Origin of the sequence: Ectothiorhodospira magna (genome assembly GCF_900110965.1) — a bacterium.
Taxonomy (GTDB): domain Bacteria; phylum Pseudomonadota; class Gammaproteobacteria; order Ectothiorhodospirales; family Ectothiorhodospiraceae; genus Ectothiorhodospira; species Ectothiorhodospira magna.
Window position 1 is genome coordinate 1 of the sequence record NZ_FOFO01000014.1, and the last position, 56,853, is coordinate 56,853.

Annotated in this window: 55 protein-coding genes and 2 tRNA genes (1 of these 57 only partly in view); 22 read left to right on the forward strand and 35 right to left on the reverse strand. The window is 62.4% G+C overall.

Going from position 1 to position 56,853, the window contains the following annotated elements; translation table 11 throughout:
* Positions 1–89: 89 nt before the first annotated feature.
* From BMX62_RS06875 to BMX62_RS06885, 3 genes are all read left to right on the forward strand, one after another.
* Positions 90–845 carry a type III pantothenate kinase gene (locus BMX62_RS06875; protein WP_090206387.1) on the forward strand — a complete coding sequence of 252 codons (756 nt, stop codon included), beginning with the start codon at positions 90–92 and terminating at the stop codon, positions 843–845.
* A complete protein-coding gene (locus BMX62_RS06880) occupies positions 845–1,495 on the forward strand; it encodes an SPOR domain-containing protein (RefSeq protein ID WP_090206390.1) in 651 nt (216 codons plus the stop codon). The genes BMX62_RS06875 and BMX62_RS06880 overlap by 1 nt, the downstream gene beginning before the upstream one ends.
* Positions 1,496–1,561: 66 nt before the next feature.
* Positions 1,562–1,637, forward strand: a tRNA-Thr gene (locus BMX62_RS06885).
* Between the two features lie 31 nt (positions 1,638–1,668).
* Here the strand turns inward: BMX62_RS06885 and BMX62_RS06890 are convergent.
* From BMX62_RS06890 to pilV, 3 genes are read right to left on the reverse strand one after another with little or no spacing between them, the layout of a single operon-like run.
* Positions 1,669–2,712, reverse strand: a complete 1,044-nt coding sequence (locus tag BMX62_RS06890; RefSeq protein WP_090206393.1) for a pilus assembly PilX family protein — start codon at positions 2,710–2,712, stop codon at positions 1,669–1,671.
* Between the two features lie 9 nt (positions 2,713–2,721).
* A complete protein-coding gene (locus BMX62_RS06895; protein ID WP_090206396.1) occupies positions 2,722–3,273 on the reverse strand; it encodes a PilW family protein in 552 nt (183 codons plus the stop codon).
* Positions 3,270–3,713 carry a type IV pilus modification protein PilV gene (gene pilV / locus BMX62_RS06900; RefSeq protein ID WP_090206399.1) on the reverse strand — a complete coding sequence of 148 codons (444 nt, stop codon included), beginning with the start codon at positions 3,711–3,713 and terminating at the stop codon, positions 3,270–3,272. Before pilV ends, BMX62_RS06895 begins: the two co-directional genes overlap by 4 nt.
* 145 nt (positions 3,714–3,858) lie before the next feature.
* Between pilV and aroK the strand changes: the two genes are divergently transcribed.
* From aroK to BMX62_RS06935, 7 genes are all read left to right on the forward strand, one after another.
* Positions 3,859–4,401: a shikimate kinase AroK gene (gene aroK, locus BMX62_RS06905; protein ID WP_090206402.1), complete on the forward strand. Its 543-nt coding sequence runs from the start codon at positions 3,859–3,861 to the stop codon at positions 4,399–4,401.
* 5 nt (positions 4,402–4,406) lie between these two features.
* Positions 4,407–5,498 (forward strand): 3-dehydroquinate synthase, encoded by a 1,092-nt coding sequence (gene aroB / locus BMX62_RS06910; RefSeq protein WP_090206563.1) that lies wholly within the window; start codon positions 4,407–4,409, stop codon positions 5,496–5,498.
* Positions 5,495–6,676, forward strand: coding sequence for a deoxyguanosinetriphosphate triphosphohydrolase (locus BMX62_RS06915; protein WP_090206405.1), 1,182 nt, complete (start codon positions 5,495–5,497; stop codon positions 6,674–6,676). The genes aroB and BMX62_RS06915 overlap by 4 nt, the downstream gene beginning before the upstream one ends.
* A 14-nt stretch (positions 6,677–6,690) precedes the next feature.
* Positions 6,691–8,295 (forward strand): AAA family ATPase, encoded by a 1,605-nt coding sequence (locus BMX62_RS13250; protein ID WP_090206409.1) that lies wholly within the window; start codon positions 6,691–6,693, stop codon positions 8,293–8,295.
* A 44-nt stretch (positions 8,296–8,339) separates the two neighbouring features.
* The gene (gene dnaG / locus BMX62_RS06925; protein ID WP_090206411.1) at positions 8,340–10,124 is read left to right on the forward strand and encodes a DNA primase; all 1,785 of its coding nucleotides are present in this window, start codon (positions 8,340–8,342) and stop codon (positions 10,122–10,124) included.
* Positions 10,125–10,210: 86 nt separating this feature from the next.
* On the forward strand, positions 10,211–12,082 hold the full coding sequence (rpoD, locus tag BMX62_RS06930; protein ID WP_090206416.1) for an RNA polymerase sigma factor RpoD: 1,872 nt from the start codon (positions 10,211–10,213) through the stop codon (positions 12,080–12,082).
* 163 nt (positions 12,083–12,245) lie between these two features.
* Positions 12,246–12,322 (forward strand) — tRNA-Ile (locus BMX62_RS06935).
* Between the two features lie 254 nt (positions 12,323–12,576).
* Here the strand turns inward: BMX62_RS06935 and BMX62_RS13255 are convergent.
* The 15 genes from BMX62_RS13255 to BMX62_RS07000 all read right to left on the reverse strand — a co-directional run bounded on the left by BMX62_RS13255 (position 12,577) and on the right by BMX62_RS07000 (position 24,440).
* Entirely contained in the window at positions 12,577–12,711 is a 135-nt protein-coding gene (locus tag BMX62_RS13255; RefSeq protein WP_274377163.1) for a hypothetical protein, read from the reverse strand.
* Positions 12,712–13,811: 1,100 nt separating this feature from the next.
* Positions 13,812–14,048, reverse strand: coding sequence for a Mor transcription activator family protein (locus BMX62_RS12895; RefSeq protein WP_162273515.1), 237 nt, complete (start codon positions 14,046–14,048; stop codon positions 13,812–13,814).
* Positions 14,049–14,292: 244 nt separating this feature from the next.
* Positions 14,293–14,796 carry a RuvC family protein gene (locus tag BMX62_RS06945; RefSeq protein WP_090206422.1) on the reverse strand — a complete coding sequence of 168 codons (504 nt, stop codon included), beginning with the start codon at positions 14,794–14,796 and terminating at the stop codon, positions 14,293–14,295.
* Positions 14,793–15,284, reverse strand: a complete 492-nt coding sequence (locus tag BMX62_RS06950; RefSeq protein WP_143339685.1) for a hypothetical protein — start codon at positions 15,282–15,284, stop codon at positions 14,793–14,795. The genes BMX62_RS06945 and BMX62_RS06950 overlap by 4 nt, the downstream gene beginning before the upstream one ends.
* 92 nt (positions 15,285–15,376) lie before the next feature.
* Positions 15,377–16,906, reverse strand: a complete 1,530-nt coding sequence (locus tag BMX62_RS06955) for a YfjI family protein (protein WP_238375893.1) — start codon at positions 16,904–16,906, stop codon at positions 15,377–15,379.
* The gene (locus BMX62_RS06960) at positions 16,896–17,294 is read right to left on the reverse strand and encodes a hypothetical protein (protein WP_238375894.1); all 399 of its coding nucleotides are present in this window, start codon (positions 17,292–17,294) and stop codon (positions 16,896–16,898) included. Before BMX62_RS06960 ends, BMX62_RS06955 begins: the two co-directional genes overlap by 11 nt.
* Positions 17,291–17,503 carry a hypothetical protein gene (locus tag BMX62_RS06965; RefSeq protein WP_090206427.1) on the reverse strand — a complete coding sequence of 71 codons (213 nt, stop codon included), beginning with the start codon at positions 17,501–17,503 and terminating at the stop codon, positions 17,291–17,293. The genes BMX62_RS06960 and BMX62_RS06965 overlap by 4 nt, the downstream gene beginning before the upstream one ends.
* Complete coding sequence (locus BMX62_RS06970) at positions 17,496–17,720, reverse strand: hypothetical protein (protein WP_090206431.1); 225 nt, start codon at positions 17,718–17,720, stop codon at positions 17,496–17,498. Before BMX62_RS06970 ends, BMX62_RS06965 begins: the two co-directional genes overlap by 8 nt.
* Positions 17,717–17,878: a hypothetical protein gene (locus tag BMX62_RS12970; RefSeq protein WP_202906230.1), complete on the reverse strand. Its 162-nt coding sequence runs from the start codon at positions 17,876–17,878 to the stop codon at positions 17,717–17,719. Before BMX62_RS12970 ends, BMX62_RS06970 begins: the two co-directional genes overlap by 4 nt.
* Before the next feature lie 276 nt (positions 17,879–18,154).
* Entirely contained in the window at positions 18,155–18,448 is a 294-nt protein-coding gene (locus BMX62_RS06975) for a hypothetical protein (RefSeq protein ID WP_238375895.1), read from the reverse strand.
* Between the two features lie 128 nt (positions 18,449–18,576).
* A complete protein-coding gene (locus BMX62_RS06980) occupies positions 18,577–19,365 on the reverse strand; it encodes a hypothetical protein (RefSeq protein WP_090206433.1) in 789 nt (262 codons plus the stop codon).
* The gene (locus BMX62_RS06985) at positions 19,365–20,675 is read right to left on the reverse strand and encodes a tyrosine-type recombinase/integrase (protein WP_090206437.1); all 1,311 of its coding nucleotides are present in this window, start codon (positions 20,673–20,675) and stop codon (positions 19,365–19,367) included. The genes BMX62_RS06980 and BMX62_RS06985 overlap by 1 nt, the downstream gene beginning before the upstream one ends.
* A 286-nt stretch (positions 20,676–20,961) precedes the next feature.
* The gene (locus BMX62_RS06990; RefSeq protein WP_090206440.1) at positions 20,962–22,389 is read right to left on the reverse strand and encodes an MFS transporter; all 1,428 of its coding nucleotides are present in this window, start codon (positions 22,387–22,389) and stop codon (positions 20,962–20,964) included.
* A gap of 23 nt (positions 22,390–22,412) precedes the next feature.
* Entirely contained in the window at positions 22,413–23,426 is a 1,014-nt protein-coding gene (sohB, locus tag BMX62_RS06995) for a protease SohB (RefSeq protein WP_090206443.1), read from the reverse strand.
* Between the two features lie 6 nt (positions 23,427–23,432).
* Positions 23,433–24,440: an alpha/beta fold hydrolase gene (locus BMX62_RS07000; RefSeq protein ID WP_090206446.1), complete on the reverse strand. Its 1,008-nt coding sequence runs from the start codon at positions 24,438–24,440 to the stop codon at positions 23,433–23,435.
* 240 nt (positions 24,441–24,680) lie between these two features.
* Between BMX62_RS07000 and BMX62_RS07005 the strand changes: the two genes are divergently transcribed.
* The 5 genes from BMX62_RS07005 to spoT all read left to right on the forward strand — a co-directional run bounded on the left by BMX62_RS07005 (position 24,681) and on the right by spoT (position 29,579).
* Positions 24,681–25,124, forward strand: coding sequence for a DUF4399 domain-containing protein (locus tag BMX62_RS07005; RefSeq protein ID WP_090206449.1), 444 nt, complete (start codon positions 24,681–24,683; stop codon positions 25,122–25,124).
* A gap of 197 nt (positions 25,125–25,321) precedes the next feature.
* A complete protein-coding gene (locus BMX62_RS07010) occupies positions 25,322–26,332 on the forward strand; it encodes a class 1 fructose-bisphosphatase (RefSeq protein ID WP_090206452.1) in 1,011 nt (336 codons plus the stop codon).
* Positions 26,333–26,412: 80 nt separating this feature from the next.
* Positions 26,413–27,045: a guanylate kinase gene (gene gmk / locus BMX62_RS07015; RefSeq protein ID WP_090206455.1), complete on the forward strand. Its 633-nt coding sequence runs from the start codon at positions 26,413–26,415 to the stop codon at positions 27,043–27,045.
* Between the two features lie 42 nt (positions 27,046–27,087).
* Positions 27,088–27,348: a DNA-directed RNA polymerase subunit omega gene (gene rpoZ / locus BMX62_RS07020; RefSeq protein WP_090206459.1), complete on the forward strand. Its 261-nt coding sequence runs from the start codon at positions 27,088–27,090 to the stop codon at positions 27,346–27,348.
* Between the two features lie 50 nt (positions 27,349–27,398).
* Complete coding sequence (spoT, locus tag BMX62_RS07025; protein WP_090206463.1) at positions 27,399–29,579, forward strand: bifunctional GTP diphosphokinase/guanosine-3',5'-bis pyrophosphate 3'-pyrophosphohydrolase; 2,181 nt, start codon at positions 27,399–27,401, stop codon at positions 29,577–29,579.
* 30 nt (positions 29,580–29,609) lie between these two features.
* Here the strand turns inward: spoT and BMX62_RS07030 are convergent, their stop codons facing one another.
* The 12 genes from BMX62_RS07030 to ccmE all read right to left on the reverse strand — a co-directional run bounded on the left by BMX62_RS07030 (position 29,610) and on the right by ccmE (position 47,822).
* A complete protein-coding gene (locus BMX62_RS07030; RefSeq protein WP_238375896.1) occupies positions 29,610–29,909 on the reverse strand; it encodes a hypothetical protein in 300 nt (99 codons plus the stop codon).
* 157 nt (positions 29,910–30,066) lie between these two features.
* A complete protein-coding gene (locus tag BMX62_RS07035) occupies positions 30,067–30,711 on the reverse strand; it encodes a thiol:disulfide interchange protein DsbA/DsbL (RefSeq protein ID WP_090206466.1) in 645 nt (214 codons plus the stop codon).
* A gap of 369 nt (positions 30,712–31,080) precedes the next feature.
* Positions 31,081–31,590, reverse strand: coding sequence for a glutathione peroxidase (locus tag BMX62_RS07040; protein ID WP_090206470.1), 510 nt, complete (start codon positions 31,588–31,590; stop codon positions 31,081–31,083).
* 118 nt (positions 31,591–31,708) lie between these two features.
* Positions 31,709–33,175, reverse strand: a complete 1,467-nt coding sequence (locus BMX62_RS07045) for a glutamate synthase subunit beta (protein WP_090206472.1) — start codon at positions 33,173–33,175, stop codon at positions 31,709–31,711.
* Entirely contained in the window at positions 33,168–37,757 is a 4,590-nt protein-coding gene (gene gltB, locus BMX62_RS07050) for a glutamate synthase large subunit (RefSeq protein WP_090206475.1), read from the reverse strand. Before gltB ends, BMX62_RS07045 begins: the two co-directional genes overlap by 8 nt.
* Before the next feature lie 486 nt (positions 37,758–38,243).
* Positions 38,244–41,777 carry a mechanosensitive ion channel domain-containing protein gene (locus BMX62_RS07055; RefSeq protein ID WP_090206478.1) on the reverse strand — a complete coding sequence of 1,178 codons (3,534 nt, stop codon included), beginning with the start codon at positions 41,775–41,777 and terminating at the stop codon, positions 38,244–38,246.
* A 93-nt stretch (positions 41,778–41,870) separates the two neighbouring features.
* On the reverse strand, positions 41,871–43,067 hold the full coding sequence (locus BMX62_RS07060; RefSeq protein ID WP_090206481.1) for a Coenzyme F420 hydrogenase/dehydrogenase, beta subunit C-terminal domain: 1,197 nt from the start codon (positions 43,065–43,067) through the stop codon (positions 41,871–41,873).
* A 28-nt stretch (positions 43,068–43,095) separates the two neighbouring features.
* Positions 43,096–44,337, reverse strand: coding sequence for a c-type cytochrome biogenesis protein CcmI (gene ccmI, locus BMX62_RS07065; protein ID WP_090206484.1), 1,242 nt, complete (start codon positions 44,335–44,337; stop codon positions 43,096–43,098).
* A complete protein-coding gene (locus BMX62_RS07070) occupies positions 44,334–44,813 on the reverse strand; it encodes a cytochrome c-type biogenesis protein (RefSeq protein ID WP_090206487.1) in 480 nt (159 codons plus the stop codon). Before BMX62_RS07070 ends, ccmI begins: the two co-directional genes overlap by 4 nt.
* Positions 44,810–45,346 (reverse strand): DsbE family thiol:disulfide interchange protein, encoded by a 537-nt coding sequence (locus tag BMX62_RS07075; protein ID WP_090206490.1) that lies wholly within the window; start codon positions 45,344–45,346, stop codon positions 44,810–44,812. Before BMX62_RS07075 ends, BMX62_RS07070 begins: the two co-directional genes overlap by 4 nt.
* The gene (locus BMX62_RS07080) at positions 45,343–47,364 is read right to left on the reverse strand and encodes a heme lyase CcmF/NrfE family subunit (RefSeq protein WP_090206493.1); all 2,022 of its coding nucleotides are present in this window, start codon (positions 47,362–47,364) and stop codon (positions 45,343–45,345) included. The genes BMX62_RS07075 and BMX62_RS07080 overlap by 4 nt, the downstream gene beginning before the upstream one ends.
* A gap of 2 nt (positions 47,365–47,366) precedes the next feature.
* Positions 47,367–47,822: a cytochrome c maturation protein CcmE gene (ccmE, locus tag BMX62_RS07085; RefSeq protein ID WP_090206496.1), complete on the reverse strand. Its 456-nt coding sequence runs from the start codon at positions 47,820–47,822 to the stop codon at positions 47,367–47,369.
* A gap of 360 nt (positions 47,823–48,182) precedes the next feature.
* On the opposite strand from ccmE, the gene BMX62_RS07090 reads away from it, so the two are divergent.
* From BMX62_RS07090 to BMX62_RS07120, 7 genes are all read left to right on the forward strand, one after another.
* A complete protein-coding gene (locus BMX62_RS07090; protein ID WP_090206583.1) occupies positions 48,183–49,118 on the forward strand; it encodes a chemotaxis protein in 936 nt (311 codons plus the stop codon).
* 61 nt (positions 49,119–49,179) lie between these two features.
* Entirely contained in the window at positions 49,180–49,836 is a 657-nt protein-coding gene (gene ccmA / locus BMX62_RS07095; RefSeq protein ID WP_090206498.1) for a cytochrome c biogenesis heme-transporting ATPase CcmA, read from the forward strand.
* Positions 49,833–50,510, forward strand: a complete 678-nt coding sequence (gene ccmB, locus BMX62_RS07100) for a heme exporter protein CcmB (protein ID WP_202906231.1) — start codon at positions 49,833–49,835, stop codon at positions 50,508–50,510. The genes ccmA and ccmB overlap by 4 nt, the downstream gene beginning before the upstream one ends.
* A gap of 12 nt (positions 50,511–50,522) precedes the next feature.
* On the forward strand, positions 50,523–51,275 hold the full coding sequence (locus BMX62_RS07105; protein ID WP_090206501.1) for a heme ABC transporter permease: 753 nt from the start codon (positions 50,523–50,525) through the stop codon (positions 51,273–51,275).
* Entirely contained in the window at positions 51,272–51,457 is a 186-nt protein-coding gene (gene ccmD, locus BMX62_RS07110) for a heme exporter protein CcmD (RefSeq protein ID WP_090206504.1), read from the forward strand. The genes BMX62_RS07105 and ccmD overlap by 4 nt, the downstream gene beginning before the upstream one ends.
* Before the next feature lie 67 nt (positions 51,458–51,524).
* A complete protein-coding gene (locus BMX62_RS07115; RefSeq protein ID WP_090206507.1) occupies positions 51,525–52,745 on the forward strand; it encodes a response regulator in 1,221 nt (406 codons plus the stop codon).
* Positions 52,746–52,776: 31 nt separating this feature from the next.
* On the forward strand, positions 52,777–53,475 hold the full coding sequence (locus tag BMX62_RS07120; RefSeq protein ID WP_090206511.1) for a sensor histidine kinase: 699 nt from the start codon (positions 52,777–52,779) through the stop codon (positions 53,473–53,475).
* Here BMX62_RS07120 and BMX62_RS07125 read toward each other — a convergent pair.
* From BMX62_RS07125 to BMX62_RS07145, 5 genes are all read right to left on the reverse strand, one after another.
* Positions 53,444–53,677: a hypothetical protein gene (locus tag BMX62_RS07125; protein WP_090206514.1), complete on the reverse strand. Its 234-nt coding sequence runs from the start codon at positions 53,675–53,677 to the stop codon at positions 53,444–53,446. The genes BMX62_RS07120 and BMX62_RS07125 overlap by 32 nt on opposite strands.
* A 62-nt stretch (positions 53,678–53,739) precedes the next feature.
* A complete protein-coding gene (locus BMX62_RS07130; RefSeq protein WP_090206517.1) occupies positions 53,740–55,479 on the reverse strand; it encodes an Hsp70 family protein in 1,740 nt (579 codons plus the stop codon).
* The gene (locus BMX62_RS07135; RefSeq protein ID WP_090206519.1) at positions 55,476–56,120 is read right to left on the reverse strand and encodes a nucleotide exchange factor GrpE; all 645 of its coding nucleotides are present in this window, start codon (positions 56,118–56,120) and stop codon (positions 55,476–55,478) included. The genes BMX62_RS07130 and BMX62_RS07135 overlap by 4 nt, the downstream gene beginning before the upstream one ends.
* A complete protein-coding gene (locus tag BMX62_RS07140; protein ID WP_090206590.1) occupies positions 56,120–56,419 on the reverse strand; it encodes a J domain-containing protein in 300 nt (99 codons plus the stop codon). The genes BMX62_RS07135 and BMX62_RS07140 overlap by 1 nt, the downstream gene beginning before the upstream one ends.
* Before the next feature lie 52 nt (positions 56,420–56,471).
* Positions 56,472–56,853, reverse strand: the end of a protein-coding gene (locus BMX62_RS07145; protein ID WP_143339687.1) for a tetratricopeptide repeat protein. The gene runs 2,024 nt beyond the window's last position; 382 of the gene's 2,406 nt are visible here — the last part of the coding sequence; its start codon lies beyond the right edge, outside the window; its stop codon occupies positions 56,472–56,474.

A 56,853-nucleotide genomic window follows, 5' to 3' on the forward strand; every position in this document is an offset into this window, starting at 1 on the left:
AGGAGGACGCGACCAGGGCCGCGTGATCGTGCTACGCACGATGCGCTATCCCTCCCCGCCCTGAAGGACGGGGTTTCTCGCGCAAAACGATGAAATTGCTACTGGACGGTGGCAACAGCCGGATCAAATGGCTCTGGTGGGATACCCAGACCTGGGAAACGCCGGGTATTCTGGTCCACGGTGGCCGCACCGATCCCGATCTGCCCGACCGCCTGCATGCTGCCCTGGAACAGCGACTGCCGGAGGCTGTCTGGGTGGTGGAGGTGCTGGGGGAAGATTTCCGTCACACCTGTCACACCCTGTGTCAGCAGCGCGGCTGGCCCGCACCCCGGTTTTTGGTGCCAGACCCCGCCCCGCACGGCATCTGCAGTGATTATCTGGAGCCTGCCCGGCTGGGGGTGGATCGCTACGCCGCCATGGTCGGGGCCAGGGCCCTGGGGTACGATGCGGCGGTCATTGTGGATTGTGGCACTGCCGTGACCCTGGATCTGCTGATGCCGGAGGGACGCCATCATGGGGGGCTGATCCTGCCGGGGCTGGGACTGATGCGGCGCAGCCTGGGACAGGCGCCGGGTGTGGCCGGTGCCATCGGTGGCAGGGATGATCAGGTTGCGGCCCTGTGTACCGCCGATGCGGTGGCCTCGGGCACCTTGCAGGGCCTGGCGGCAGCCATCACCCATCTGGGGCAGCGGCTGTTGGCCCAGGCCACCACCAGCCCGGTCCCCCCCGTGAAATTGCTCACCGGTGGCGATGCCACCTGTCTTTATCCGCTACTGGATCACCACTGGGTCATGGAACCCCATCTGGTGTTCCGGGGGCTGGCTCACATGGCAGATCACCATTGATGCGTCTTCTGTGCCTTGTATTGTTGCTCCTGAACCTGGCCCTGCTCTGGTATGGTCTGGCCGCTTCCCCTTCGGAACCTTCGCCCGCATCGGCCTCCCCTCCGGTCCAGCGCACCGATGTTCCCCTGCTGCGGCTGATCCATGAAACCCCGTCGCCAACGGTGTTTAATTCATCGCCATTACCAGAACCGGCGCCCCAGTGCATCCGTCTTGGTCCTTTTCAGGATTCACAGTCCGTCAAACCCCTGCAGGCCATTCTGGATCAGGAGCACGTCACATACCACCTGCAGGCCATGACCCAATCCCGCCCCCAATCCTATTGGGTGATTTTACCCACTGACAACCGGGCTGAAGCCCGGGCTGCGGTGGCCCAACTGACGGCTCGGGGGGTGGATGACCATTACATCATCACCCAGGGGCCTCATACCCACGGGGTCTCCCTGGGATTGTTCTCGGAACAGGCCAGGGCCATCAGACGGATGGAACAGGTCCGTCAGGTGGATCTGGAACCGATCATCGAAACCCGCTACCGGGAAGTGACGCTGTACTGGCTGGAGGTGACCTTGACGGTGGCCGGTTTACAGGCGCTGATGCCGTCACTGCCGCCGGAAATCAGCGTGATGGAGCAGGCCTGTGCCCCGGCATCGTAGTCTGCCTATACCAAAATCGGCACAGCAATGGTAAAGTGCCGGCTCTGATTGCCCCAATCAGGCCAAGCCGGTATAGCTCAGTTGGTAGAGCAACTGATTTGTAATCAGTAGGTCCCGGGTTCGAATCCTGGTGCCGGCACCAATCCCACGTTCCTGCCCGCCCTGCAAGCCCCCTAAAACAGAGACATCAGCTCCTTCCAGGTGGGGGTGATGGTCATCCGTTGGGGATCCCACAGACCCACATTGGTCAGGCGCTCCAGGGCAGGAAGATGGTGATTGACCACCGTATCTGCCGGCAGGCCACTGCCAGCCAGAGGCGTGTCCCCTGGCAACTCGATCACCGCACCTTCGATATGCAGATTGGCCGTGCCGGTATTGACCTCGGCACCCCCCACCAGAATCACCAATCCCTCGAAATGAAAGGTCCCGCCCCCCGGAAAAAGGCTGATGGATGAATCGCCGGTCCCGCTGTCCGGGGCCGTCAGGATCAGGATGCCGGCACCGTGGACATCACTGGAGACATCCACGGTGGCGCCTGCCTCAATCTGGTATAGCCCAGGATGCTCAGCCGTCATCCTGTCTCTCAGGCAGGGTATCCCATCCCCGGAAGCAACCTCGGCCAGCGCGTCGGATGTCCAGGTGAACAGGGACTCGGCACTGAGCAGTCGGTGTACATAATCATGCCATGCCGCCGTGGACTCGGCGGTGGGGTCAGGATCACCACAACCATTGCCCAGACAGGTATATCCCCCCATCGGCACCGGGTCTCCTGCCGGATACCGGGCCAGGGCCAGACGCAGTATCCGTTGGGTGCCGGTGTAGGGAATCTGGCCGATCACGGTAATGTGGGTCTGGTGGACGTGGGGCTGGTCACTGTCTTCAGGGTCAATGATGTGCACATCTGCGGTCCAAAAGGCACTGCCGGAACCATTGACGGGATGGGGACCACTGCCCCCCAGAGCCGCCAGAATCCCGTCCTGATCGTTCCAGTCGCTCACGGCGGCATCGGTGGTCAAGGTGGTCAATGCGGTCATCATCCCCTGTTCTGCCGCCAGAAAAGCCTGGGCAATCTGCCGCTGGCTGCCGGCAATGCGTTCCTGAATCAGGGCGCCGCCCATGCCGGCCACGGCGATGAGGGTGGCCAGGGTCAGCAGGGACAAGGTCATGATCAGTACAGCGCCCCGTTGCTTGCCCTGATGCTGTCGGGTGATCATCATCGTCGCTCCTCAGGGCTGTTGCATCGAGAGCAATAATGAATTTCTCAGGGCCACATGAAACACCACAGGATGGGTGTGGGGGGTATGGCCAGGTGAGGTGTGGCTGACAAAAACCAGTTGGACACGTACACCGATCACATTGTCATGACTGTCCCGAATCAGGGTGCTGGTCATGCCATCCGCCTTCAGGCCGGCCACCAGTTCATGATTTTGCTGGCCGCCATCGCCGCAGCGCAGCCCGCCGGAACCCACATGGTAGAACACGGTTCCCAAGCCCCGGTCCACGCCACACCAGGCCAGGTCCCGGTAACGGGTCACTTTCAGATCGCCATCTTCCGTGGCCAGATCCACCGCACCACGAATGTCCCGCACCATGTAATCCACCCCGTAGCCGATGGCCTCCTGTAATCCGGCCAGTCGCTGGGTTTCCCGGTACACCAGCCGGCTGCCCAGAAACACCTGGAGCGCAGCCCCCATCAGCAACAGGCCAATCACCAAAGCCACCAGCAGTTCCACCAGGGTCAGCCCGGCGGCCCGGGAGGGTGCCCGCCGGGGCATCATGATCCACCCCCGGTCGGCAGGGTGATGTGATATTCAAATCCGGGGAAGGACTCATCGGCGCCAAATCGCTGTTCGGCCCAGCGCACGGTGATGGTACAGTGAGGCCCATGACAGGTCAGGGTACTGGCGTCCAGTGCCGGCAGGGGGGCGGCGGTTGACGGGGTGGACGTCCCCCAATGGGTCACCCAGTCAGTATGGACCGCTGCCGGCGTCATGTCCGCCTGGGCCAGACTGAGCCAGAGCCGTTCACCGGCATCCATGGCCATGATGCTGGCCAGGGTATGCTGGTAGGCGCTATGGGCACCCCTGAGGGCTGTCAGCTGCAATGCAGCCAGCCCCAGCAGGCCGATGGAGAGCACCAGCAGGGCAACCATGACTTCGATCAGGGAAAAACCGCCGGCACCACGGCGATGGGGAAAGGGGGCGCGTACCTGTGCCATATCATCAACCTCTCATCCATGATTGATCCTTGTACGGTGTTGATTGTATACGATCTGGCGCCGTCTGCAATTTGCCATCCCCCCTCTGGCCGTGCCACCATCCCGGCACTCCAGAGACAAACGGGATTTTTGAGTTCCGGTCAGCATGTCCAATATCATTCTTATCGGGCCCATGGGGGCCGGAAAATCCACCGTGGGTCGGCACGTGGCCACCCACCTGCGTCTGCCGTTCGTGGATAGCGACAAGGAAATCGAGCGACGTACCGGCGTGAATATCCCCACCATTTTTGAATATGAAGGAGAAGCCGGTTTCCGGGATCGGGAAAGTGCCGTGATCGAAGACCTGTGCCGCCGGGAAGGTATCGTCCTGGCCACCGGAGGGGGGGTGGTGATGCGACCGGAAAACCGCACCCGACTGGCCGCCAGTGGTCTGGTGATCTATCTGCGGGCCTCGGTACATACCCAGTTGCGACGCACCCGGCGGGACCGGAACCGACCGCTGTTGCAGACGGACAATCCCCGTGCCCGGCTGGAGTCCCTGTTTAAGATCCGGGATCCCCTTTACCGGGAAATCGCTGACCTGATCGTGGAGACCGACCGGGAACACCTGCGCAGCACCATCAGGACCATCGCCAGACGTTTTCGCCGGCTTCGCCCCACCCCTCCCCGTCACTGCCAGGCAACTTGATGACCATGGACACACTCACTGTAAATCTCGGCGCTCGCAGTTATCCGATCCATATCGGCCCCGACCTGCTGCAACAGCCCGCCTGGTTTGCCCAAACCCTCAAGGGCCGTCAGGCCATGGTGGTCACCAACCATACCGTCGCCCCCCTTTATCTGGATACGCTCCAGCAGACCCTGACCAGCAGCGGCGCCGATCTGACAGACCCGGTGATCCTGCCCGATGGTGAGTCGTTCAAAACCCTGCACACCCTGGAGACCCTCTACACCGCCCTGCTGGAGCGTCGCCTGGATCGCAGCGGGGTGCTGATCGCCCTGGGGGGCGGCGTCATCGGTGACATCACCGGCTTTGCCGCCGCCAGTTATCAACGGGGCATCGATTTCATCCAGGTGCCCACCACCCTGCTGTCCCAGGTGGATTCCTCGGTGGGTGGCAAGACCGGCGTCAATCATCCCCTGGGCAAAAACATGATCGGCGCCTTTCATCAGCCCCGGCTGGTGCTGATTGATACCCATACCCTCAACACCCTCTCTGACCGGGAGCTGAGGGCCGGCATCGCCGAGGTGATCAAGTACGGCCTGATTGATGACCCGGAATTCTTCCGGTGGCTGGAACAGCATCTGCCCCGCCTGCTGGCCCGGGAGCCGGAGGCCCTGGCCTTTGCCATCCGCCGTTCCTGTGCCGACAAGGCCCGGGTGGTGGCGGAAGATGAACGGGAATCGGGCCGACGCGCCCTGCTCAACCTGGGCCATACCTTTGGCCATGCCATCGAGACGGGCCTGGGTTATGGCCAATGGCTCCACGGCGAAGCGGTGGCAGCGGGAATGGTGATGGCAGCCCGGATGTCCTGTCACATGGGGTGGCTCCAGGCATCCGAAGTGGCACGGATCACAGCCTTGATAGAGGCCGCCGGACTGCCCGTTACTCCCCCGGCGGATCTGTCTGCTGACCGCTTCCGGGCGCTGATGGCGGTGGACAAGAAGGTGCAGCAGGGGCGGCTGCGACTGGTGCTGATGCAGGGCATTGGTGGGGCACTGGTCACTGCCGATTTCGATCCCCGCGCCCTGGACCATACCCTGGCGGGTCTGGCCTCGCCATGAGCGCCCCTTCAGTGCTTGCCCTCAACGGCAAACATTTTGCGCCCTACGCGGTGCATGATGGCAACAGCCGGGGTCGCCGCCATCCGGAGACGCCCCCCCGGCACCGAAGCCAATTCCAGCGCGACCGGGATCGCATCATCCATTCCACCGCTTTCCGGCGTCTGGAATACAAGACCCAGGTGTTCGTCAATCACGAGGGAGACCTGTTCCGTACCCGCCTCACCCATAGCCTGGAAGTGGCTCAGATTGCCCGCGCCATCGCCCGTATCCTGGGCCTCAATGAAGACCTCACCGAGGCCATTGCCCTGGCCCATGACCTGGGCCACACCCCTTTTGGACATGCTGGCCAGGATGCCCTCAACCGGTGCATGGCCGATTACGGCGGCTTTGAACACAACCTGCAATCCCTGCGGGTGGTGGATCAACTGGAAGCCCATTATGCCGAATTTGACGGCCTGAACCTGATGTTCGAAACCCGGGAGGGTATTCTCAAACATTGCCCCGAGGCGGTGGCGCTCACCCTGGGGGATGTGGGCCTGCGGTTTCTCCAGGGCCGGCAGCCCGGCCTGGAGGCCCAACTTACAAATCTGGCAGACGAAATCGCCTACAATAACCACGACGTGGACGATGGCTTGCGCTCAGGACTGATCACCGTGGAGCAACTGATGACGGTGACCCTGTTTCGTGATGCATTTTTGCAGGTGCGGGAACAGTATCCGCAACTGAGTCAGAAACGCACCCGCCATGAAGTGATCCGCCGCATGATCAACCGTCTGGTCAGTGATCTGGTGGACAACAGCCAGACCCGGCTGCAGGAAGTGGCCCCGGACAGCCCGGAGGCCGTCAGTCGACACCCTGGTCCACTGATCGGTTTCAGTGCCCGGATTCAGGCCCATAACCTTGAACTGAAGCGTTTTCTGCGTCAGCATCTTTATCATCACTATCGGGTCAAGCGCATGACCACCAAGGCCACCAGGGTGCTGACCATGCTGTTTGAAGCCTACATGGCTGATCCCACCCTGTTACCCGACGAACATGCCCGCAAGGCGCACCGTCTGGCGGCGGAGTCTGGCGATACCGGTCGCGCCCGGGCCATCGCCGACTATCTGGCGGGAATGACCGACCGCTTCGCCATCGCCGAACATGGTCGCCTGTTCGACCCGAATACACTTTCATGATATCCAGGTAAGCCATGGCCAACGATACCCTGTCCGCCGACTGTCTTGCACGACTGGGACTACGGCAACAACCCTTCGGCCCCGTCGCCAACGAGGCCTTCCTGTACACCGATCCGGCCATTGACATGCCGGTGAACGTGGTGACCGAGCACCTGAACCACGACCGCAACATCGCCGTCCTCAAGGGTGAACTGGGGGTGGGCAAGAGTACCCAGTTGCTGCGAATCCTGGCTCAGGGTCGGGGCAATATGGATTTTTGTGCCTTCAAGGCCCGGGCCAATATCAGCCTGGCGGCCATTGACTACACCGTGCGCCAGTACTGGAAGGACCATGCCCGATCCCAGGACAATCAGCCGCTGGAGCAATTCATGGCGGCCATGATCCAGCGCAATGCCCAACCGGTTCTGGCCATTGATGATGCCCATCTGCTGGATGCAGAAGTGCTGGCAGAACTGGTGCAGGTCCGGCGGCGGGTGCATGACCTCACCGATCGCCATTTTGGCCTGCTGCTGGTGGGAGAGCCGGAGATCGAGGCGCGACTGGCGGCCATGGCCACGGTACTGGATGGCTCGGAAAGCCAGATGACCGTGCAGATGCGCCCCTTCACCTGGGAGCAGACCACGGCCTATCTGCGCCATCGGTTCCAGGCGGCGGGTCTGGAAAATCCCGATCTGCTGGACGAGGCGACCGTACAGGCCATCCACCGGGACAGCGGCGGTATTCCGGGGCGCATCAACAGTCTGGCCAACGCTCAGTTGAAGGCAGCCTGCGGTGATGCCGGTCTGGCAGACGAAGATGACTTTGAGGACGACGAAGAGGACAACGACGGTACTGCTGTGCCTTTCTGGCGTCAGCGCTGGTTTGCCCCGGCGGTAGCCGGTGTCACTTTGGTGGCTGTGGTGCTGTTGTTCACCAGCCTGTTCACCGGAAGGAATGATTCTGGAGAAACGGCGCTCAATCAGCCGATTTTATTGCCCCAACAGCCGGGCCGCCCGCCGTCGGAGGAATCGGACCGTTTCCTGCAACCCCCACCGGCGAGTTCAACCCCGTTGCCCCCGGCACCGGTGATGCCAGGCCGGTCAACCCCTGAACCCACTCCAGCTCCGGTGCAAACGGTGCCAGTGCCCGCCCCGGCGCCGCCCGAACCCGCTCCGGCACCTGCACCCGCTCCGGCACCTGCACCCGCTCCGGCACCTGCACCCGCTCCGGCACCCGCGCCCGCACCAGCAACGCCAGCGCCAGCGCCGGCGCCGGCACAACCAGCGCCTGCCCCGGCACCCGCAGCACCGGCCCAGCCCGCACCTGCGGCCAGCGACGACAAACGCATCCGGGATGTGCAGTGGCTGCGGTCCCAGTCTCCAGATCGCTTCACCATCCAGATTCTGGCTGGCGGTAATGAGGCAGCGATCCGGGATTACGTCCGCAACACCAACCTGCCCGGCGACGTGGCCTGGTTCCCCACCCGTCGTGGTGAACAGACCCTGTACGTGCTGGTATTTGGTTCCTATGCCAGCGCCGATGCTGCCCGCAGTGCCATCCCGGCCCTGCCGGCGGAGGTGCGGCGCAACCAGCCGTTCATCCGTAGCTTCCGGGCAGTGCAGGACGCCATCGCCGGTTAATCCACCCGCCCCGCGCCCATACTGTGGCGCGGGGCCTGATGCCCATGTCCCGCATCCCACAAACCTTTATTGATGAACTGCTGGCCCGGGCCGACATCGTCGAACTGGTGAGCAGCCGTGTTCCCCTGAAAAAACAGGGCCGGGAATACACCGCCTGCTGCCCCTTTCATGCAGAAAAAACCCCGTCCTTCTACGTCACTCCCCAAAAGCAGTTCTATCACTGTTTTGGCTGTGGCGCTCACGGTACTGCCATCGGCTTTTTGATGGCCCATGACAACATGAATTTTGTCGAGGCCATCGAGGAACTGGCCCATCGCACTGGCATGGAAGTCCCCAGGGAACATGGGCCGGGCCGCCGGGAGATGGCGCAGCAGCAGCGCCTGCTGGCCGCCCAGGAAGCAGCGGCCCGGTTCTTCACTGACAACCTGCGCCGCCATCCGGCAGCAATGGACTATCTTCGCCAGCGGGGGGTCAACGAAGCCATGATCCAGACATACGGCCTGGGATTTGCCCCCGATGGCCGGGATCATCTGATCCGCGCCCTGTCGGACCAGTTTCAGCCCCAGGAGCTGGTCACTGCCGGTCTGGCCGGGCAACGTGACATGGCACCACCCTATGACCGTTTTCGGGGCCGGATCATGTTTCCCATTCGGAATCACCGGGGCCAGGTGACCGGATTCGGGGGGCGGCTGCTGGAACCGGGAGAACCCAAATACCTCAACACCCCGGAAACGCCAGTGTTCCACAAGCGCCATCTCCTCTATGGCCTGTATGAAGCCCGCAAGGCGGCGCCTCGACTGGAAGAACTGCTGGTGGTGGAAGGTTATCTGGATGTCATCGCCCTGGCTCAGTTTGGTCTGCCCAATGCCGTGGCCACCCTGGGCACCGCCACCAACCGGGATCACCTGGAACGCATGTTCCGGGTGGTGTCCCGATTGGTATTCTGTTTTGATGGGGACCGGGCGGGGCGGGAAGCGGCCTGGCGGGCCCTGGAACAGGCCCTGCCACTGATGCGGGATGGGCGCCAGATTCGCGTGCTGTTTCTGCCCGATGGGGATGACCCGGACACGCTGGTGCGGCGAGCGGGTGCCGATGCCCTGATCCAGCACATGGATCAGGCCCAGCCCCTGTCGGATATGTTCATGGATGGACTCCGGCAACGCTACGACATCACCAGCCGGGAAGGCCGTGCTGCCCTGGGTGCTCAGGCCCAACGGCTGCTTCGGGACATGCCTGGGGGGTTGCTGCGTGCCCAGCTGATCAATGAACTGGCCCGGCTCACCCAGGTCTCCCCGGAGCAGATGGCCCAGGGACTGGAATCGGACTTGCCCCCTGCCACCCCCGCCCCTCGATCAGTGGCGGCCATGCCCCTGCCGTCGCGGCAACAGCGGCTGGTGCTCACCCCGGTACGTCTGGCCCTGTCGGTGATTCTGGATCAGCCGGCACTGGCTCAGGAAGTGGGGGATACCCACTGGCTGCGGGAACTGGACACCCCCGGTGTTCAGGTGCTGGTACAGGTGCTTGAAACCCTGGCACAACACCCCCATCTCACAACAGCGGGGATACTGGAGCGCTGGCGCGACAGCGAAACTGGCCCCCATCTACTAAAATTGGCCCAGTGGCGGTCACCCGACGATACACCAGAGGCTGCGCCCAGACTGCTGCGGGATGCGCTGGCCAGTCTGCGGCGAAAGCATGTGGAACAACGAACCACCGCCCTGCTGCACAAGGCTGACCAGGCATCTCTGACCGACCATGAAAAGGCTGAACTCAAGGCATTACTGTCCAGTCGATCAACCATCGCGCCCTTGACTGACGGACCAAATTAATGGCACCCGGAAAAAATATGTTATAATTGACCGTTTAAGTCCCGTCCAGAGCCTTCCCGGTTTGCGCACCGTTTGAGCAGGTTTTTATGAATCACGAAGAACAGCAATCCCGCCTGAAGGAACTCATCGCCAAGGGCAAGGAACAGGGCTTCCTGACCTATGCCGAGGTGAACGATCACCTGCCGGATACCATCGTCGATCCTGAACAGATCGAAGACATCATTGCCATGATCAATGACATGGGCATTACTGTCCATGAACAGGCACCAGATTCCGACAGTCTGATCCTTTCCGACAGTTCTGTATCCACTGATGATGACGCAGCCGAGGAAGCCGCTGCTGCCCTGGCCTCTGTGGATGGTGAGTTTGGCCGTACCACCGACCCTGTGCGCATGTACATGCGGGAAATGGGTACGGTGGAACTGCTGACCCGTGAAGGCGAGATCCAGATTGCCAAGCGCATCGAGGACGGACTGTCCCAGGTGCTGTTTGCCCTGGCCCATTACCCCAAGTCCATCGCCTCCCTGCTGGCCGAGTGGGACAAGGTAGAAGCGGGGGAGAGCCGGCTCACCGATGTGGTGGTCAGTTTTATTGATCCCAATGCAGAAGAAATCGCCGCAGTATCCCTGCCCAAGGAAGAAACCCCGACGATAAAAACGGCCACCGATGATAGGGACGAAGGTGATGAGTCCGAGGGGGACGAGGATGACGAGGACGACGAGGAATCTGCCGCCCCTGAGGATACCGGTCCTGACCCGGAAGAGGCCCGCATCCGCTTTACCCACCTGAGAACCCTGTACGAAAAGGCCATCAGCCACGCCGGTGCCGACAAGCGGGAGGCATACCGTCAGGCCAGGGAAGACATGGCCCGTTATTTCATGGAGTTCAAACTGGTTCCCCGGTTGGTGGATCAGCTCACCACCGATCTGCACGACATGGTGGAACGGATCCGCACCCAGGAGCGGACCATCATGCGCCTGTGTGTGGACACCTGTCAGATGCCACGGCGGGAGTTTATCGGCACGTTCCCGGAGAATGAAACCAACCTGGCCTGGCTGGAAGGCTGTCTCAAGGGCAAGTCAAACAAATACAAGGAACAGCTGGCCCAGCACCAGGAAGAGATCCTGCGTATTCAGAAACGTCTGGTGGCCATTGAAGAAGAGTCCAGTCTCACCATTGGCGAGATCAAGGACATCAACCGCCGCATGTCCATTGGCGAGGCCAAGGCCCGTCGTGCCAAGAAGGAAATGGTGGAAGCCAACCTGCGGCTGGTGATCTCCATTGCCAAGAAATACACCAATCGTGGCCTGCAGTTCCTGGACCTGATTCAGGAAGGCAATATCGGCTTGATGAAGGCGGTGGACAAGTTTGAATACCGTCGTGGCTACAAATTCTCCACCTATGCCACCTGGTGGATTCGTCAGGCCATCACCCGCTCCATTGCAGATCAGGCCCGTACCATCCGTATTCCGGTGCACATGATCGAGACCATCAACAAACTCAACCGGATCAGCCGGCAGATGTTGCAGGAGATGGGTCGGGAAGCCACCCCGGAAGAGCTGTCCCAGCGTATGGAGATGCCGGAGGACAAGGTGCGCAAGGTGCTCAAGATTGCCAAGGAGCCCATCTCCATGGAGACGCCCATCGGTGACGACGAGGACTCCCACCTGGGGGATTTCATCGAGGACGTGAACGTGCAGTCCCCGATTGAATCTGCCACCCGGGAAAGTCTGTCGGAAACCACCCGCGAGGTTCTGGCCAGTCTGACCCCACGGGAAGCCAAGGTGCTGCGTATGCGTTTTGGCATCGACATGAACACCGATCACACTCTGGAAGAGGTGGGCAAGCAGTTTGACGTTACCCGCGAGCGTATTCGCCAGATCGAGGCCAAGGCCCTGCGCAAGCTGCGTCACCCCTCCCGTTCAGAGATGCTGCGCAGCTTCCTGGATCTGGAATAAGCCATCTGGTTTGCCGGCATGTTGGTTCCCCATTGGCGTCTTTAACCGTGAGGTGCACCTTCTGCCGGCAAACACGGCTTTTTGCACAGGCCAAAGCCCAAGGATACGCTTCCCCTGTCATCCAATCTCTTGTATCTTTCCCTATCCTGATTTTCTCCCCCTTGGGCCTGTAGCTCAGTTGGTTAGAGCAGGGGACTCATAATCCCTTGGTCGTCGGTTCGAGTCCGACCGGGCCCACCAATCAAATCAGTCACTTACGCCACCATCCCGGTCCCGGTCATTCCCGCGTTATGGTGCTGGGCACCACTGGGGCACCTAAGCGGAACAATTCGGGCATGGGTGGACGGGGCGGGCACCCTGCTGGTGCTGGCCCAGGTGGGCGGCGCTCCCGGTCCCTGATCCCGCTCCTGGTGCGGTCCTGGGCTGGGTATCTGCCGAATCCTGACCCGCGTGTCGGTGTCGCTCTCCTTGCAATTGCTGGGCCACGCGAAAATTCAGGCGTTCAGAATCAACGGCTTGCGATTTGATGGCATATGGATTGCTTGCTGGAATGGATTTTGCAGCCATGCAGGAATCATTCCACCATGCAATTGCTGGGCCAGCACCAGCACCAGCACAAAACCCGCCACGGGCGCGGGTCTGGCGCTTTTTTATAAGGGGGAATAATCCTGCTCCACGCGGGTGCGGGTGCGGCGCTGGAGGCAATGTGTCAATTGGCACATTGGTGCCCCCACGGGTGCGGGTGATCCGATAGCGTTGAGAGCAATGTCCCAGCTGGGACATTGGTCGGCCCCACGCGGGCGCGGGTGATCCGCTAGAGCTAATGGCGCTATTAGCACCATTAGGTTCCATACTTAGCGGCGCCTTCCCCGGAGCTAATCCTTACATTGTCAGGATTAGGTTCCCTCTTTCCCTTTCCGGCCATTCGGATTATTCGCGCTCTCCACGCGGGCGCGGGTGATCCGGGAGGAAAACAATGTTAACGATGTAAACATTGATCGGCCCCACGGGTGCGCGGGTGATCCGCTAGAACTAATGATGCTATTAGCATCATTAGTTCCTTCTTTCCCTTTCCGCCCATTCGGATTGTTCGCGCTCCCAGGCGGGCGCGGGTGCGGCCCAGGATGTAGGCTTTGCTGTTGCTGCCTATCTTCCGGGGGGAATCAATGTTGCCATTGGCATCATTGTTTTCCCTTCTCGCGTTTCGGTTCCCCTCCGGCGGCCCATCTTCCGGCTAGACCTAATGGTGATAAAATCACCATTAGCTTTCCTCCGGCTAGAATCAATGCTGCTATTAGCATCATTGTTTTCCCCCTTTCTCGCGTTTCGGCTCCCCGAGTTAATGGTGATAAAATCACCATTGTTTTCCTCCGGCTAGACCTAATGTTTACATTGTTAACATTAGGTTCCTCCTCCTTTGCCTTGCCGCTCGGATTGTTCGCGCTCCCAGGCGGCGCCTTCCCCTGAACTAATCCTTATATTCTCAGGATTAGCTTCCTCCCTTCTCGCGTTTCGGTTCCCCGAGTTAATGGTGACGTTGTCACCATTGTTTTCCTCCATCGGCCCCACGGGCGCGGGTGCCAAGCGGTTGTTTTTTATAGGTTGTTCCATCTAGGAATCTGCCCCACGCGGCGCCAGACCCTTGACCAAACCTTGACACTCCCCAGCCCGGAACCTCCAGACCCTTGGGTGAACCTTGGTATTCCCCGGCCCGGCTGGTGCCGGAAGCCTACCCGTCGCCAGCCCGAAGGATTCGCCGGATCTGTCTATCGGTCAGCCCATGAGCACGGGCTAGATCATTGCGGCGAGCACCAGCGGCGGCCTCTTCCCGTATCTGCGCATTGCGGGCAGCCAGGCGGCGATGGTGCCCCTTGGGGATGGCCACGGCCTCCCCTCCAGCCAGGGCGCATAGCTGCCGGGCGTCGTCGCTGCCGAGGGCGTCCACCAGGGAGGGCGTGGGGGTCATGGGTATGCGGCATGTGGTGCCTCCAAACCGCTCTTGAACCTTGGAGGCCAGGGCGGGCCCTACGGTATCTCGGAACTCGCGGAACATGGCTGGCGGCCTCACAGTGAGGGGACAGCATATTTTACTAGGGCGCGCCGTCCTGGTCGTCGTGCCAGTCGAGGGCATCCCGGTCGGCGGCCACGCTGATCCCCAGGGCGGCGGCCACCTCCCGCAACGTCGATTGCCGGTCTGGAGCGGGCATGATTCAGGCGGCCTCGGACGCCATGCCGTACCGGGCCAGCAGCAGGGCATCCGCCATGTTGTGGTCCCGCTTGCGGCTCAGGTCGATGCCAGGGTGTAGCCGTGCGGCGATGGTCCGGCTCATGCCCTTGTCGCTGCCGCTGGGCACCCCTGCGGCCTTCTTCCACGCGGTGGGCGGCACCAGCACCATCGGGATGCCGAGGGCCGCCAGAACCCCGCAGATTGCCCCGGCGGTGTGTCCCAGGCTGAACACACTGGCCACTCCCTGCCCCGGGCGGCTGGCCACTTGCTCCACCACTGCCAGGCGCACGTCCCCGGCAATCGGGCGCAGCAGGTGAGTCAACCCGGCGGGGTCCAGCTCCCGGCGTACCCGGCCACCCCCTCGGGCCACGGTGGGCAAGTCCTCCAGCAGCTCCACGCGGTGATGAGGGTCCAGGGCGGCCACGGCCCCGGTCAGGCCTGGATCAATCCCCAGCACCAGCCGGGGGCGGTAATCGTTTGCGTTCATCGGTCGGTGGCCTCCATCAGCCAAAGGTTAGCGGCCCGGCGGCCTACGTTGCCGCGCTTGTGCTCCACGGGCTCAGCGTCGGCGGCCTCCAGCCAGGCGCGGCGGTATCCCCTCAGCAGCCGGTCCCGGTCACTGCGGCCCTGGGTGCGGGCGGCGATGAATCGGTGGTCCTCATGCAGCAGAGGCAGGCCATCCAGCGGCCCCGGCTTCGGCTTCCGGTCGGTGTCCAGCACCAGCGGGCAGGCATCACCGGGAATGACGAATCCTTGTTCCAGGGCATCGGCCACCACCAGGCGCACCCACGCCATCGGCCTGGCGACGAAGTCCGGCCAATCGTCCGGGTCCGAGTACCAGGCCAGGGCGCTGTCCACGTCCGCTCCCAGCTCCCGGCAGGCGGCGATGATCTTGGTCTGGGCCGCTTCCCGGTGGTCGGCGGCATCGCGTGGAATCGGTTTTTTTTCAGATTCGCCTTGTCTCGGTACCGACAAAACCGACAGAACCACCCTTTTGTCAGTTTTGGCAGTACCGACTTTAGGCGTTTCCAGTTTTTTTAATGCCTGCAGCCTATCGGCAAACCCCATCACGCACCCCCTGCCAGCTTGGGATGGATGAGCCATTCCGTTGTGGGCCTGCCCCCGGTTTCCACGGTCACGGATCGCACCCTGCCCAGATCCTCCAGGTACTCCAGTGCGTCACGGGTTCCCGCTCGATCCAGCAGCCGCCACCCCTGCCGGTACACGTCGCGCTCACGGAACGGGCTGGGCAAGTCCCCCTTGCGTATGCGCTTGTCCAGCTCACGGGCGGCGTGCTTGGCCGGGTCCATCGCCGGTGAATAGATCCGGCGGGCGTGCTCCTCCAGGAAGTCACACCAGGTGAGCGCCATCAGCAGGGCGTGATCCGATACCGGCCCGCCGCTGGGGCAGTCCACCAGGTGGAACAGCAGGGCCAGACTCGGGACCAGGGAACGCTGCTTGGAGATTGCGGACTCGAAAGCGGGATGTTCCTCCCCTCGGCGGATGCGGTCCTCCAGGTCCACGCGCCACGAAACGAAACGCTCATAGGCGGCGGCCTCGAACCGAAGGAACGGCATCCCGCCTTCATCCTGCCCGGCCCCCAGCGCGACAGGGTCGATGGTGTCCAGGCGCTCAAATGCCTGCCTGGCCCTGGCCTTGGCATCCCTGTCCGGCCATCGATCCACGTCCCGATATTCCGACGGCATATCCGGCCACACCAGCAGCTGAAAACGCTGGATCAAACCATCATCCCCGGCCCCGCCATCAATGGCGGATCTCATGTAGTCGAGCAGGCGGCCGGGCTGGATGCCTCCCAGGATGGATACGCAGACGGATTCAATGTCGATGGTCCCCCGTCCAATGCGGTCATAGGTGAACCCCCCGTTTCCGTTCCACGATTCCAGGTAGAAGGCGCGGCTTCCCTCCCGGCCTTCCCGCTCCAGATCCTTGAGCCACCCGGTCAGCTCATCACGGAAGATCAGCACCCCTCGGGGGTTGGATGACAGCAGCTCCCCGAGCGCCTCCACGGTGGAATCCGAAGTGATGTACCGCCGACGCTGGGGGGACTCTCCGCTACATGCGGCGGCAGCCTGGGCCAGCTCCATGGCCTCCTGCCGGTTTCCCTTCTTCATCGCCGCTTCGATGGCCTTTTTTGTTGCCTTGGCCCCGGCTTCATCCAGCTGGGCCTGGATCTCGTAATCCTGCTGGGCCTGCTCATAATCTTGCCGGGCTGCAGCTTCAAGGCCCTGCAGCAGCTTCATGGACTCGGAGAGCGCCGGGGATTTCATCAGGCCGGGACGGCCTACGATGGCGCCCCACAGATTCGGAACCACAGTCCAGTCATCGCGCAACCGGGGGCGGATTCCGATCTGCCTGCCGACCACGGATGACAGGGCCACCACACCCCCTACGGCCGGATATTCCAGGGGGCATTGCATCCGCTCCGCAATGTCCGCCAGCCACGGGCGCAGAGCCTCCGGCAGCATGGCCTGATCCATGGCGGGGACGGGCGGCAAGCCATCCGGCAGCGGCTGGGGTTCTGGCCAGTCGGGGGCGGCTTCCCGCCTCGGGATATCAATAACGATGTCACGCGGCATGGTCGGTCTCCTTGCTCAGATAGCGGTTGCCGGTGCCCATGTCGAGAATCCGGCCCACGCCAGCGGTCAGCAGGGCCGTCACCAGGCGGTGAACCTGTTCGCCGTCAACGTCCCCGGCCCGCACCAGTAAAACAGGAGGGGAACCCGCCAGGCAGGACCAGTCGAGGGCGGCGGGATCCTCGCCGGGCGGGCAGACAGCCACCAGGCGGGGGCCGAAGTTGCGCGGCGGGTTCCAGTAGGCGCGGGCCGCATCCCACGCGCCGGACCCGACCGCGCACCACAATGAGGGGTGCCGGCCATCAGCGGACGTTCCCCAGTGGCCGGACAGGTTGCCCCGCCGGGCCTGGATGATGCGCTTGCCATAGGGCGGAAGTTGGCGCTGGATCATGCCTTGCTCCCCCCGTCGCTGGTGCCGCTCATCAGCCGGTTCAGGGCGTCCAGGTATGCCCGGTCGATCTGGGCCTGCCGACGCCATGAACGCTTCGGGCGGCGGGACTCTCGGCTGGGCTTCTGGTACGCTGCCGGGACAAGGTTATGTTGCTGGCGGCCCTCACCGGGGGCCGTCTTTTTTTTGCGCCGTGGCAGGCGATCAGTCATGGCCGGCACCCTCCAGACGGTCCTGGATGCGGGCTGCGGCGTTGATCAGGTCTTGCCTGATCAATGGCAGGGGGGCGCGAGGCAGGCGGGGCAGGACGTCGTTCAAGGCGTTGACCATCGCCACGGCGAACACCTCCTGATCCACGGGGGGCATGCTGTCCAGCTGCTCGCGGGCGGCCCGGACTGCGATCAGCACCTGGTGCAAGTGATCGGTCATGACCGCACCTCCCGGGCTTCCAGGGCGCGGGCTTTGGCCATGTGGGCGTTGTACCGCTTCAGGCGGACGGACAGGCTGGAATCGGCGCGCAGGGCGGCCATTGCCATGGCGCGGTGGGCTGCGGCGCGTGTGGCCGCGATACGGCGAGGGATAGTCATGATGGGCTCCTATTTGAACTTTGGAGCCGCTCCCCTTTCGCCAAAAAGGGGGGGCGGCTGCGCGCAGGTTGGCGAACCGGTCAAATAGGAAACCGGCAGACCCCGGAAGGATCTCCCACGCACAGCCACCATAGACGCGACAAGCGGGCGCAAAAATAGCGCCGGTGTCGCAGGTGATGGCGCTGATGCGCCTATTTGATTCCAGGTCGCCAAACCCGGCCAGTGATGTGTCACCGGCATGGCCAGTATGTAACGGCTTGAGGGTTGCGGTCAACATCACGCGGCCTCCCCGTCCTTCTTGGGTGCAGGGGTGGCGGCTTTCTGCCCCTGGGCCAGTAGACGTTCAAGCGAGTCAGCGGGCCACAGTAGCCGGCCATTCGGCAGGCGCTGGGGGCGCAGCCCGTAGTAGTGCCCGCGTCTGCACAGGTGAACGCGGATGCTATCCGGGCGCACACCAGTGGCGTAGGCAAGCTGGGGGGTAGTCAGTCCAGCGGGGGCCATGCCGGCGGGGGGCAGGGTTGTGGCGCCCAGGAGGGCTTGCAGGGCGCTGCTTGTGTTCGGTTGTGGCATTTCACGCACCTAAGCGGTTGTTAACGGTGCGATCATGTTGGCGGGATTCCGAGCGGCCCGGGGGCATACGGCAGGAAACGGAAGGAAACGTCGTGGTTCGTCGTGGGAAACGTCGTGGTTCGTCGTAGTCAGCGGCCCCGGTAGCCGTTCATCCGCTTTTTGAATGCCTCACGGGTCACAGCCTCCCCGTCAACCATCACACACTGCTGTTTGCTGCCGTCGCCCCTCAGCTGAGAATCAGCAGGCCCAGTGTTGTGGCCGGGCACCTTGCCTGCCCTGATCCGCCGCCATATCTGGTCATCGGTCGGTGTGTTGTTGCGCTCTTGCTGGTGCGCCTGGATGGCGGCGGCGATAGCATCCCGAATCAGGCCCTTCCCCGCATCCAGCCCCGGGAAGTCCGCATGGGTGGCCTCCTCCGCATGTCCTCCCAGCCAGTGCTCCAGGTCTGCAACCGGGATCAGTAAATCGGCGCGGGTAATCTCCCGGGGATGCTCCTGATCGTCGTACAGCACCATCACACCTTCATCGGTTCGCCAGTCCACGGCATCCGGCAGATCACCCCGATGGATGAACGTCACGCATTCGTGCGTCAGGCGCATTGCCAGCAGCTTGTAGACGTGGGCGTGATCCAGATACCAGAACTGGGCAATCTGATGGCAATCAGCCAGGTGGACAGCGAAGGGGTAACGGGCGAAACGATGGGATATGACCTTTCTCCCATCGCGGGTGAAGTCACTATGATCGCCCCATCTTGCGTACTCTCCCTGAACCCTCGGCCACCAGCGCCCACGCCAGCCCCGGGCAAAGATGCCAGCCCGCAGCTCCCCGGCTATCAGGGCTTGCTCAATCAAGTCGGGCTTCAGATCAGCCTGGCGGCAGGCGGCGTCAATGTTGAGATACTTCAGGGCGGGGGCCATCACTTCACCCTCCGCAGCCGACCGGCCCCGGCCTGGGGTTGGGGGATGCCTGCCTCATCCAACACCCACGCCTCGATCTTGGTGTGCCACTGGCGCAACAGGTCCAGGGGGCGGCGGCGGTAATGCTTCTCCGCAATGGCCGATGGCTTGTGCCCCTGTATCTGGGCCACGACACCCACGGGGCACTCCACCCACTCGGACAGGGTGCCGAAGGATCGGCGCAGCCCGTGAAGGGTGACGTGGGGCAGCCCGGCGGCTTTCAGGGCGCGATTGTGGGCGTGGTTGCCCTCGGGCATGCGGCCTGATTCGCTGCTGGTGCTGGAGAACACCCACTGATTCCGGCGGGGCAAGGCATCCAGCAGGGCGCCCACGGCGGGTGTCAGGGGTATGACCCGCGCCCCCTCCACCTTGTCCTTGATGGTCAGGGACAGCCACTGAAAATCCACGTCCTCCCATCGCAGGTTTGCCAGTTCCTGGGCGCGGCTCCCGGTCAGCAGCAGGGCTTGAAGGTAGGCGGCATGGACCGGATAGGGCAGCTCCCGCACAGCCTTGAACCACGGGGCCAGTTGCTCCCGTTGAAGGCAATCATCCTTGGCTCTGGGCTTGGGCACGGATCGGCGCACGGTCTTGGTCAGCAGGGCGGCAGGGTCCACCAGCCCCCGGTATTCCGGTTGTTCGGCGGCCCAGTTGAGGAACGTCCGCAGCAGACGGAACCCACGGGCGGCCACGGCGGGGCGGGTGGCCTTCTCCCGCACCAGCCATGATTCCAGGCGTTCGGGGGTCAGGTCCGCCAGGCGCTCATCCCGCAGGGGGTACAGGGCACCAGCCTTGGTTTTCCTCGGGGACCGCTTGCGGGCCTGTCCGGGGGCGGTCATCGCCCGGTCGTGATCTTCCCGGTGGGATTCGCTCCAGTCGGCTTTCCGGGCTTCCACGTAGGCGTCCCAGGCATCCCCCAGGGTGACAACGGCCCGGGCCTGCTCCTGCCGGGCCTGATCCGCCTCGGCCTTGCGCTGGGCCTTCTCCTGCCGGGGGTCGATGCCCTGATCCACCAGGGCGCTCAGGCGCTTGGCCTCGGCCCGTGCTTCCGCCAGGGTCCATGTCTCCCGGTCCCCGATGCTCAGGCGGATGGTCTGGCCTCCCAGTTTGCGCTGAAACACGTAGGACACGGCCCCGGTGTCCCGGACACGTAGCCCAAGGCCCGGCTGGTGCGAGTCCCACAGGTAGGCGCTCCGCTTGCCCTGGGGGCAGGTGAAGGCGGTCACGCGGGCATGGGTGAAGTTCAGGCGGGTGGTAGAATCGCGGGTAGCCATTGGCAACCTCCTTTCCAGGTCTGCCGGTGGTCAGGGCCTCGGGGGTGTTCGCGCACCCTCGGGGCCTGTTTCGTTGGGTGCCCTGGGCACCCTGGGGCACCACTGGGGCACCCAACAACGACAGAATAGGCTAATTATTCCGCATTATCAATGTGGGGTATTTTCAGGCATGCCGTTGAATATGAAGCGTTTTTGTAATCTGGCATAATGCCTGCTAACGGTCTACTGACCGGACTCATAATCCCTTGGTCGTCGGTTCGAGTCCGACCGGGCCCACCATGTAAACTCAAGGCTTTAAATTATCCACCCGGTGATCCCGCGGTCGGTGGGCTGGGTCGATCCATGGGTCCTGGGATTCCAATGAGGCCATGCCGTCCCGCTCTGCTTCCACCTGGGGGATGGTCATGCCCGGAGCCTTGGCACGGACGTAGAAGCTGGCCAGCATCATCAGGATGTTGATGACCCCCACCAGAACAAAGGGAGCACGAGGATCGATGTGGTCAAACAGACGGCCACCGATCATCATGATCAGCAGGATACCCAGGGCGCCGCTGATATTGAATACCGCCAGTACCGAACCACGGGTGGCCTTGGGGGCTTCCTGACCAATGAGGGACTGACCACCCAAAAATACGCTCATCTGGCCGATACCCAACAGCACGAAAAAGAACCAGGTGGTGCCACCTCCCAGGGGATTGTCCATGAAGATCACCGCCAGGTTGCCCAGGGCCGCCAGACCCATGCAGACACCAAGCGCAGTGACCCGGTTGAGACGATCCACCAGCGGTCCCAGCAGCGGCGCCGAAAGCAGGGCCGCCACCTGGGTAATGACGAAAATGAGGGTGGCCTGCTTGATGGCCTCGGGTGAACTCATGCCCATGCCAATGCCTATTGTGGTCCCCCAAAGCACAATGAAAGCAGCATTGATGGACTGGTCACCCCGGGCAATGAAGGCCGCACCATAGGCCAGCAGGATGCGCGGATTACGGGCCTCGGTCACTCCGGTGACCAGCAGCTTGCGTACCGGCGGTCGAGCCTCCCGAATAGGGGGTACCCCACCCTTGAGACCAAAGCCGATGATGATGGCGGAGACCACCGCCAGCCCGGCCACCAACAGATGGGTGTACAGGCCCGCATCGGTGCCGCTGACCCCTCGGTCGGTGAATACCTCCGGCAACATCCCGAACATCTGGCCGATCATCACGATCCCCAGGCCGTTGAGCATGCCGATGATGGCCACCAGCTTGCCCCTGGAACGCTCCGCCGGATAATCCGCCAGCACCGTGGACAAGGCACCAGCAACAGCAACAATACCCATGGCATAGATGACCCGATACAAAAACAGGTCGTCACTGGACCCCGCCAGGGGATAGAGCACATAGGTGGCCGCCAGCAACATGAAGCCGGCAATGAAAATGGGTCTTCGACCGATGCGATCAATAAGAATCCCCACCGGAATGAACAGCAGCAGGGCCACCACCTCGGTCCAGAACACCAGATTCCCCGTGAGGGTGCCCTGCTGGTCCAGGGGGATGTTCAGGTGCTCGTTGAGGATGTAGGTCTGACCAATGGTGATGAACACCAGCAAACCGATGGAAACAAAACCACCATAGAAGAAGGTCCAGCCGTGGAGGGGCAAAATGCCCGGCGCCAGGTAGATGGGACCAATCCGGTGGGTTTTCACCGTGGAAGCTGGGGGGCTGGTCTGGGTCATGGGTGCATTGAAAAATTGGAGGCTCAGGTTCTGCCGAGAAGCCGCATCACACGGTCCAGCACGCCGTCCACGGCGCCACTGAAGCGTTTGCCCAGGGGCTGCTTGCGGCAGTAGGTGACTTCATACAGATCGAACTTTCTGGACAGACCCATGAGTTCGTCGTCACTGGTACCCAGGGCGTCGATCAGATTCAGGGGCAGGGCCTGCTCCCCGTACCAGTATTCACCGGTGGCCACCCTGTCCAGGTCCAACTGGGACCGGTAACGGCCCAGGAATACCTTGAACAGGGCATGGACCTCGTCCAGCTCCTGCTGGAACTTGGCCCGACCCTCCGGAGTATTCTGACCCAGAACCGTGAGGGTGCGCTTGTATTCGCCGGCAGTGAGCAGTTCCACGTCCACCTCCCGACGCTTGAGCCAGCGATGCAGGTTGGGCAACTGGGCCACCACACCGATGGAGCCGACGATGGCGAAGGGCGCGGCGACGATGCGGTGGGCCACCGCCGCCATCAGGTAGCCGCCGCTGGCGGCCACCCGGTCCACGGTGACGGTAAGATGCAGTCCCGCGTCCCGCAACCGGATCAACTGGGAAGCCGCCAGGCCATAATGGGGCACCATGCCGCCGCTGCTCTCCAGGCAAATCACCACCTGATCCAGATCCTTGCGGGCCTGGGTCAGGATGGCAGAGACCTCTTCCCGCAGGTTATCCACCCGGGAGGCGCGAATGTCGCCCTGAAAACGCAGCACGAAAACCCGGCTGCGATCCGGGTCCGGCGGCGGAGCAGGTGGGTTGTCCTCCGATTTGCGACCCAGCCGCTTGAGGCGCTGCCCCAGGGTGCGGGGTGTCTTGAGATGCTCCCCCAGGGCCTTTTCCATGTCCCGGTAGCGCTGGTTGAGATGCCGGATGTTCAGGTTTTCCTGACCACGTTCCCGGGATCCGCTGGCGGCAGCAGTGATGCTCCCCAGCAGAATCAGTGCGGCCACCAGAAAGGTGACCGCCTTGGCCAGAAACAGGCCGTATTCGTACAGAAATTCCATCCTTGATCAGCCTTCCTGCCGGTCACCTGCGGCCTGGGCCACAAAGCTGTCGTAATGCTGCATGAATTCCTCGGGCAATTCATAAAATGGCAGGGCGCCAGTGGGCAGTTCCTGTACCCGCCAGTTGGACAGGCGCTCCACCACGGCCTTGCCCCGATAATCGACGAAATCCCCTCGCTCGCCATGACACATGAAGACCGGCAGATTCAGGGATTCGTAGATCCGGGTGATGTCCTTGCTAAACAGGTTGCCGGCAAGGAAATGGTAGGGGGCATGGCGGGCACCCGGCTGGCGGGTGGTGGCCACGCTGTATTCCAGCAAGCCCAGGTCGATGCGCCGGGAACCCCAGGCCTTGTTGAGGAAATAACGGATCACACTGCGCTTGGTCAGGGCATTGAACAGGCCCCGGTTCCAGGGACCACGGGTGAGCAGGCTATGCATCCAGGGCATGCCCCGGGTGCTTTCCGGAGGACCATCCAGGCGTCCGGTACCACGAAAACCGGTGGGGCTGACCAGGGCTACGGTACGAAAATCCGCAGCGGATTCATGGGCCGCCCGGGCCAGAAATTCCGATCCCAGAGACAGGGCAATGGCATCAATGGGACCCTCTCCCATCAAGCGGCGGATTTCTTCCACCATGGCATGCACCGCATCGGTCATCAGGCGGGGGGTGTAGTCCCGGTCGCTTCTGTCTGAACCACCAAAACCGGGCAAATCCAGGGCAAAAACAGGGCGCAGACGGGCGTAATGATCGTACAGGGGTTTCATTTCATAGGCGGAACCGGCGGCATTGACACTGTGGATGAGCAACAGGGGGATGGTGGTCTGCTGATCTTCACTTCGCTCGGGACCGCCCTGGTAGTAGCAAAGCCGGCCCGCTTTGCTATCAAAGCTGCGCTGTTCTCCCGTCAGGGCTGGGGGCAGGGAAGAGGGCGCGGCGGGGGCTGTATTGGTGGCATCAGCCGCAACGCTGGCGGCATGGATAAAAGGCTGTGACGTAATCGTCCTGGACATGGAGGCAACTCCTGACGGTATGTTAAAAAATGAAAGGGCGATCCGGCGCCCATAGACGGTATGCAGCTTGGCAGTATCCACGGGTGCTCACGGTTTCTCAAGCAACCGGCGACAAAATTCCGAAGCCGTCTATAATTTTACCGTTATGATAGGTTTTGCAGTGACCGCCTACCGCCCCAAAAGCGGGTGGTTCCCGGATCAGCCGCCCACGGGCCCATTTATCCATCAGGAGGCTTGTTTATGCACCGTCATTTTCCCCATGTCGTGATTGTCCTGACATGTCTGGCCCTGCTGACTGTGGGTACGGCACAGGCCGATCTGGGTCGGGTTGCCTCCCCGGAAGGGGCCGTGGTTTATTTCATCAGTCCAGCCGATGGCGAGACTGTCAGTTCCCCTGTCACCGTGCGCATGGGATTGCGGGGTGCCGGTGTGGCGCCGGCAGGGATCAATCGCCCCAATACCGGCCATCATCACCTGCTGGTCAACAAGGACCTGGCCGATGTGAACCTGGATCTGCCCCTGCCCTTCACCGACCATACCCTGCATTTTGGCGGCGGCCAGACCGAGGCGGAGGTGAATCTGCCCCCAGGCCAACATACCTTGCAACTGCTGTTCATGGACTATCGTCACGCCAGTTTTGATCCACCGGTGGCCTCTGAACGGATTACAGTGACTGTGGAATAAGCATAAACCTGGATGGTTCTGATAGTATAACCGTCAGCAAGGCGCCACGCCCCACAGGGGCAGATCACAACAAGTACAGGCAAAACACCTCCCCTTCCAGGGGGAACCCGGAAGATTTGGCGGGTTCCCTCTGGGGCGGGGATCAGGGTTTTAGCTGCGCCAGACGGCTTTTACACCACCCAAAGGGAACACCATCCATGCATATCGGTACCACGCTGACCAATTTCATCATCGAAACCCAGCGCCAGTTCGAGGGGGCCACCGGTGAGTTCACCGGCCTTTTGAACGATATCGCGGTCGCCTGCAAGAAAATCTCCGACCTTGTGAACAAGGGCGATCTGGTGGGGGTACTGGGCACCGCCGGGTCCGAGAATATCCAGGGAGAACAACAGAAAAAACTGGATATCATTTCCAACGAAATTTTTATCGAGGCCCTGGCCCATAACGGCCATGTGGCAGCCCTGGCCTCCGAAGAAATGGACGAGGTGCATCACCTGTCGGATCATGCGCCCAGAGGCAAGTATCTGGTGCTGTTTGATCCTCTGGACGGCTCTTCCAATATCGACGTCAATGTCTCGGTCGGTACGATTTTTTCCATCCTCAAGGCCCCGCCAGGGGTAAAAAATCCGGTCCGGGAGGACTTTCTCAAACCCGGCACCGAGCAGGTGGCCGCCGGGTACTGTCTCTATGGCCCTTCCACCATGATGGTGCTGACCACCGGACGGGGCACCAACATGTTCACCCTGGATCGGGATTTTGGTGAGTTCCTGCTCACCCATTCCAATGTACAGATCCCGGAAGATACCCAGGAATTTGCCATCAATACCTCCAACATGCGCTTCTGGGAACCGCCGGTGAAGCGTTATATTGACGAATGTCTGGCGGGGCGGGATGGCCCCAGGGGCAAGGATTTCAACATGCGCTGGATTGCCTCCATGGTGGCCGAGGTGCATCGCATCCTCACCCGGGGTGGCATCTTCATGTACCCCATGGATACCAAGATTCAGGCCAAGGGGCAGGGTGGCAAACTGCGCCTGATGTATGAGGCCAATCCCATGGGCTTCATCATCGAACAGGCCGGCGGTGCCGCCACCACGGGACGGGCACGGATCATGTCCCTGAATCCCGAAGATATTCACCAGCGGGTGCCGGTGGTGCTGGGATCTCGCAACGAGGTGGAGCGAATCACCCGCTATCATCACGGATAACGGGGCGTCGGACAGGCTGCACCCGGCGGCGCCTTGGGTTACTCTAAGGCGTCATTCAGTTTAAAGCCGGGAGTCCGAACTTGGTCAAGGGAACCCTTTTTATCGTGTCGGCCCCCTCCGGGGCCGGCAAGACCAGCCTGGTGGCGGCCCTGCTGGAGGCCCGCCCGGATCTGGTGGTCTCCATCTCCCACACCACCCGCGCCCCCCGGCAGGGCGAAGTGGATGGTGTGCATTATCACTTCGTCAATGCCGAGCGTTTTTTGGGCATGATCGAGGACAACGCCTTTTTGGAACATGCCCGGGTCTTTGACCATTACTACGGCACCTCCCGGGCAGCAGTGGAAGCAGAATTGAATCAGGGCCGGGACGTGATTCTGGAAATCGACTGGCAGGGCGCCCAGCAGGTCCGCCGCCAACTTTCCGATAGTCAGTCCATTTTCATCATCCCGCCCACCCGCGATGCCCTGCGCACCCGGCTCCAGGCCAGGGGCAAGGACAGCAGTGCAGTGATCGAACGACGTATGCAGGACGCGGTCAAGGAAATGACCCACTATGTGGAATATGACTATCTGGTGGTCAATGACCGTTTTGAGGAGGCCCTGGCAGACCTGCAGGCCATCTTCGTTGCCAATCGTCTGCGCATGTGGCCCCAGCATCACAGCAAGCGGGCGCTGCTGAGTGAATTGCTGGCATCCAGACCCCTTAACCCCTAATATTGACCGCTTTCCGCCGTTTTTTCAGGAGTATTGCCAGCCATGGCACGAGTGACCGTAGAAGATTGCCTCGATAATGTGGAAAACCGTTTCCATCTGGTTCTGGTGGCGGCCAAACGCGCCCGTCAACTGGCCGGGGGCACCGAACCCCAGGTGGAATGGGAAAATGACAAGCCCACCGTGGTGGCCCTGCGGGAAATTGCCGCCGGCCTGATAGGACCAGAAGTGCTCGATGACGTGGTCGCCCGCGACCATGCCGGTAAATCCCGCATCAGCGATGAGGAGGTCAGCTCGGAGATCTAGTCCGGCGTGGTGTGCCAGGCACCACCGCAGAACCACTCCGCATTGTCCCCATGGTTGAGAGCGCCCCCCCTACCGCAGCAAATCCCGGTCCCCAATCGCTGGATACCACCCGCTTCATGGCCGGGGATTTATGTGCCTACCTGGAAAGCTATCTGGACCCGGACCAGATCAAGGAAGTCTACCGGGCCTATCTGTTTGGCGCCGAGGCCCATGAAGGGCAAACCCGTCAAAGTGGCGAACCCTATATCTTCCATCCCCTGGCCGTGGCCAAAACCATGGCCGAGATGCGGATGGATCACAAGAGCATCATTGCCGCCATCCTCCATGACGTGATGGAGGACACCCATATCGGCAAGGCCCGCATCATCGAGGAGTTCGGCGAAGACGTGGCCGAACTGGTGGATGGAGTTTCCAAGCTCACCCATCTCAAGTTTCGCTCCAAGGCCGAGGCTCAGGCGGAGAATTTCCGCAAGATGATGCTGGCCATCACCCGGGACCTGCGGGTGATTCTGGTCAAGCTGGCTGACCGTCTCCACAACATGCGCACTCTGGGTGCCCTGCGCCCGGACAAGGGTCGGCGGGTGGCCAGGGAAACCCTGGACATCTACGCCCCCATTGCCCAGCGCCTGGGCATGAATGCGATCCGCCGGGAGCTGGAACTCCTCGGCTTTGCCGCGCACTATCCTGCCCGTTACCGGGTGCTGGAAGCTACGGTGAAAAAATCCCGGGGCCACCGCAAGGAGGTCATGCAAAAGATCGAAACCGCCATCTGTGGCCGCATGGAGGAGGTGGGGATCGAGGCCCGCATTGTGGGCCGGGAGAAAAACCTCTACAGCATCTATCGCAAGATGAAGCAGAAGCGGCTGTCCTTTGCCGAGGTCTATGACGTCTTTGCCATCCGCATCATTGTGACGGATGTGGACACCTGTTACCGGGCCTTAGGGGTGGCCCACAATCTCTACAAGCCGGTACCGGGACGTTTCAAGGACTATATTGCCATTCCCAAGGCCAACGGCTACCAGAGTCTGCATACCGTGCTGTTCGGCCCCCACGGTATCCCCATCGAAGTGCAGATCCGCACCGAGGAAATGGACCGGGTGGCCGAGACCGGCATCGCTGCCCATTGGCTTTACAAGGCCGGGGACCGGCATTCCGCCACAGCCCAGGACCGGGCGCGGGAATGGCTCAAGGGGGTGCTGGAAATCCAGCAGGCCGCCGGCAACTCCATGGAATTTCTGGAAAATGTCAAGGTGGATCTGTTCCCCGAAGAGGTGTACATCTTCACCCCCCAGGGGGATATCATGGAATTGCCCAAGGGCGCCACCGTGGTGGACTTTGCCTATGCCGTACATTCCGATGTGGGCAATACCTGTGTGGCCGCCAAGATCGACCGGCGGCTGGCCCCCCTGTCCACGCCCCTGGAAAGTGGCCGCACGGTACAGATCATCACCGCCCCCGGCGCCCGACCCAATCCGGCATGGATGAACTTTGTGGCCACCGGCAAGGCCCGTACCGCCATTCGTCATTACCTCAAGAATCTGCAACAGGACGAAGCCGTCAGTCTGGGGCGGCGGCTGCTGGAAAAAGCCCTGTCCATCTACGAACTGTCCCTGGAACAGGTGCCCGAGGAGCGGTTACGGGATCTTCTGGAGGAGTCCCGCCTGACGGACATCAACGCGCTGCTGGCGGATGTGGGGCTGGGCAACCGGATGGCCGCCCTGGTGGCCCGACGACTGGCGGTGGCAGAGGACAGTGAAGCCACGGAAAGCCTTGCCGCAAGCCTGTGCCGACCCCTGGCGGTGAAAGGCACCGAAGGCATGGTGCTGTCCTTTGCCAAGTGTTGCAATCCCATCCCCGGTGATCCCATTGTCGGCGTCATGAGTACCGGTCGCGGACTGGTGGTACATCGGGAGTATTGCCGCAATGTGGTGGATTATCGGGCCAAGCCGGACAAATGGATTACGGTGGAATGGGCCCAGGACAGCACCCAGGAATATGCCGCCAATGTGCGTATTCAGACCGCCAACAAACGGGGTGTACTGGCCAGTCTGGCCACCAACATCGCGGACATGGGGTCCAACATCGAGAACGTGTCCTTCGATGAGCGGGATGGTCACGCCACGGCCATCACCTTTACCTTGAGTGTGCGCAACCGCAAGCATCTGGCGGACATCATGCGCCGCTTGCGGCGCATCCCTGAGGTGTTGCGTATCACCCGCGCCAAAAACTAAACAAAGACCATGTGCCAGGACATGGGCGGTTCATTCCCCCCCCGCGCCTCTGGCAACACCCTTGGGTACCGCCGGCTTTTTGAAGGGCTTCCTGGGCCGGGGATTGCCGCCGGTGGATTTTGGCGTCCGGACACCTCTGGCCTGACGGGGAGCGGAACGGGCCTCGGATAACGGCCTTTCGCCGGGGGAGAGCTGGTTGACCGGGGCCAGGGAAATCTCCAGTTCAATGATTTCATCCCATTGCGCTTCGGTGCGCTGGCTGTCGGGGATGGCCAGCAGACTCTGCAGGCGGCGGCGGGGAGAAATCGCTTGAGAAGAATCGTTCATCATGTTGCGCGAGACACCCGGCCTTAACAGGCCAGGGAGGGTTGGCGCATCGTGCGGGGCACGATCACCCGGCCCTGGTCGCGTCCTCCTGTATGGGTTTGGGTTTAAGAGACAGCATCATGGTCAGGTGCCAACTGGCGACCATGGAGCGCTAACCCGCTCAAGCGCGGGCCTTGTCAATGAGCTGGCTGGCAATCTCCAGCAGGTCATCGAAGGTGCGGGCCTGTTCACCCACCACCACAAAACGTCCATCCACCACCAGGGTGGGCACACTATTGACGCCAAAACGGGCTTGCAACCGGTCGTTGCGGGCCAGTTGGGCGCGGACATTGGCACTGTTGAACACCTCCCGGAAGGGGTCCGTATCCACCCCCTGGGCCGCCAGCCAGTCCATGATGGCCGCTTCGGTAAACAGGGGTTTTCGGTCTATGCCAACAGCATCAAATACAGCCTGATCCAGTTCGGCGGCCAGGCCGGTTTCCTCCAGGGCCAGGGCCAGCCGGGCCAGATGAGCCCAGGCACCGCGATTGAAAGAAATGGGAATGCGCCGATAAGTGACATCCTCGGGAAGATCCGCCAGCCAGGGTGACATGACCCGGTTGAGCTGGCCGCAGAAGGGACAGCCATAAGAGAAAAACTTGGCCAGTTCGATCTGGCCTTCGGGGGCCTCTGAATGGGGGCGGGTAATGGCCCGCCAGTCCCGGTTCTCCACCAGTTCGGCCCCGATCAGCACATTGGGCGCTGCGGCGATTCCCAGGCCACTGGCAAGCAATAATTGATTGAAACGGCGTCGGGTCAAGGACATGGCAACGCTCCAGGGGCAGAGTGGTGATGCAAGGGTCGCGGTTGTATTGTGTCCATCACAAGTTGACACGATCCCCGTCTGGTCAGATTCGACTGAAAGAATATTTTGACAGGGATACCGGCATGACCGGTGTTCAGGCCCAGGGCCTGCAAGGCCATCCATGATGGCCCATTTTTTCAGGGTCACACCATGAACAGGCCTGGGCGATACAGGTTTCGTCGTCGACGAAGACGGCGCCATGCTGGTATGCCAGCATGGTGCTGAATGGGTGATTGGGTGGGATTATAAAGGCTTTGGGGAAGATTTGCCCATTTTCCCTTTTGTTCCCCCTCAGCCGCAGCGGGGTAACCACAATGTGGTGCCCAGGGATTACACATCCCCCGGCATGGCCAGCAGGGCCTCGATCTCCCCGGCGATGGTTTCCGGGGCCACATTGGGGGCATGGCGCCCCATGACCCGACCGTGGCGATTCACCAAGAACTTGGTGAAGTTCCATTTGATGGTCTGGGAACCCAGCAGTCCCGGCGCGGCCACCTTGAGGTGACGGAACAGGGGATGGGCGCCGGCGCCATTGACCTCCACCTTGGCAAACATGGGAAAGGTCACCTGAAATGTGGTGGCGCAGAATGCCGCAATCCCGGCCTCGTCATCGGGTTCCTGATTGCCGAACTGATTGCAGGGAAACCCCAGCACATCGAATCCACGGTCATGGAAACGGTCCTGCAGGGCCTGCAGGCCATTGTATTGCCGGGTGAAACCACAGCGACTGGCCACATTGACGATCAGCAGGACGCGGCCATTGAACGTACTCAGGGGGCAGGGGTTGCCCTGAATGTCGGTGGCCTCAAAATCGTAAACAGAGCGGGTAGTTTCCGGCATGGCACAGGTTCTCCGACTAAAAGGGATATGCCGAGATTGCCGGATGGGGCGCCGATGGTAAAGAGCCGTGGAAAAAAGCCCCTCCGCTACAGGTGGCGGAGGGGCGAGGCTGGAACGATTACCGGGGCAGGTCGGAACTGCCCATCAGCCACTGGTCCACCGCCCGGGCGCACTGACGGCCTTCGCGGATGGCCCAGACCACCAGGGACTGGCCGCGACGCATGTCGCCGGCGGCGAAAACGCCGTCCACGCTGGTGTGGTAGGCTCTGGCGCCTTCGGTTTCCCCCTTGACGTTGCCCCGGGCATCCAGCTCCAGGCCGGATGCCTCTTGCAGCTGGGCCAGCATGCCCTCCTGCACCGGATGCACGAAGCCCATGGCCAGCAGCACCAGATCACAGCGGATGTCCCGCTCGGTGCCCGGCACTTCGCTCATCTGGAAACGGCCCTGGGCATCCTTTTCCCACTTCACCGACACCACCCGGGCCGCCTTGACCCGGCCATGGCCATCGTCGATGAAGCCCTTGGTGGCCACATTCCATTCCCGGGTGCAGCCTTCTTCCTGGGAACTGGAGGTGCGCATGCGGTTGGGCCAGTGGGGCCAGGTGAGTCCCTTGTCTTCCTTCACCGGCGGCTTGTCCAGGATCTCCACCTGGGTGACATGGATCGCACCATGACGGTTGGAGGTGCCGATGCAGTCGGAACCGGTGTCGCCGCCGCCGATGACCAGCACGTGCTTGTCCTGGGCGCTGATGAAGTCCTCGTCGGGCACGAACACGCCCTGCACCCGCTTGCTGTTGCGGGTGAGGAAATCCATGGCGAAGTGTACGCCTTGCAGTTCACGACCGGGCACCGGCAGATCCCGGGGTTTCTCGGCACCGCCCGCCAGCACCACCGCGTCGAACTCCGCCTGCAGCTTCGCCACCGGGATGTCCACGCCGATATGGGTCAGGGTGTGGAACTGCACCCCTTCCGTGCGCATCTGCGCGATACGGCGATCGATGTGGCCCTTGTCCAGCTTGAAGTCGGGAATGCCGTAACGCAACAGGCCGCCGATGCGATCCGCCTTCTCGAACACGTCCACATGGTGACCGGCCCTGGCCAGCTGCTGGGCGGCCGCAAGGCCCGCGGGGCCGGAGCCCACCACCGCCACCCGCTTGCCGGTGCGGCGCTGGGCCACCTGGGGCCGGATCCAGCCTTCTTCCCAGGCCCGGTCGACGATGGCGCACTCGATGGTCTTGATGGTCACCGGGGTGTCGTCGATGTTCAGGGTGCAGGCGGCCTCGCAGGGGGCGGGGCAGATGCGGCCCGTGAACTCGGGGAAGTTGTTGGTGGAATGCAGCACCTCGATGGCCTGCTTCCAGTCGTCCTGATACACCAGGTCATTCCAGTCCGGGATGATGTTGTTCACCGGGCAGCCCTGATGACAGAAGGGAATGCCGCAATCCATACAGCGGGCACCCTGCTGGCGCAGCTGTTCCACCTTGAGCGGGATGACGAACTCCCGATAGTGGACGATACGGTCACTCACCGGCGCATAGCGCCGGTCGTGGCGTGCAAATTCCAGGAATCCGGTTGGCTTACCCATGAGCGGCGCTCCCCTCAAGCGGCTGGTTGGCGGTCAATGGTCGGTTGGCACCCGGCGGGCGGGCCTTCTGGGCCTGGAGCTCTTCCAGGGCACGGCGGTAATCCACCGGCATCACCTTGACGAAGCGGGGCAGGAAGTTGTCCCAGTCCGCCAGGATGCGTTCGGCCTGGGCCGAGCCGGTGCAGGCCAGATGACGCTCGATGAGTCCTTTCAGGCCCTGGACATCGTCCTCGGCGGCGATGGGCTCCAGTTCCACCATGGCCAGGTTGCAGCGCTGGGCAAAATCACCCTCCTCGTCCAGCACGTAGGCCACCCCGCCAGACATGCCGGCGGCGAAGTTGCGGCCGGTGCGGCCCAGGCACACCATGATGCCGCCGGTCATGTATTCGCAGCCGTGGTCGCCCACCCCTTCCACCACGGCGGTGGCGCCGGAGTTGCGCACGCAGAAACGCTCACCGGCCACGCCGCGGAAGAACACCTCACCATTGATGGCGCCGTAGAGCACGGTATTGCCGACGATGATGTTGTCCTCGGCCCGGTCGATGGCGGCATGGGCCGGCGGATAGATGATGATGCGGCCGCCGGACAGGCCCTTGCCCACGTAGTCGTTGGCCTCGCCTTCCATCTCCAGGGTCACGCCCTTGGCCAGCCAGGCGCCGAAGGACTGGCCACCGGTGCCATGGGCCTTGATGTGGATGGTGTCATCCGGCAGGCCGGCATGACCGTAGCGGGCCGCCACCTGACCGGAGAGCATGGTGCCCACGGTGCGGTGGAAGTTGCGGATCCGGGTTTCGATCTTCACCGGCTTGCCCTCGGTCAGGGCCGGCTGGGCCTGTTGGATCAGTTCGTGATCCAGGGCCTTGTCCAGACCGTGATCCTGGGTCTCGGTGTTGTGGATGGCCACCTCGGCCGGCACCTGGGGCCGGGCCAGCAGGCGGGTATAGTCCAGACCCTGGGCCTTCCAGTGGCTGATGGCCTTGCGCATCTCCAGCAGGTCGGAACGCCCGATCATCTCGTTCATGGTGCGGAAACCCAGCCTGGCCATCAGGCGGCGGACTTCCTCGGCCACGAAGAAGAAATAGTTGATGACGTGTTCCGGCTTGCCGGTGAATTTCTTGCGCAGTTCCGGGTCCTGGGTGGCCACGCCCACCGGGCAGGTGTTCAGATGGCACTTGCGCATCATGATGCAGCCTTCCACGATCAGCGGCGCGGTGGCAAAGCCAAACTCGTCGGCCCCCAGCAGGGCGCCGATGACCACGTCGCGGCCGGTGCGCAGACCGCCGTCCACCTGCAGGGCCACCCGGCCCCGCAAACGGTTGAGCACCAGGGTCTGCTGGGTTTCAGCCAGGCCGATTTCCCAGGGGCTGCCGGCGTGCTTGATGGAGGTCAGCGGGCTGGCCCCGGTGCCGCCGTCGTAACCGGCGATGGTGATATGGTCCGCATGCGCCTTGGAGACGCCGGCGGCCACGGTGCCCACGCCCACCTCGGAGACCAGCTTCACGGAGATGCGGGCCTTGGGATTGGCGTTCTTGAGGTCGTGGATCAGCTGGGCCAGATCCTCAATGGAATAGATGTCGTGGTGGGGCGGCGGCGAGATCAGGCCCACGCCAGGCGTGGAATGACGCACCCGGGCGATCTGGGCATTGACCTTGTGGCCGGGCAGCTGGCCGCCCTCGCCGGGCTTGGCGCCCTGGGCGATCTTGATCTGGATGTCGTCGGCATTCACCAGGTACTCGGTGGTGACGCCGAAGCGGCCGGAGGCCACCTGCTTGATGGCGGAACGTTCCGGGTTCATGGAACCGTCCGCCAGGGGCAGGAAGCGTTCCGGTTCCTCGCCGCCCTCGCCGGTATTGGACTTGCCGCCGATGGCGTTCATCGCCTTGGCCAGGGTGGAATGGGCCTCGTAGGAGATGGAGCCGAAGGACATGGCGCCGGTGGCGAAGCGCTTGACGATCTCGGCGGCCGGTTCCACTTCGTCCAGGGGAATTTCGGTGTCGGCGAACTTGAAGTCCATCAGTCCGCGTAGGGTCAGCAGGCGCTCGGACTGCTCGTCGATGAGCCGCGAGAACTCGGCAAAACTCCCGGCGTCGTTGGCGCGGGTGGCGTGTTGCAGCCTGGCGATGCTGTCCGGGGTCCAGATGTGGTCCTCGCCGCGGATGCGGAAGGCGTAGTCGCCGCCCACGTCCAGCTGTTTGCGGTAGATCTCCGCGTTGCCGTAGGCCTGCTGGTGCCAGCGCACCGCCTCTTCGGCCACCTGGGGCAGACCGATGCCTTCGATCTTGCTGTGGGTGCCAAAGAAGTATTTATCCACGAACGGGGTGTTGAGGCCGATGGCATCAAAGATCTGGGCGCCGCAATAGGACTCCAGGGTGGAGATGCCCATTTTGGACATGACCTTGAGCAGGCCCTTGCCGACGGCCTTGATGTAGCGCTTCTGGGCCTCTTCGAAGCTCAGGCGCTCCGGCAGGCGCGGCAGCATGGACTGGATGGTGTCGAAGGCCAGATAAGGGTTGATGGCCTCGGCGCCGTAGCCTTCCAGGGTGGCGAAGTGATGCACTTCCAGGGCGGCGCCGGTCTCCACCACGATGCCCGAGGCGGTGCGCAGCCCCTTCTCGATCAAGTGATGATGCACCGCCGAGGTGGCCAGCAGCATGGGGATCGGGATCCGGTCCCGGTTGGTGTCGCGGTCGGACAGGATGAGGATGTTGAAGCCATCCAGTACCGCCTGTTCCGCCTGGGCACACAGGCAATCCAGGGCGGCGCCCATGCCCTCGGCGCCTTCGGCGGCGGGGTAGCACACGTCCAGGGTGCGGGTGCGGAAGGCACCACCGGAGTGGTATTCGATGTGACGGATGCGCTCCAGGTCCTGATTGGTCAGTACCGGCTGCGGGGTCTCCAGACGCCAGTGCTGGCCGGCCTCGTTGATGCCCAGCAGGTTGGGGCGGGGACCGATCATGCACACCAGCGACATCACCAGTTCCTCGCGGATCGGGTCGATGGGCGGGTTGGTCACCTGGGCGAAGTTCTGCTTGAAATAGGTCGACAGGTGCTTGGGCCGGGCCGACAGCACCGAGGGCGGGTTGTCCGCGCCCATGGAGCCCACCGCTTCCTGGCCGGTGAGGACCATGGGGGTGAGCAGGAACTTCAGGTCTTCCTGGGTATAGCCGAACGCCTGCTGGTGATCCAGCAGGGTGGCGTCATCGGGGGCCATGGGGCCGACGCCGGTGGGCAGGTCTTCCAGGCGGATCTGGGTCTTCTTCAGCCACTCGCCGTAGGGGCGGGCCTCGGCCAGCTGGGTCTTGATCTCGTCGTCGCTGATGATGCGGCCTTCTTCCAGGTCGATCAGCAGCATCTTGCCCGGCTGCAGGCGCCACTTCTTGACGATCTGTTCTTCGGGGATGTCCAGCACGCCCATTTCCGATCCCAGGATCACCAGGTCGTCTTTGGTGACCAGATAACGGGCGGGACGCAGGCCGTTGCGGTCCAGGGTGGCGCCGATCTGGCGGCCGTCGGTGAAGGCCATGGCGGCGGGGCCGTCCCAGGGCTCCATCAGGGCCATGTGGTACTCATAGAAGGCGCGGCGCTTCTCGTCCATCAGGGTGTTGCCGGACCAGGCTTCGGGGATGAGGATCATCATGGCATGGGCCAGGGAGTAGCCGCCCATCACCAGCAGTTCCAGGGCGTTGTCGAAGCAGGCGGAGTCGGACTGGCCTTCCGGGATCAGGGGCCAGATGGTGTCCAGGTCGTCGCCCAGGATCTCGGAACCCATGGTATGGCGGCGGGCCGCCATCCAGTTGACGTTGCCCCGCAGGGTGTTGATCTCGCCGTTGTGGCAGATCATGCGGAACGGCTGCGCCAGGTCCCAGGTGGGGAAGGTGTTGGTGGAGAAGCGCTGGTGCACCAGGGCCAGGGCACTGACGAAGGTCTCGTCCTGCAGGTCCAGGTAGTACTGGCCCACCTGACCGGCCAGCAACATGCCCTTGTAGTTCAGGGTGCGGGAGGACATGGAGGCGATGTAGCAGGCCTCGAAGCCGTGGCCGGCGTCGCGGATCTCGTTGTCCATGCGCTTGCGGATGACGAACAGCTTGCGCTCGAAGGCATCCTGGTCGGCGCAGTGGTCGCCGCGGCCGATGAACACCTGGCGCACCATCGGTTCGCTGGGCAGCACGCTTTCGCCCAGGTCGCTGTTGTCGGTGGGCACGTCGCGCCAGCCCAGGACGGTCTGGCCGCTTTCCAGGATGTGCTTTTCGATGATGGCCTGCATCCGGGCGCGGATATCCGCGTCCTGGTGCAGGAAGATCATGCCGACGCCGTAGTCTCCGGTCTCGGGCAGGTCAAAGTTCACCTGGGCGCGCAGGAAGGCATCGGGAATCTGCACCAGGATGCCGGCGCCGTCACCGGCCTTGGGATCGGCGCCCACGGCGCCACGGTGATTGATCCGCTCCAGAATCTCCAGACCCTGCTGGACGATCTGATGACTTTTCTGATTCTTGATATGACAGACAAAGCCGATGCCGCAGGCGTCGCGCTCGTGGGCTGGATCATAAAGGCCCTGCTCGGGCGGTAAGGCATGAAAGCTCATCTTTGACCTCGCTGGTATCTGGTCGCTGGCCGGCATCCGCGGTGGTCCGGCGTCGGGAGATCGGGGCGGTGTTGCCGTCGCCGGTCTCCTGCTATTGACTTTCCGTGAATACGCCGAATTCCGGCGGGTTGGGGAGATTAAAGGGAAAGTGTCCGTGACGCCATAGGGCGGTGGGCGCTTCCATGGTGAATTTGCAAAAATGCACCGCATTGGTGCGACGGTGAACTGTTTTGGGGCACTTTTGGGGCAATTTTTGCGCTTTTAAGGGCATCCGGGGCTATGGGAGGCCCCTTTTCCCGCTCATGCCGGTTTTATATCAATCTACGTGCCAAATCCGGGCAGATTTCAGGCGAAAGGAATGACAGGGCAGGAAAAAACCCGGCATGGATGCGGGATATGCACCAATGCCGGGCAATCTGTGTGTGATGTGGTGCAGTCACAGGCCTTCCATGGCCGATGTTTATGTGGGCGGTTGTCCTGGCCCCATTAATCGCTGCGTTCACCGGATTCATCACCGGAGCCGATATCCGGCTGACTCGATGCCGGTGTGGAGCCTTCCAGTCCTGGATCTCGATCCGGGGCGTTCCGCAGACGGGGCGCCTGACCGGCGCTTGGCGACTGGGTGGGACCACCGGGGGTGGGGACCATGTCCCGTATATGCAGGTCCATCTGCGGGAAGGCAATCTCGATGTTCAGTTCCCGGAACCGCTTGATGATGGTGGTGTGCAGTTCGCTGGTGGTCAGCAGGCGTTCCCGCAACTGGCTCACGTAGACCCGAAGTTCGAAGTTCAGGGCACTGTCGCCAAAGTGGATGAAGAACACACTGGGCCCGGGTTCCTTGAGCACCTGGGGATTGTCCTTGGCGATCTGCAACAGGGTTTCCCGCACCAGGTCCACATCCGCTGAGTAACTGACCCCCACCGGAATCACCAGTCGGGTCACCGTGTCGGACAGGGTCCAGTTGATCAGCCGTTCGGTGATGAAGTTCTTGTTGGGAATCACCACTTCCCGGTTGTCCCAGTCCACGATGGTGGTGGCCCGGGTACGAATACGGGTGACAGTGCCGCTGTATTCGCCAATGGTGATGGTATCCCCCACCCGGATGGGCCGTTCAAAGAGAATGATCAGGCCGGAGACAAAGTTGGCCACCACTTCCTGCAGACCAAACCCCAGACCCAGGGTGAGGGCCGCCACCATCCACTGCAATTCGCTCCAGCGCAGACCCAGCAGGGAGAACACGCTGATGATGGCCACCACGGTGAGGGCATAGCGCAGCAGCATGGTGACGGTGTAACGGCCGGCGGCGTCCATCTGGGTGCTGCGGGAGAGCAGGATCTCCACCAGGCCGGGTAGATTGCGGGCCGCCAGGGTGAACACCACCCCCAGGAAAATGGCCATGAGGAAATTCAGCAGGCTGACCCGGCTGAGCACCTCGGCCTCCCCCACCATGATGGTACGCGACCACAGGGTGATGCTATCCAGCCAGGTGAGGGCCGGCAACACATCGGACCAGGCCCAGAACAGGGCCAGAACCACCCCTGCCCCTACGGTAATCCGCATCAGGGTTCGGGTCTGCAGGTTTACGTCTTCCATGCTCAGGTGCGGCTCGGGAATGTCCATGCCGCCTTCGGCCCCCGTACCCAGGCCGGCGCTGCTTTCCATGGCCGCCGCCTTGGCCCGCTGCTCGCGCATCCTTCGCACCCGCAGCCGGGTTTCACTCAAAATCAAGGCCCGGGCAGAGAGGTTGTAACCCAGCCAGATGAGACCCACGATCACCAGCGTGTCGATGGTGCGCCCCATGATTTCACCCACCGTCAGCAGATAGCCGGCCAGGATCAATCCGGTCAAGGTCAACGCCGTCAGGCCGATCAGCATTCTGAACAGGCGTCGCCGGCGCTCATTCAGGGGAGGTTCTTCCCCTTCGGGGATGGGGCTGAGCAACCACCACCCCAACAGGGCGCTGATCACCACCGCAGCCATCAGGGTCATACGGCCAAAGACATCAAATACCAGATCGGAAGGATGGCTGAAGGTCAGGGCCAGCAGCAGGATCAGCAGCAACTGGGTGGGCAGGAACCAGGCCAGATGACGCCGCAGGCGTTTGACCATCAGCGGGTTCCATTTGAAATGGGCAGTCCCCACACCGTTTTTATGGGTGAGCAGGAGCAGCAGGTGACCGGCCAGCCACCAGATGGAGGCACTGAAAAACATGGTGGCCAGCACTTCCACACCATGACCCACCTCGGGGATGGTTTCCAGGCGCAGGGAGGTGGCCATCAGCAGCACCGGGATCGGCAGTACCCGCAGCAGGCTCCAGCCCAGGGCTTGCAGGGTCAGTTTGATGTTGTCGGTGAAGCGGTGCCGGGTACGGGCGGCCAGATCCTCCAGATGACTGGGGGTGCCCCGTCCCAGTGCGTACAACACCAGTGAGAGCAGCAGGGTCAGCCCCAGGGGGATGGGGCTGCCCAGGGTCACTTCCCGCAGCACATGACGCACTTCCTGCCAGGCCGCCGGGTCCAGCAGGGCCAGGGTGGCGGCAGGAATGCGAGCCATCCAGTCTCCCCCCACAGGGACATGACTGGGCCACCAGAGCAGGGTTTCCCGCAGGATCTGGTCCAGTTCATCCACCAGTACCACCACGGCCCGCAGCCGCAGGTCGGTCTGACGCAATTGATCGGCCAGGGCTTCCTCGGCATGAAGCTGGATGGTCAGGGCCTGTTCCCGCAGTCGCCGTAGCTCACCCAGTCCCAGGTCATCACCGTTAAGCGCCGCGGGGGCAATCGGTGTGCTCAACTGTTCTCGCAGGGTGATGGCCCGCAACCGGGACTGGGCCAGTTCCCGCTCAATACCCCGAACCTTGAACCGGGTTTCATCCAGATCCCGCAGCCGGCGCTGCTCCTCCAGAAACAGACTGCCCAATGCCTCGGTAAGCCCCCCCACTTCCAGCCGCTCACGCACATTTGCCAGGGTCTGGGTCAGCTCCCGCTCAATACGGAGGTAATAATCCCGCTCCTGTTGCAGCACACGAATACGGGTCTGGGTTTCGGCAATGCGGTCAAAACGAACCCGCAACGCCTGGATATCGCCGGCCAACTGGTCCCGAACATCCGGTTCCCGGTCCAGTAACCGCTGCAGGCTTTGCTGCAGGGCTCGCAGTTCCGCCGATGCACGCTCATGAAGTTCATGTTCCAGAGCGGCCAGACTGGTCCGCAGCCAACGCAGTTCCAGTTCCAGGGCGGGAATTTCCAGACGCAGGATTTCCAGACGGGGCGGCAAAGTCTGACTGTCCAGCTGGGCGGCGATGATGCGGGCATCGGCACGGCGGGTCATGGCCTGCCGGGCGCCATCCACCGCGCTGGCCAGTTCGGCATCTTCCGGGTCGGGGGGCAGGGCCGCCAATTCCTCGGTCCGCTGACGCTGGAGACGTTCCAGGGTTTCGGCCTGGGTACGGGACTGTTCTTCCAGTCGGGCCAGGGTGACCCGCTTCTGATCCACTTCCAGGATGGTCTGGTCCCGGCGTCGTTCCAGCAGGGCGATATCGTCTTCAATCTGGCTGATGCTGCGTTCCTGGCCAGGAATGATGGGCAGATGCAACAGGTTCTGATCCAGCCGCTGACGGGCTTCCTGCAAACGCTCCACCGCCAACTGGGCGATTGCGGCCCGGTCCAGGGCGCCGCGGAGTCGCTCCACTGCGGAGCGTTCCTGCTCCAGAGCGGTCTGCCAGAGGGCCCGTTCTGTATCGGACAGTTCCCCGTCACCGGCTCGCTGACTCAGCCGCTGCTCCGGGCTGGCCTGCAGCCAGGTCTCGGCAGGGTTGGTATCGATGCTCTGGACCAGGGGCTGAACACGGATCATGCCCTGATCAAGCAGATCCCTCTGGGCATCCAGTTCCCCTTGGGTGATCGGTACTGGACCCGACGCCGGCGCCACATTCGCCTCCTGAGCCAGGATGGGCGCACCCCATCCAAGACACAGGATGAATGTCACCAGTAGCCAGGTCATCAGGCGGCGAATCAACATAAAAGAACAGACCTCTGGGTGGCATGCTGCGTGGTTGCAGGCATTGGGCCACCCATTATAGGGGATTGGAGAAGGCGTGCTCCAAGCAGGCAACTAACCGTCCCGCTCTCCAGGCCGGGGTTCCAGTGCGTAGGGTTTCACCAGTTGCCACACATGGTCCGGGATCATGTGTTTCATCCGTCCGGGCTGAGCCCGGCGCAGGTGCAGCACCGTCTCCACCGCCTTCATCTCCACCCGCGCCCGGGCAAATTCCAGACCCCGGGGTCCGATACGGGGCATGAGAAAGGCCGCCAGGGGGCGTGCCCAGTCGGGCATGCCGCGCAGGGGCAGGCCGCCCGCCGCCCGCTCGGTATTCTTCATGAATCCCTTCACCGGCCCTTGCCGCTTGCCGGCACTGGTGCAGGGCGCGGTGCGCACTTCATCACCCAGGAGATCCAGCAGGGCCTCTCCCTTGTCGTTGCGCACCACCAGCCATTGTTCTCCCCGTCCCGCCATGTAACCCACGGTGATGTCCGCCAGCACATTGGTGTAGTCCACACAGGTTTGGCAGGTGAGAGGAAAGAAATCCCGGGGCAGCCTGGAGATGGGGAGCTTGAGGAAGGGGATGGTCTGTACCCGGCCATCTTCGAACCTCAGTTCCACATGGTAATCGGCACGAAATTCCAGGTAGGTCACCGTCTCCGGCCGGTCCGCCAGCAGGGCCAGGAATTCATGGAAATGTTCGGTGGTGGTGTTGTCGGAGCAGGGGGTACCGATAACGTAAAGGGCATCCAGGTCCAGTTCGGGTTCGATGGCCCGCAGGGCATAGACCTGACAGGGCAGGCCGATCACCGCCAGACGCCGATGGCCCTGGGCCAGGGCTGGTTCCAGATGGGCCAGCAGGGGGGCGTAGCCCATGCGCATGCCCCGGCATTGGGCCATGTCCTCGGCGCGGGTGACCAGTATCGGTTGAGGACGCCAGCGGTCCTGGGGGTCGGCGGTCATGGTGAGCACCGCATCCACCTGACCGGTCTCCAGCAGCCGTTCGCCGATACGGGTGGTAATGCCGGTCCACTGGGCGCCATCTCGCGGGGTGTTCATGGCCGCTTGCAGCATCCGGCGATAGGGGCCGAAGAACAGTTCGTCTTCCTGGTCCGGGTTCCGTGCCCGGCCATGGACCTGGGTCTCCAGCCGGTCATATCGGGGGTGGATGAACTGGCAGGCCCGGCCGCAGCGCCGGGGATCGGCGGTGCGGGAGAGGCCGCAGTCGGTACACAGGTCGCGGTGGGGAATGGCGGCGGCTTCGGTCACGGCACTGGATCTCTGAGTTTTTATTGAATCAAGGCAGGAGGCGATCAATGGTCAGCCGGACCTTCGGCGCGGGGGCGTCGGCGGTGACGGTGATCGGCTCGCTGACCCCTTCCATGTCACCGCTGACGGCCTGGGCCATGCCGGTGCGGCTGAGGCGGGCCACCACCTGCACCTGCTGGACATCGGCCAGTGACATGCCAGCCACCATGCCCCCCTCATCTTCCAGGCGCAGGGTCAGGGGGAAGGATTCCACCTGGAGGCGTTTGACCGCCAGGGGCATGCGGGAACCCTGGACAGGACGGGCAAACACCACCAGGAACGCCTCGTCGGTCAGGCGCTCTGCCAGGGCCGCATCCAGCATCACCTCCACCTGGATGGCCAGGGGGGCGGCAGGTTCCTCGCCTGGGGTGACAGATCCATTGATCTCGGTGCCGATCATGGCCCGGACATCACCCAGGGCATCGGCCACGGAGCGGGCAATGTCCGTGTCTTCGGGCAACTGCGCCAACAGGTGTTCCAGGCGTGTGGCGGCACGGGGGTAATTGCCCTGCTGAAAATCTCCAATGGCCCCCAGCCACAGGGCGTTTTGATGATCCGGGTCCAGGGCCAGGGCACGGTCCAGCAATTCGCTGGCCCGTGGCGTCATCCGCCCGCCGGCCACCATCATCAGGGCATCGGCATAGTCCACGTTCAGGTCCGGCTGATCCCCCAATCGGCGGTGAGCCTCTCCGAATGCTGCGGCGGCCTCCTCGAACTGCTCGATGAAGCCGTGGGCGCGGCCCAGAAACAGCCAGTTTTCCGTATTGTCCGGGTCGGTCTCCAGTTGCTGCCGCAGTTGCACGATCATCCGTTCCACATCCAGATCATTTTGGCCAAGCGCCAGGGTCTGGGTGGGGGACATGCGGGGGGTGGTGTCCATATGGACATGGATCAGCAGGGCCAGCATGGGGACCAGTACCGCAGTGATGCCCAGCAGGATCAGGCCCTGGCGCGGGGCGGGCGCGGGAGAGGCCGGGGTATCATCGGGCTGTTCCACGTCGGTGATGAGATTATCTTCCAGTTCCGCCCGGGCCGCTTCGTACTGCTCGCGGGTCAGCAGACCCCCTGCCAGTTCCTGATCCAGCTCCGCCATGCGCTCCCGGTAAATGGTGAGATTGAGGCCACGAAAGGCCACATCGGCCTGCCGACGATGACGGATGAAGGGCCAGAGAATGATCAGAACCGCCAGGGCACATAGCAGGACGGCACCGATCCAGAATCCAATACTCATGAATCATTTCCTTCATTCAGCAGGCGTCGGGCACGCTCCCGGGCATCAGCATCGGCCATGGGCTGCTCATCCCGCTGACGGCTCTTGCGAGCGGTGAGGTACAGGGCCACCAGGCCGATCAGCAGCAGGATGAACGGCCCGGTCCAGAGCAGGAAGGTAGCGGCGGACAGGGGAGGGCGGTAGAGCACGAACTGGCCGTAGCGAGCCACCATGTAGTCGATGATCTGTTCATCGGTGGCGCCGGCCCGGAGCTGATCCCGCAGTTCCCGGCGCAGATCCCGGGCCAGTCCGGCGTCGGAGTCCGCCAGGGACTGGTTCTGGCAGACGGTGCAGCGCAGTTCGTGGAGCATGGCCCGATAGCGTTGCTCCAGTACCGGGTCGTCGAAGTCGGTGGGATCGACCCCGCCGGCCAGGGTCGGGCCGGCCAGGGACAGTCCCAGGATCACCAGGGTGAGCAGGGATGTCAGGGATTTCACAGCGATTCACCCCGCAATTGTTCCACCAGGGGCAGAATGTTGTACTGGGCATCCCGCCCGCTCAGTGGCCCCACGTGCTTGTAACGGATATAGCCCCTGCGGTCGATGATAAAGGTCTCCGGCGTGCCGTAAACCCCCCAGTTGATGCCCACCCGGCCTTCCAGGTCGTGGGCGTTCCAGACATAGGGGTTGTTCATGCTGCCCAGAAAGGCCAGCCCGTCGCGGCGGTCATCCTTGTAGTTGAGGCCGTAGATGGGCACACCCTGCTCGGCCAGGGCCAGCAGCACCGGATGTTCCTGGCGGCAGGAGACGCACCAGCTGGCCCAGATATTGAGCAGCACCACCTCGCCAGCAAAGTCGTCGGTGCCCACCATGCGCGCCGGGTCTTCCAGATCGGGCAACTGGAACTGGGGGGCAGGTTGGCCCACCAGGGGCGAGGGCACCCGCCGGGGGTCCAGGGTCAGGCCCACCATCATGAATACGCCCAGTACCACAACCAGGGCAAGAGGCAGCAGGTAGCGCAAACGCTTCATGGGGTAGCACTCCGATCGGCAGATTCAGGCAGGTCAGCGGTGCTTGCCTTGTCCGGGGCGTCGGTGGATTTTTCCCGGGTGCGGCGGGCAAACACCCGGTAGCGACGGTCCGCCGCGGCCATCAGGCCCCCCAGGACAATGAGGGTGGCGCCGATCCACAGCCAGACCTGAAACGGATTGTGATAAAGACGCAGGGACCAGGTCTCTCCCGGCAGAGGCTCCCCCAAGGCGACAAAGATGTCCCGGGTGAAGCGGGTCTGATAGGCGGCCTGGGCCATGGGCTGGGTCTGCACCCGATAGACCCGGCGTTGGGGGAAGAGCTCGGTGACGAACTCACCGTCCCGGGTCACCACGATACGGGCTTCGATGGCCTCGTAGTTGGGGCCACGCACGCCGTAGGTTTCCCGCAATTCATAGGTGTAGCCGGCCAGGGTGTGACTCTGGCCGTAGCCCAGGCGCACGTCCTGTTCCTGCTCGAAGGCCATCAGCAGGGTGATGCCGATGACCAGGATCGCAAAGCCCACATGGCTGATGGTCATGCCGTAGTAGCCGGCGGAGGTTTTACCCAGGGCGGTGAGCGGGTTGCCGCCCCGCTGGGTGGCGCGACCGTACAGGTCACGGGCAACGGTGAAAATAATCCAGAAGCCCAGGGCCGTGCCCAGCACCACCATCAGGGTGATGCTGCCCTGCATGGCCAGGGGGAACACCACCCCGGCGGCCAGGGCCGCCAGCAGGGTATGCCACAGACGCCGTGTCACCTCCAGGGGGTAGACATGCTTCCAGCGCAGCAGCGGCCCCAGCCCCACCAGGAATATCAGCGGCAGCATGAGGGGCGCAAAGACCGCATTGAAGTAGGGCGGACCCACGGAAATCTTGCCCATGCCCAGGGTATCCAGCAGCAGGGGATAGAGGGTGCCCAGCAGTACTGCGGCCAGGGCCACCATGAGGATGACATTATTGGCCAGCAGGGCGCCTTCCCGGGACACCGGATCAAACTCCGCGTGGCTGCGTACCGTGGGGGCGCGCCAGGCGTAGAGGGCGAAGGAGATCCCCGTCACCGCCAGCAGCAACATCAGGATGTAGACACCCCGGGTGGGGTCGGTGGCAAAGGCATGGACCGATACCAGCACTCCGGAGCGGACCAGGAAGGTGCCCAGCAGGCTCAGGGAGAAGGCCAAAATGGCCATCAATACGGTCCAACTGCGAAAAGCGCCGCGCTTTTCCGTCACCGCCAGGGAGTGGATCAGGGCGGTGGCCGCCAGCCAGGGCATCAGGGAGGCGTTTTCCACCGGGTCCCAGAACCACCAGCCGCCCCAGCCCAGGGTGTAATAGGCCCACCAGCTGCCCAGGGCGATGCCGGCGCCCAGGAAGGCCCAGGCCGCGGTGGCCCAGGGTCGGGTCCAGCGTGCCCAGGCGGCATCCAGACGACCGCCGATGAGGGCGGCCACCGCGATGGCAAAGGGGACCGCCAGGCCCACATAGCCCATGTAGAGCATGGGGGGGTGCAGTACCAGGCCGGGATCCTGCAACAGGGGATTGAGATCCCGTCCGTCCGCTGGCACCGGGAAGATGGCCTCGAAGGGATTGGAGGTGAACAGGGTGAAGGAGAGGATACCCACGCTCACCAGACCCATCACCGCCACGGTGCGGGCCGCCAGCACCGCCGGAAGCCCCTTGCTGAACAGGGACACCGCCAGGGACCAGCCCGCCAGCATCAGCGCCCACAGGACCAGGGAGCCTTCATGGCCGCCCCAGACGCCGGAGATGCGGTACACCAGGGGCAGGGCGGAATTGGAATGGTTGGCCACATAGGCCACGGAGAAATCATGGGTGATGAAGGCGTAGGTCAGCGCCAGATAGGCGATGGCCAGGAACAGGAACTGTCCCGCCACCGCCGTGTGGGCGGTGGCCATCCAGGTCCGGTGGTTCCAGTGGGCGCCCACCAGGGGGATGATGCCCTGGACCAGGGCCATGAGCAGGGCAAGGATGAGGGCCAGCTGGCCAATTTCGGGTATCACGCTCAGTACGCCTTCTGGCCGGGATGGGCTTCGTAACCTGCCGCCTTGAGGGCCGCGGCCACTTCCGGTGCCATATAGTTTTCATCATGGCGGGCCAGCACCCGTTCGGCGCGGAATACGCCGTCGGGTCCCATGCGACCGTGGGTGACCACCCCTTGTCCTTCCCGGAACAGATCCGGCAGCAGGCCCACATATTCCACCGGGATGCTGTGCCGGGTGTCGGTGACGCGGAAGAAGACCGTCAGACCTTCCTCGGCGTGACGGATGGAGCCATCTTCCACCAGGCCCCCCAGACGGATGATGCGTTCACCGGGGGCCTCGCCTTCCACCAACTGGCTGGGGCCATAGAAATACATGAGATTTTCCCGAAACGCGCTCAGGGCCAGGGCAGTGGCCCCGGATACCGCCAGGACCACCAGCGCCACGCCGGCCATCCGTCTTTTCTGTCGAGGTGTCATTCACACACTCCTGCCTGCTGAGGGATCTTGCGATGAGAGCCGGTACCTGGGCGGCGGGTGTGGCCTGGGAGTCACCGGCTTGCCTGGCCGCGGGCCATTGATAGCACCGATTCAGGTGGAGCCGCAACCAGACCCAGGTTGCCGGCATGGTGATCTTTCCAGGCAATCTCCACCAAGACAGCGAATCGGGGTTCCGGTTCTGGCCTTCGGGAGGACTCTTGATGTGAGTCAAGCAGAGCGGGTCCGTGGTCAAGACGGATCGCAGGCCATGATTTCCTGACCCGTGGATGGTCATTCAGCATCCATTGCAAGGCGGATTAGCTTAACATGGGGCAAGCTCAGTTCATCGGGAGTCTGCTCATGGCGGATCATCAATGGGGTTCGTCCCTGGAATCCAATCGGGTGGCGGGTACCCGCCTTGAATTGCTGCTGTTTCAACTGGAAGGGCAGCAACTTTACGGCATCAACGTGTTCAAGGTGCAGGAGGTCATTCCCTATCAGCCCCTGTCCCGGCTGGCGGGTGCCCATTCGCTGGTGAAGGGCATCGCCACCTTGCGGGGCATCACCATGCCCATCATGGACCTGTCCCTGGCCATCGGCGGACCGGCACTGAGGGAACCGGAAAAGGGCAATATCATCATTACCGAGTACAACCGTTCCGTACATGGCTTTTTGATCCGGCGGGTGGAGCGGATCATCAATACCCAGTGGGACAGGGTGCAGCCCCCGCCCCGCAGCACCGGCCGCAATGCCTACGTCACTGCTGTCACCCTGGTCAACGAGCAAATCGTCGAAATCCTGGACGTGGAGAAGGTGCTGGATCAGGTGGTTCATGCCAGTACCGAAGTCTCCCGCGACCTGACCGAAACGGTACGGGCCCAGGAATGCAAGATTCTGGTGGTGGACGATTCCAGTGTGGCCCGCAACCAGATCCGGGCCTCCCTGGAACAGCTGGGTGTCCAGTGTACCCTGGTCACCGACGGCAAACATGCCATGGACCTGATCCTGCGTCTGCAGGCCGAGGGTGTGGACGTGGCCCGCCATTTCACCATGGTCGTTTCTGATATCGAGATGCCGGAAATGGACGGCTATCAGCTCACCACCAGCATCCGCCAGGATCCCCGGCTACGGGGGCTTTATATCCTGCTGCATTCCTCCATCAGCGGCGTCTTCAATGTGGATATGGTGCGGCGCACGGGGGCCAACAAGTTCATCCAGAAGTATCACCCCGATGATCTGGCCCAGGCGGTGCGTGAGCGCCTGGAACAGATTGGCGCCGCACCGGTGGAAGGCTGACAGTGTACCGGCCTGGGTGTACCATCACCGGTTTTCGAGCCATCCGGGGCCATCCCAATTGATGTGTCATACCGCCCATGCCGTTTTTCCGGCCCACCGGCTGGAGGTCGAAGGTCTCGTTGCCGAACGGGGCGAGCGGCTGCTGATCCGGCGGCTGGATCTGACCCTGGAATCCGGGTCGCTCCTGCAGGTGGCCGGTCGTAACGGCGCCGGCAAAACCAGTCTGCTGCGGATGCTGTGTGGACTGTCCCGCCCCCTGGAAGGTCGCATCTGCTGGGATGGGGTCCCGCTGCATCAGCGGGAAGATGGCCCCACGGCTCACCTGGCCTATCTGGGACATGCCAATGCCCTCAAGGATGAATTGTCCGCTGAGGAAAATCTGCATATCCATTCGGCATTGCAGGGGAGCAGGCCGGAACAGGAGGCCATCAGGGCAGCCCTGGGCCGTATGGGACTGGTTGGTCACGAAGATCTGCCGGTGAAATGTCTCTCCCAGGGACAAAAACGCCGGGTGGCCCTGGCCCGTCTGTTGCTGGTGCGCCGGCCCCTGTGGGTTCTCGATGAGCCCTTTGCTGCCCTGGACGTACAGATCATCGACGTGCTGCGCTCGGCCCTGGAAGCCCATCTGGCTGCCAATGGCATGATCGTCCTGACCACCCATCAGGCGGTGCCCATCACAGGTCGGCAGCACACCCTGACTCTGGGGAAAGCGCCATGACCGGCCTGCTCACTGCAGTGATGACCCTGCTCCGGCGTGACCTGATCCTGGCCCTGCGCCGGCGCCAGGATGCCCTGGTGGTGCTGGGATTCTTTGTGGTGGTGGTGTCTTTGTTTCCCCTTGGCGTTGGCCCGGACCCGCAGTTGTTGCGGAGCATGGCTCCCGGTGTGTTGTGGGTATCGGCCCTGCTGGCCACCATGCTCTCTCTGGAGCGGTTGTTTGCTGATGATTTTCGTGATGGCTCACTGGAGCAGATCCTGCTGGCGCCCCAGCCCCTGAGCCTGCTGGTGGTGAGCAAGATTCTGGCCCATTGGCTGGTGACCGGCTTGCCCCTGGTGCTGGCATCCCCCCTGCTGGGCATGCAATTGGGACTCAATGGCACGGAAATCCTCACCCTGATGGGGGCATTGTTGCTGGGCACCCCGATTCTCAGTCTGGTGGGTGCCATCGGCGCGGCCCTGACTTTGGGTTTGCGGGGGGGCGGCGTGCTGATTTCCCTGCTGATCCTGCCCCTGTATGTGCCTGCCTTGGTACTGGGCGCCGGGGCGCTGGATGCAGTGATGTACGGGTCCAGTGCCCAGGCTCACCTGTCATTACTGGCTTCACTGCTGATTGTGACCCTGTTGCTGGCGCCCTGGGCCATTGCTGCGGCGCTGCGAATCATGCTGGACTGATGGAGAAACGACGTGGCCGAACAGCGCGTGCAATGGTTCAAGTTTGCCTCGCCCCCCAATTTTTATGACCTGTCCGGTCGATTGGCCCCCTGGTTTGCGGCACTGGCTGCCCTCCTGGCGGTGATCGGGCTGTATATCGGTTTCATTCTGGCGCCGCCGGATTACCAGCAGGGCAACAGCTACCGTATCATGTTCATCCATGTGCCCACGGCCTGGATGTCCATGTTTCTTTATGTGCTGATGGCGGTGTACGCAGCCATCGGTCTGATCTGGCGTATCAAGACCGCCGAGGCGATGGCCAAGGCCATTGCCCCCACCGGGGCACTGTTTGCCTTTTTGTGCCTGTGGACCGGCGCCCTGTGGGGCAAGCCCACCTGGGGAACCTACTGGGTTTGGGATGCCCGGTTGACCTCCCAGTTGATCCTGCTGTTTCTTTATCTGGGCTATATTGCTCTGCATGCGGCCATCGAGGACCGTCAGCGGGCATCTGACGCCAGTGCCATTCTGGCTTTGGCGGGGGTGGTGAACGTGCCGATCATCTATTTTTCCGTGGTCTGGTGGAACACCTTGCACCAAGGGGCATCCATCACGGTGACCAGTGCACCGGCCATGGAGACTGTGATGTTTGCCGCCTTGATGGTGATGACCTTTGCCTGCTGGATGTATGCCATTGCAGTGGTGCTGTGGCGGGCACGGCTGGAACTGATGGAACGTGAGCGACGGTCCGCCTGGGTAGTGGAACGCATGGGAGCAGAAAAACCGTGATCGAGTTTCTTGCCATGGGGGGACATGCCCCCTATATCTGGGGGTCCTACGGGGTGGCCCTGGTGGTCATGGTGGCAGAACTGGCCTTATTGCGCCGGCGCCGCAAGACCCTGAGCCTGCGCCTGCAACGGCTGGCCCGTTTAGGACAGGAAGACCGTGGAGACAGCACCCAAGACACCTGAACCATCCCCCATGTTGGAGTGACCCAAACCTGCCGGCTCAAGACCGAGGTCTTGCTTTGGATAGCCTATGCACATTGCTCTGGACCGCAAGACTGTATTGATCGTTGACGACTTTCAGAACATGCGGGTGCAACTCGCCCAGATGCTGGAGTCTCTGGGCTTTGCGCGTCAGCCTGATCTGGCAAGTACGGCCAATGAAGCTTTGGAGCGGCTGCAAAGACGCCGCTATGACGTGATTTTGTGCGATTACAATCTGGGAGAAGGCCTGCACGGCCAGCATATCCTGGATCTGGCCCGCCGGGAGGGCTGGATCGATGTGGCCACCGTGTTCATCATGGTCACGGCGGAAAACTCGGCAGAAATGGTGATGGGCGCCCTGGAAAGCGGGCCGGATGCCTATCTGGCCAAGCCCATCAGCAAGGAACTGCTACGGGCCAGGCTGGTACGGGCGCTGCGACGGCGGGAACCCATGGTGCCCGTGGCCCAGGCCCTCAGGCAGGGGGATACTTCACAAGCCCTGCACCTGCTGGACATGATGCTGGCAACCGGGCGTGGAGAATCGGCGGATATCCTGCGCCTGAAGGCAGAACTGGCATTGGAAACCGGCGACCTGGCGCTGGCCCGACAGGTCTGCGAGATGGTCATCAGGGAACGGCCTCCGGCCTGGGCCTTGACCATCCTGGGCCAGGTGGCCCTGCACCATCAGGATCTGTCAGCGGCAGAGACCTGGTTCCGGGAAGCGATGGTGGTGACTCCCTTTTTCATGGCGGCCCATGATCATCTGGCGTCAGTCCTGGAACAACAGGGGCGCCTGCAGGATGCCCTGGATGTGGTGGAGCAGGCGGTGGCCCGTTCCTGGCGATCCCTCTCCCGTCAGCGGCGGCTGGGCCGGTTGGCCATGGCCCTGGAGGAATGGGAGACAGGCCGCGGGGCCTGGCGCCAGGCCATCGAACTGGCCCGGCCCCTGGAAGAAATCCGGGGTGAGGATTTTTTGAATCTGATATTTTGCACCCTGGAACTGGGGGAATTGGCCAGAGCAGCCAAGATACTCGATGATATGCGTCGGTCCCTGAGTGACGACCCGGCCCTGCGGTGGTGGTCGATTCTGGGCCGGCTGCATCTGGCGGTCCACGACCCGGATGACAAGGAAGCCGCACTGGATGCACTGGATGGCATCATGCTTCGCGCTTTGCCGCCGATACAGGTACATCAGGGTTTGATTGCAGTGCTGCTGCGCCTTAATGAAGTGACCCGAGCCGAACTCCTGCGTCAAAACCTGCCGACCTGACCCATCACCCACCCGGTTTTTAGGAGCAGATTTGAGCAAGCTCGATTTCAGTACGGTGCTGGCCATCAGCATCCATGACATGAAAAACTCTCTCAATCTGCTGTTGGGTTCCCTGGATGACCTGCTGGAAGCAGAGCAACAGCGACCCTGCGTGGATTCAGAGCGCCTGGCCCTGTTGCGCTACGAAGTCCGGCGGGTGAATGACACGCTCATCCAGTTGCTGGCCCTGTATCGCAGTGTCAAAGGCATTTATCAACCCCAGTTCATGCCGGTGAGTGTCCACGATCTGCTGGAATCCTACTGGCTCAACAACAAGGCGTTGATGGATTATCGCCGGGTGGAATGTATCGTGGAGTGCGATCCCGATCTGGTCTGGACCCTGGACCGCTACCTGGTGAACAGTCTGCTGGAAAATGTGGTCAACAACACGGTGCGTTACACCCGCCAGCGCATCCACATGTCGGCCCGGATGGACGGTCACTGGCTGGTGATCAGGGTGGACGATGATGGCCCTGGTTTCCCCAAGGCCATGCTGGGACGACAGGCGCTGCGGGAAGGTGCCCGGCTGGACCCCCAGCAGGGCCGCACCGGGCTTGGACTTTATTTCTGCGCCCTGGTGGCCGACCTGCATGCCGGTGATGATGGGGGGAGCGGCTTTGTGGAACTGTCCAATGGTGGAGAACTGGGCGGCGGCTGCTTCACCCTGCGTCTGCCGCCCTTGCCCCTTTGACCACCGCGTCGGTTTGCGCCAACGGACACATTGCCGTCACCCAGTCCAGCAGCCGGACATTAAGGGGCGTCCGGTGCAGGGCAACCGCCTGGGTGAGCAATCTTCGGGCCGCCTGGGGGCGATCCTGGGCCAGTTGCTCTAAAGCCTGCCCTGTCAGATTCCGGGCCGTCTGTTGGGTGGCCACCAACAGGGTCAGGGCCATGCCACAGCGTCGGCAAGGGTCTGTGCCCTCAACCCTGGCACGGCAGTTAGGGCAACGCTCCATCACGACTCCAGATAAAAAATCAGATCGGACAGGGTGGCCATGGCCGCTTCCAGGGCGGCGGCATCTTCACTGGTCAGGGCATCCCGCAGGGTCTCCATGGCATCCACCAGGTCTTCCCGGTCCTCGGCCCCGGCCTTGCCCAACAACCGCTCGGCTTTCTCGATCAGCGCCTTGGCCTCTACATGACGACGCTGTTGTCCGTCATGGGTCCCCGTGCCATTGGCATCTTCAGCAGTCAGGGCCTGCAATCGAGAGCGGGCGGCTTCCATTTCGTCCTGCTCGAAACGCTGGGTGGCATTGTCGATGGTGATACGGACTTCCTTGCCGGTGCGCTTCTCCACGGAGGACACATGCAGGATGCCGTTGAGGTCCAGGGAAAACGTGGTGACAATGGCATTGCCTGACGGCACCCGACTGAGTCCCTCGATGCGATAGACACCAATCTGGGTGTTGTTCAGGGCATCCCGGTCTTCCCCTTGATAGACATTCACCTCGACGATTTCCTGATAGTCATGGGTGGTGTAGAAGACTTCGCTCTTGGTGACCGGAATCGGGGTATTTTTACGAATCAGAGGGAAGAAAACATGGGGATAAATCTCCCCGTTCAATGTATCAATGGCGCTGGTGCCAAAGGTATAGGGGGTGACGTCCAGCAGCAGACTGTTGACCTTTTCCCCGGCAATCATGGCGGCCTGGGTGGCGGCACCTATGGCCACACATAATTCCGGGTCCATCTCGGCCCGTGGCTGCAAACCCAGCATGTCTTCCAGATGACGTTGAATCAGGGGGGTGCGGGTGGCCCCACCCACCAAAAAGACTTCATCCAGATCCGAGACCGTCAGTTGCGCTCCCTCCAGGGCGGTATGTACCGCCGACAAGGTCTCGGCCACCAGAGGCTCGATCATGGCCTCATAGTCTTGCCGCTCCAGTTCCAGGTCCAGATGAACGGGGCCGTCATCATCTTCGAGCAGATATTCTTCCCGCACCTGGGCATGGGGGGCATCGGAGAGGCGCACCTTGGCGGTTTCCGCCGCCCGCACCAGCCGGGCCATGGCATGGGCGTCCAGACTGGGGTCCACCCCTTTTTCTGTTCTTAGCCAGTTCATCAGTTGTTCAAGGATGAGATTGTCAAAATCATCTCCGCCCAGATGATTGTTCCCATGGCTGGACAACACTTCCACCACGTCCTTTTCCAGTCGCACCACGGAAACATCGAAGGTGCCGCCTCCCAGGTCATAGACCAGCACCGTCTTGCGCTGGTCACCGCCGGACTCACGGGCAAGGGCAGCAGCGGTGGGTTCATTGATGATGCGCACCACATCCAGACCCGCCAGGGTACCGGCATCCCGGGTTGCCTGCCGCTGGGCATCGGAAAAATACGCAGGGACAGTAATCACCGCCTGATGTACCGCCTGCCCCAGATGGTCTTCTGCAGCCTGCTTGAGTCGTCCCAGGATCAGGGCAGAAATTTCCTGGGGAGTGTACTGTCGCCATCCCAGGGTGATCTTGATGTCCTCCCCCATGCGGCGCTTGACGGAACGGATGGTGCGTTCCGGGTGCAGGGCGTATTGATTACGCGCAGCCTGACCCACCAGCAGATTGCCATCGTCATCCAGTCCCACCACCGAGGGCATCAACAGGGCACCATCCACCGGAATATGCTCCAGTGTTCCGTTCCGGATCACGGCAACCTCCGAATTGGTGGTGCCCAGATCAATACCGATAATAGGATGGGTCATGAAATCTCTCGCTTATTGACAATGACTTCGGAGGTACGCAACACCCGACCCTGACGGGTAAAGCCGGGGCGCACTTCACGGGTAACGATGCCAGAAGGCTGGTCCGGGACGTGGCTGGTGCCTACCGCTTGCATGGTGTGGGGATCAAAGGGCTGTCCCAATGTGGTCACGGGGCGCACCTCCCGGCGAGCCAGCATGTCATCCAGATGGGCCAGATTCATGGCCATGCCTTCTGCCATGCCGCTCACAAACCGGCCAGCGCCACTGCGCCGGGCCAACCAGCCGGGGCTGTAATGATCCGCCCTGGCATGGCCAGCCTGCAACCGGTCCCGCAGGTCCAGCAATTCCAGCAACAAGGGGGTTTCCGCGTCCTGGCGTTCGGTAGCCGCCTGTTCCCGCTGTCGCGCCAGAGCCTCCTGCAGTCGCTGGTTGCTCTGGCGCAGGGTTTCAAACACCTCGCCAAACTGATCCAGAGCAGTGCGGAACTGGCGGGATTCAAGACGCACCTCGGTCTTGAGTGCAGCCATTTCCGACAACAGGGTGAACAGATCGGGCGCCTCCGGGTCCGGCAAGGTGTCCGGGGCAGTATCCAGATAGGCACGAAACTGCTCCAGAAGCTGCGCCTTGTCAGGATCACCCATCAGCGCTCTCCCCTGAGCAGGGCCTGACACAAGGCCAGATCGGGGCGTCGGGTTCCACCCTCGTTCACCGGACAGGCCTGATCCAGAATATCCTGAATGCCGGGCGGGGTGGTATCAAACAGCTCATAGGCCAATCGCTGCCGTTGGCTGCGAATGCGTTCATAGGCTTGGCGTACTGCATCAAACCCCACCGGATCCCGTTCTGGCGGACAGGCCTTGACTGCATGGAGATAGGCGTGGTGAATGGTGTTGTCATCCGCTTGAGGAGACACATTCAACAACAGGAAAGGATCACGCATCACGATCAGGTCCGCAGGATAAAGTGGGCTTTTTATGGGGCTGATGATGTAATCAAGAATCAAGCTGGTCCAGCGGTGGTATCCAGGAGGGAGGTGGGTTATGGGCCATATAATTGATGACCCAATTCACCAGTCCGGGGTATCCATGGCGTTTTTCCACATCCTGCATCTGTCGAAGGATATTCAGGGGCGCATGGTCATAGAAGACTTGAATCATTAAATCCACAGTGTCTTCAATATCGTCAGGGAGAAGTGATGCACTGGAATCAAAGCCGTACAATGCATCCAGGATGTCACTCAGGCGCTGGGCAGTACGGATATCCCCCTGGGACCGGGCCAGTGAATGGGCAGTTTCCAGCCGTTCCACATCATCATCGTCAAGCCAGAAGTGCGCTCTATGTATTTCGGTCTGGATCTGCCGTGCCCTGTATTCG

What these genes read in the sequence shown, in the direction of transcription:
- BMX62_RS07040 (WP_090206470.1), bottom strand. Translation starts at nt 31,590, where the DNA reads ATGCCGGAAACTACCCGCTCTGTTTACGATTTTGAGGCCACCGACATT.
- BMX62_RS07010 (WP_090206452.1), top strand. Translation starts at nt 25,322, where the DNA reads ATGCATATCGGTACCACGCTGACCAATTTCATCATCGAAACCCAGCGC.
- BMX62_RS07045 (WP_090206472.1), bottom strand. Translation starts at nt 33,175, where the DNA reads ATGGGTAAGCCAACCGGATTCCTGGAATTTGCACGCCACGACCGGCGC.
- BMX62_RS06880 (WP_090206390.1), top strand. Translation starts at nt 845, where the DNA reads ATGCGTCTTCTGTGCCTTGTATTGTTGCTCCTGAACCTGGCCCTGCTC.
- spoT (WP_090206463.1), top strand. Translation starts at nt 27,399, where the DNA reads ATGGTTGAGAGCGCCCCCCCTACCGCAGCAAATCCCGGTCCCCAATCG.
- BMX62_RS06990 (WP_090206440.1), bottom strand. Translation starts at nt 22,389, where the DNA reads ATGACCCAGACCAGCCCCCCAGCTTCCACGGTGAAAACCCACCGGATT.
- ccmE (WP_090206496.1), bottom strand. Translation starts at nt 47,822, where the DNA reads ATGACACCTCGACAGAAAAGACGGATGGCCGGCGTGGCGCTGGTGGTC.
- BMX62_RS06945 (WP_090206422.1), bottom strand. Translation starts at nt 14,796, where the DNA reads ATGAACGCAAACGATTACCGCCCCCGGCTGGTGCTGGGGATTGATCCA.
- BMX62_RS06975 (WP_238375895.1), bottom strand. Translation starts at nt 18,448, where the DNA reads ATGCCACAACCGAACACAAGCAGCGCCCTGCAAGCCCTCCTGGGCGCC.
- BMX62_RS06965 (WP_090206427.1), bottom strand. Translation starts at nt 17,503, where the DNA reads ATGACTGATCGCCTGCCACGGCGCAAAAAAAAGACGGCCCCCGGTGAG.
- BMX62_RS06970 (WP_090206431.1), bottom strand. Translation starts at nt 17,720, where the DNA reads ATGACCGATCACTTGCACCAGGTGCTGATCGCAGTCCGGGCCGCCCGC.
- BMX62_RS07130 (WP_090206517.1), bottom strand. Translation starts at nt 55,479, where the DNA reads ATGACCCATCCTATTATCGGTATTGATCTGGGCACCACCAATTCGGAG.
- BMX62_RS07075 (WP_090206490.1), bottom strand. Translation starts at nt 45,346, where the DNA reads ATGAAGCGTTTGCGCTACCTGCTGCCTCTTGCCCTGGTTGTGGTACTG.
- BMX62_RS12895 (WP_162273515.1), bottom strand. Translation starts at nt 14,048, where the DNA reads ATGACCCCCACGCCCTCCCTGGTGGACGCCCTCGGCAGCGACGACGCC.
- dnaG (WP_090206411.1), top strand. Translation starts at nt 8,340, where the DNA reads ATGTCCCGCATCCCACAAACCTTTATTGATGAACTGCTGGCCCGGGCC.
- BMX62_RS12970 (WP_202906230.1), bottom strand. Translation starts at nt 17,878, where the DNA reads ATGACTATCCCTCGCCGTATCGCGGCCACACGCGCCGCAGCCCACCGC.
- rpoZ (WP_090206459.1), top strand. Translation starts at nt 27,088, where the DNA reads ATGGCACGAGTGACCGTAGAAGATTGCCTCGATAATGTGGAAAACCGT.
- BMX62_RS06895 (WP_090206396.1), bottom strand. Translation starts at nt 3,273, where the DNA reads ATGATGCCCCGGCGGGCACCCTCCCGGGCCGCCGGGCTGACCCTGGTG.
- BMX62_RS06960 (WP_238375894.1), bottom strand. Translation starts at nt 17,294, where the DNA reads ATGATCCAGCGCCAACTTCCGCCCTATGGCAAGCGCATCATCCAGGCC.
- aroK (WP_090206402.1), top strand. Translation starts at nt 3,859, where the DNA reads ATGTCCAATATCATTCTTATCGGGCCCATGGGGGCCGGAAAATCCACC.
- aroB (WP_090206563.1), top strand. Translation starts at nt 4,407, where the DNA reads ATGGACACACTCACTGTAAATCTCGGCGCTCGCAGTTATCCGATCCAT.
- gltB (WP_090206475.1), bottom strand. Translation starts at nt 37,757, where the DNA reads ATGAGCTTTCATGCCTTACCGCCCGAGCAGGGCCTTTATGATCCAGCC.
- rpoD (WP_090206416.1), top strand. Translation starts at nt 10,211, where the DNA reads ATGAATCACGAAGAACAGCAATCCCGCCTGAAGGAACTCATCGCCAAG.
- BMX62_RS07125 (WP_090206514.1), bottom strand. Translation starts at nt 53,677, where the DNA reads ATGGCCCTGACCCTGTTGGTGGCCACCCAACAGACGGCCCGGAATCTG.
- BMX62_RS07140 (WP_090206590.1), bottom strand. Translation starts at nt 56,419, where the DNA reads ATGCGTGATCCTTTCCTGTTGTTGAATGTGTCTCCTCAAGCGGATGAC.
- BMX62_RS06980 (WP_090206433.1), bottom strand. Translation starts at nt 19,365, where the DNA reads ATGGCCCCCGCCCTGAAGTATCTCAACATTGACGCCGCCTGCCGCCAG.
- BMX62_RS13250 (WP_090206409.1), top strand. Translation starts at nt 6,691, where the DNA reads ATGGCCAACGATACCCTGTCCGCCGACTGTCTTGCACGACTGGGACTA.
- BMX62_RS07115 (WP_090206507.1), top strand. Translation starts at nt 51,525, where the DNA reads ATGCACATTGCTCTGGACCGCAAGACTGTATTGATCGTTGACGACTTT.
- BMX62_RS06955 (WP_238375893.1), bottom strand. Translation starts at nt 16,906, where the DNA reads ATGCCGCGTGACATCGTTATTGATATCCCGAGGCGGGAAGCCGCCCCC.
- ccmB (WP_202906231.1), top strand. Translation starts at nt 49,833, where the DNA reads ATGACCGGCCTGCTCACTGCAGTGATGACCCTGCTCCGGCGTGACCTG.
- BMX62_RS07055 (WP_090206478.1), bottom strand. Translation starts at nt 41,777, where the DNA reads ATGTTGATTCGCCGCCTGATGACCTGGCTACTGGTGACATTCATCCTG.
- BMX62_RS07030 (WP_238375896.1), bottom strand. Translation starts at nt 29,909, where the DNA reads ATGATGAACGATTCTTCTCAAGCGATTTCTCCCCGCCGCCGCCTGCAG.
- BMX62_RS07090 (WP_090206583.1), top strand. Translation starts at nt 48,183, where the DNA reads ATGGCGGATCATCAATGGGGTTCGTCCCTGGAATCCAATCGGGTGGCG.
- ccmI (WP_090206484.1), bottom strand. Translation starts at nt 44,337, where the DNA reads ATGAGTATTGGATTCTGGATCGGTGCCGTCCTGCTATGTGCCCTGGCG.
- BMX62_RS07000 (WP_090206446.1), bottom strand. Translation starts at nt 24,440, where the DNA reads ATGTCCAGGACGATTACGTCACAGCCTTTTATCCATGCCGCCAGCGTT.
- pilV (WP_090206399.1), bottom strand. Translation starts at nt 3,713, where the DNA reads ATGGCACAGGTACGCGCCCCCTTTCCCCATCGCCGTGGTGCCGGCGGT.
- ccmA (WP_090206498.1), top strand. Translation starts at nt 49,180, where the DNA reads ATGTGTCATACCGCCCATGCCGTTTTTCCGGCCCACCGGCTGGAGGTC.
- BMX62_RS07005 (WP_090206449.1), top strand. Translation starts at nt 24,681, where the DNA reads ATGCACCGTCATTTTCCCCATGTCGTGATTGTCCTGACATGTCTGGCC.
- sohB (WP_090206443.1), bottom strand. Translation starts at nt 23,426, where the DNA reads ATGGAATTTCTGTACGAATACGGCCTGTTTCTGGCCAAGGCGGTCACC.
- BMX62_RS07135 (WP_090206519.1), bottom strand. Translation starts at nt 56,120, where the DNA reads ATGGGTGATCCTGACAAGGCGCAGCTTCTGGAGCAGTTTCGTGCCTAT.
- BMX62_RS06890 (WP_090206393.1), bottom strand. Translation starts at nt 2,712, where the DNA reads ATGATGATCACCCGACAGCATCAGGGCAAGCAACGGGGCGCTGTACTG.
- BMX62_RS06915 (WP_090206405.1), top strand. Translation starts at nt 5,495, where the DNA reads ATGAGCGCCCCTTCAGTGCTTGCCCTCAACGGCAAACATTTTGCGCCC.
- BMX62_RS07035 (WP_090206466.1), bottom strand. Translation starts at nt 30,711, where the DNA reads ATGTCCTTGACCCGACGCCGTTTCAATCAATTATTGCTTGCCAGTGGC.
- BMX62_RS06875 (WP_090206387.1), top strand. Translation starts at nt 90, where the DNA reads ATGAAATTGCTACTGGACGGTGGCAACAGCCGGATCAAATGGCTCTGG.
- BMX62_RS06985 (WP_090206437.1), bottom strand. Translation starts at nt 20,675, where the DNA reads ATGGCTACCCGCGATTCTACCACCCGCCTGAACTTCACCCATGCCCGC.